This is a genomic window from Clostridium gallinarum, assembly GCF_014836325.1.
In the GTDB taxonomy this organism is placed as follows: domain Bacteria; phylum Bacillota; class Clostridia; order Clostridiales; family Clostridiaceae; genus Clostridium; species Clostridium gallinarum.
Genome location: NZ_JACSQZ010000003.1, coordinates 1 through 57,671, shown reverse-complemented (window position 1 = coordinate 57,671; position 57,671 = coordinate 1). Strand labels below are relative to the sequence as shown.

At 27.9% G+C, this 57,671-nt stretch carries 57 protein-coding genes and 1 riboswitch (1 of these 58 running past the window's edge); of the genes, 50 read left to right on the top strand and 7 right to left on the bottom strand.

Annotated features, from left to right (window positions below; translation table 11 throughout):
• Both H9660_RS01350 and H9660_RS01345 read left to right on the top strand, forming a co-directional pair.
• Nucleotides 1-40, top strand: partial view of a hypothetical protein gene (locus tag H9660_RS01350; RefSeq protein ID WP_191747779.1) — the 3' portion only. It extends 248 nt beyond the left edge of the window; the window shows 40 of its 288 coding nt (coding positions 249-288); its start codon lies off the left edge, out of view; the stop codon is at nt 38-40.
• Between the two features lie 111 nt (nt 41-151).
• Nucleotides 152-694, top strand: a complete 543-nt coding sequence (locus H9660_RS01345) for a hypothetical protein (RefSeq protein WP_191747777.1) — start codon at nt 152-154, stop codon at nt 692-694.
• Nucleotides 695-1,066: 372 nt separating this feature from the next.
• On the opposite strand, the gene perR is transcribed toward H9660_RS01345, so the two are convergent.
• Nucleotides 1,067-1,474 (bottom strand): transcriptional regulator PerR, encoded by a 408-nt coding sequence (perR, locus tag H9660_RS01340; RefSeq protein WP_191747774.1) that lies wholly within the window; start codon nt 1,472-1,474, stop codon nt 1,067-1,069.
• Nucleotides 1,475-1,775: 301 nt separating this feature from the next.
• Between perR and H9660_RS01335 the strand changes: the two genes are divergently transcribed.
• Entirely contained in the window at nt 1,776-2,108 is a 333-nt protein-coding gene (locus H9660_RS01335) for a hypothetical protein (protein WP_191747772.1), read from the top strand.
• Between the two features lie 157 nt (nt 2,109-2,265).
• On the top strand, nt 2,266-2,484 hold the full coding sequence (locus H9660_RS01330; RefSeq protein ID WP_191747770.1) for a hypothetical protein: 219 nt from the start codon (nt 2,266-2,268) through the stop codon (nt 2,482-2,484).
• Between the two features lie 87 nt (nt 2,485-2,571).
• Here the strand turns inward: H9660_RS01330 and H9660_RS01325 are convergent, their stop codons facing one another.
• A complete protein-coding gene (locus tag H9660_RS01325) occupies nt 2,572-4,038 on the bottom strand; it encodes a nicotinate phosphoribosyltransferase (protein WP_191747768.1) in 1,467 nt (488 codons plus the stop codon).
• A 229-nt stretch (nt 4,039-4,267) separates the two neighbouring features.
• On the opposite strand from H9660_RS01325, the gene H9660_RS01320 reads away from it, so the two are divergent.
• The 5 genes from H9660_RS01320 (at nt 4,268) to H9660_RS01300 (ending at nt 12,454) form a co-directional block, all read left to right on the top strand.
• Nucleotides 4,268-6,256 (top strand): ATP-dependent helicase, encoded by a 1,989-nt coding sequence (locus H9660_RS01320; protein ID WP_191747766.1) that lies wholly within the window; start codon nt 4,268-4,270, stop codon nt 6,254-6,256.
• Between the two features lie 96 nt (nt 6,257-6,352).
• Nucleotides 6,353-8,323 (top strand): cell division protein FtsA, encoded by a 1,971-nt coding sequence (locus H9660_RS01315; protein WP_191747764.1) that lies wholly within the window; start codon nt 6,353-6,355, stop codon nt 8,321-8,323.
• Between the two features lie 137 nt (nt 8,324-8,460).
• A complete protein-coding gene (locus H9660_RS01310; RefSeq protein ID WP_191747762.1) occupies nt 8,461-9,645 on the top strand; it encodes a M20 metallopeptidase family protein in 1,185 nt (394 codons plus the stop codon).
• 208 nt (nt 9,646-9,853) lie between these two features.
• Complete coding sequence (locus tag H9660_RS01305) at nt 9,854-10,822, top strand: RluA family pseudouridine synthase (RefSeq protein WP_191747760.1); 969 nt, start codon at nt 9,854-9,856, stop codon at nt 10,820-10,822.
• A gap of 15 nt (nt 10,823-10,837) precedes the next feature.
• Nucleotides 10,838-12,454, top strand: a complete 1,617-nt coding sequence (locus H9660_RS01300) for a putative polysaccharide biosynthesis protein (protein WP_191747757.1) — start codon at nt 10,838-10,840, stop codon at nt 12,452-12,454.
• Nucleotides 12,455-12,608: 154 nt separating this feature from the next.
• Here H9660_RS01300 and spoVB read toward each other — a convergent pair whose 3' ends face one another.
• The gene (gene spoVB / locus H9660_RS01295) at nt 12,609-14,108 is read right to left on the bottom strand and encodes a stage V sporulation protein B (protein ID WP_191747755.1); all 1,500 of its coding nucleotides are present in this window, start codon (nt 14,106-14,108) and stop codon (nt 12,609-12,611) included.
• A gap of 157 nt (nt 14,109-14,265) precedes the next feature.
• On the opposite strand from spoVB, the gene H9660_RS01290 reads away from it, so the two are divergent.
• The 23 genes from H9660_RS01290 to H9660_RS01180 all read left to right on the top strand — a co-directional run bounded on the left by H9660_RS01290 (nt 14,266) and on the right by H9660_RS01180 (nt 36,975).
• On the top strand, nt 14,266-14,760 hold the full coding sequence (locus H9660_RS01290) for a hypothetical protein (RefSeq protein ID WP_191747753.1): 495 nt from the start codon (nt 14,266-14,268) through the stop codon (nt 14,758-14,760).
• Nucleotides 14,761-14,788: 28 nt separating this feature from the next.
• On the top strand, nt 14,789-16,465 hold the full coding sequence (locus H9660_RS01285; RefSeq protein ID WP_191747751.1) for a B12-binding domain-containing radical SAM protein: 1,677 nt from the start codon (nt 14,789-14,791) through the stop codon (nt 16,463-16,465).
• A 191-nt stretch (nt 16,466-16,656) separates the two neighbouring features.
• Nucleotides 16,657-16,983: an ATPase gene (locus H9660_RS01280; RefSeq protein ID WP_191747749.1), complete on the top strand. Its 327-nt coding sequence runs from the start codon at nt 16,657-16,659 to the stop codon at nt 16,981-16,983.
• On the top strand, nt 16,970-18,925 hold the full coding sequence (locus tag H9660_RS01275) for a V-type ATP synthase subunit I (protein WP_191747747.1): 1,956 nt from the start codon (nt 16,970-16,972) through the stop codon (nt 18,923-18,925). Before H9660_RS01280 ends, H9660_RS01275 begins: the two co-directional genes overlap by 14 nt.
• A 13-nt stretch (nt 18,926-18,938) precedes the next feature.
• Complete coding sequence (locus H9660_RS01270; RefSeq protein WP_191747745.1) at nt 18,939-19,424, top strand: V-type ATP synthase subunit K; 486 nt, start codon at nt 18,939-18,941, stop codon at nt 19,422-19,424.
• Between the two features lie 18 nt (nt 19,425-19,442).
• Nucleotides 19,443-20,033: a V-type ATP synthase subunit E gene (locus tag H9660_RS01265; protein WP_191747743.1), complete on the top strand. Its 591-nt coding sequence runs from the start codon at nt 19,443-19,445 to the stop codon at nt 20,031-20,033.
• Nucleotides 20,034-20,045: 12 nt separating this feature from the next.
• Nucleotides 20,046-21,047, top strand: a complete 1,002-nt coding sequence (locus H9660_RS01260; protein WP_191747741.1) for a V-type ATP synthase subunit C — start codon at nt 20,046-20,048, stop codon at nt 21,045-21,047.
• Nucleotides 21,040-21,351, top strand: a complete 312-nt coding sequence (locus tag H9660_RS01255) for a V-type ATP synthase subunit F (protein ID WP_191747739.1) — start codon at nt 21,040-21,042, stop codon at nt 21,349-21,351. Before H9660_RS01260 ends, H9660_RS01255 begins: the two co-directional genes overlap by 8 nt.
• A 17-nt stretch (nt 21,352-21,368) precedes the next feature.
• Complete coding sequence (locus H9660_RS01250; RefSeq protein ID WP_191747737.1) at nt 21,369-23,150, top strand: V-type ATP synthase subunit A; 1,782 nt, start codon at nt 21,369-21,371, stop codon at nt 23,148-23,150.
• Entirely contained in the window at nt 23,143-24,525 is a 1,383-nt protein-coding gene (locus H9660_RS01245; protein ID WP_191747736.1) for a V-type ATP synthase subunit B, read from the top strand. The genes H9660_RS01250 and H9660_RS01245 overlap by 8 nt, the downstream gene beginning before the upstream one ends.
• A 2-nt stretch (nt 24,526-24,527) precedes the next feature.
• The gene (locus H9660_RS01240) at nt 24,528-25,169 is read left to right on the top strand and encodes a V-type ATP synthase subunit D (protein WP_191747734.1); all 642 of its coding nucleotides are present in this window, start codon (nt 24,528-24,530) and stop codon (nt 25,167-25,169) included.
• A 294-nt stretch (nt 25,170-25,463) separates the two neighbouring features.
• Nucleotides 25,464-26,417 carry an MraY family glycosyltransferase gene (locus H9660_RS01235; protein WP_191747731.1) on the top strand — a complete coding sequence of 318 codons (954 nt, stop codon included), beginning with the start codon at nt 25,464-25,466 and terminating at the stop codon, nt 26,415-26,417.
• A gap of 256 nt (nt 26,418-26,673) precedes the next feature.
• A complete protein-coding gene (locus H9660_RS01230) occupies nt 26,674-27,204 on the top strand; it encodes a GNAT family N-acetyltransferase (RefSeq protein WP_191747729.1) in 531 nt (176 codons plus the stop codon).
• Nucleotides 27,205-27,372: 168 nt separating this feature from the next.
• A riboswitch (SAM riboswitch) is annotated at nt 27,373-27,475 on the top strand.
• A 79-nt stretch (nt 27,476-27,554) separates the two neighbouring features.
• On the top strand, nt 27,555-28,448 hold the full coding sequence (gene metF / locus H9660_RS01225) for a methylenetetrahydrofolate reductase [NAD(P)H] (RefSeq protein WP_191747727.1): 894 nt from the start codon (nt 27,555-27,557) through the stop codon (nt 28,446-28,448).
• Nucleotides 28,449-28,476: 28 nt separating this feature from the next.
• Complete coding sequence (locus tag H9660_RS01220) at nt 28,477-28,923, top strand: S-ribosylhomocysteine lyase (RefSeq protein ID WP_191747725.1); 447 nt, start codon at nt 28,477-28,479, stop codon at nt 28,921-28,923.
• A gap of 144 nt (nt 28,924-29,067) precedes the next feature.
• The gene (locus H9660_RS01215; protein WP_423738998.1) at nt 29,068-29,541 is read left to right on the top strand and encodes an NADH-quinone oxidoreductase subunit NuoE family protein; all 474 of its coding nucleotides are present in this window, start codon (nt 29,068-29,070) and stop codon (nt 29,539-29,541) included.
• 1 nt (nt 29,542) lies between these two features.
• Nucleotides 29,543-31,447, top strand: coding sequence for an NADH-quinone oxidoreductase subunit NuoF (locus H9660_RS01210; protein ID WP_191747721.1), 1,905 nt, complete (start codon nt 29,543-29,545; stop codon nt 31,445-31,447).
• Complete coding sequence (locus H9660_RS01205; protein ID WP_191747719.1) at nt 31,447-33,168, top strand: NADH-dependent [FeFe] hydrogenase, group A6; 1,722 nt, start codon at nt 31,447-31,449, stop codon at nt 33,166-33,168. The genes H9660_RS01210 and H9660_RS01205 overlap by 1 nt, the downstream gene beginning before the upstream one ends.
• 212 nt (nt 33,169-33,380) lie before the next feature.
• A complete protein-coding gene (locus H9660_RS01200; protein ID WP_191747717.1) occupies nt 33,381-33,932 on the top strand; it encodes a DUF5317 family protein in 552 nt (183 codons plus the stop codon).
• 35 nt (nt 33,933-33,967) lie between these two features.
• The gene (locus H9660_RS01195; RefSeq protein WP_191747715.1) at nt 33,968-34,423 is read left to right on the top strand and encodes a hypothetical protein; all 456 of its coding nucleotides are present in this window, start codon (nt 33,968-33,970) and stop codon (nt 34,421-34,423) included.
• Between the two features lie 5 nt (nt 34,424-34,428).
• Nucleotides 34,429-35,106 (top strand): accessory gene regulator ArgB-like protein, encoded by a 678-nt coding sequence (locus H9660_RS01190; RefSeq protein WP_191747713.1) that lies wholly within the window; start codon nt 34,429-34,431, stop codon nt 35,104-35,106.
• Nucleotides 35,087-35,221, top strand: a complete 135-nt coding sequence (locus H9660_RS01185) for a cyclic lactone autoinducer peptide (protein WP_191747711.1) — start codon at nt 35,087-35,089, stop codon at nt 35,219-35,221. Before H9660_RS01190 ends, H9660_RS01185 begins: the two co-directional genes overlap by 20 nt.
• A gap of 56 nt (nt 35,222-35,277) precedes the next feature.
• Nucleotides 35,278-36,975 (top strand): HD-GYP domain-containing protein, encoded by a 1,698-nt coding sequence (locus H9660_RS01180; protein ID WP_191747709.1) that lies wholly within the window; start codon nt 35,278-35,280, stop codon nt 36,973-36,975.
• A gap of 62 nt (nt 36,976-37,037) precedes the next feature.
• On the opposite strand, the gene H9660_RS01175 is transcribed toward H9660_RS01180, so the two are convergent.
• Nucleotides 37,038-38,183 carry an AI-2E family transporter gene (locus H9660_RS01175; RefSeq protein ID WP_243190572.1) on the bottom strand — a complete coding sequence of 382 codons (1,146 nt, stop codon included), beginning with the start codon at nt 38,181-38,183 and terminating at the stop codon, nt 37,038-37,040.
• A 154-nt stretch (nt 38,184-38,337) separates the two neighbouring features.
• Here H9660_RS01175 and H9660_RS01170 point away from each other — a divergent pair, with 154 nt between their 5' ends.
• From H9660_RS01170 to H9660_RS01105, 14 genes are all read left to right on the top strand, one after another.
• On the top strand, nt 38,338-38,922 hold the full coding sequence (locus H9660_RS01170; RefSeq protein ID WP_191747707.1) for an NUDIX hydrolase: 585 nt from the start codon (nt 38,338-38,340) through the stop codon (nt 38,920-38,922).
• Nucleotides 38,923-38,986: 64 nt separating this feature from the next.
• Nucleotides 38,987-39,946, top strand: a complete 960-nt coding sequence (locus H9660_RS01165) for an alpha/beta fold hydrolase (RefSeq protein ID WP_191747705.1) — start codon at nt 38,987-38,989, stop codon at nt 39,944-39,946.
• A 78-nt stretch (nt 39,947-40,024) separates the two neighbouring features.
• Nucleotides 40,025-40,576: a GNAT family N-acetyltransferase gene (locus H9660_RS01160; protein WP_191747703.1), complete on the top strand. Its 552-nt coding sequence runs from the start codon at nt 40,025-40,027 to the stop codon at nt 40,574-40,576.
• Nucleotides 40,577-40,999: 423 nt separating this feature from the next.
• On the top strand, nt 41,000-41,749 hold the full coding sequence (gene sufC, locus H9660_RS01155) for a Fe-S cluster assembly ATPase SufC (RefSeq protein WP_191747701.1): 750 nt from the start codon (nt 41,000-41,002) through the stop codon (nt 41,747-41,749).
• Between the two features lie 17 nt (nt 41,750-41,766).
• Complete coding sequence (sufB, locus tag H9660_RS01150; protein WP_279289561.1) at nt 41,767-43,176, top strand: Fe-S cluster assembly protein SufB; 1,410 nt, start codon at nt 41,767-41,769, stop codon at nt 43,174-43,176.
• Nucleotides 43,176-44,279: a Fe-S cluster assembly protein SufD gene (sufD, locus tag H9660_RS01145; protein WP_191747699.1), complete on the top strand. Its 1,104-nt coding sequence runs from the start codon at nt 43,176-43,178 to the stop codon at nt 44,277-44,279. Before sufB ends, sufD begins: the two co-directional genes overlap by 1 nt.
• Nucleotides 44,272-45,501 (top strand): cysteine desulfurase, encoded by a 1,230-nt coding sequence (locus H9660_RS01140; protein ID WP_191747697.1) that lies wholly within the window; start codon nt 44,272-44,274, stop codon nt 45,499-45,501. Before sufD ends, H9660_RS01140 begins: the two co-directional genes overlap by 8 nt.
• 6 nt (nt 45,502-45,507) lie before the next feature.
• Complete coding sequence (gene sufU, locus H9660_RS01135; protein WP_191747695.1) at nt 45,508-45,930, top strand: Fe-S cluster assembly sulfur transfer protein SufU; 423 nt, start codon at nt 45,508-45,510, stop codon at nt 45,928-45,930.
• A gap of 347 nt (nt 45,931-46,277) precedes the next feature.
• Nucleotides 46,278-47,618, top strand: coding sequence for a hemolysin family protein (locus H9660_RS01130; RefSeq protein WP_191747693.1), 1,341 nt, complete (start codon nt 46,278-46,280; stop codon nt 47,616-47,618).
• Between the two features lie 60 nt (nt 47,619-47,678).
• Entirely contained in the window at nt 47,679-48,122 is a 444-nt protein-coding gene (locus H9660_RS01125; RefSeq protein WP_191747691.1) for a DUF2383 domain-containing protein, read from the top strand.
• A 73-nt stretch (nt 48,123-48,195) separates the two neighbouring features.
• Nucleotides 48,196-48,432, top strand: coding sequence for a DUF1292 domain-containing protein (locus H9660_RS01120; RefSeq protein ID WP_191747689.1), 237 nt, complete (start codon nt 48,196-48,198; stop codon nt 48,430-48,432).
• Nucleotides 48,433-48,730: 298 nt separating this feature from the next.
• On the top strand, nt 48,731-48,961 hold the full coding sequence (locus tag H9660_RS01115; RefSeq protein ID WP_191747687.1) for a hypothetical protein: 231 nt from the start codon (nt 48,731-48,733) through the stop codon (nt 48,959-48,961).
• A gap of 76 nt (nt 48,962-49,037) precedes the next feature.
• Nucleotides 49,038-49,709, top strand: coding sequence for a FliH/SctL family protein (locus tag H9660_RS01110; protein WP_191747684.1), 672 nt, complete (start codon nt 49,038-49,040; stop codon nt 49,707-49,709).
• Nucleotides 49,710-49,884: 175 nt separating this feature from the next.
• Nucleotides 49,885-51,054, top strand: a complete 1,170-nt coding sequence (locus H9660_RS01105) for an AI-2E family transporter (protein WP_191747682.1) — start codon at nt 49,885-49,887, stop codon at nt 51,052-51,054.
• Nucleotides 51,055-51,076: 22 nt separating this feature from the next.
• On the opposite strand, the gene H9660_RS01100 is transcribed toward H9660_RS01105, so the two are convergent.
• The 3 genes from H9660_RS01100 to H9660_RS01090 form a co-directional block, all read right to left on the bottom strand.
• Nucleotides 51,077-51,892 carry a TPM domain-containing protein gene (locus H9660_RS01100; protein ID WP_191747680.1) on the bottom strand — a complete coding sequence of 272 codons (816 nt, stop codon included), beginning with the start codon at nt 51,890-51,892 and terminating at the stop codon, nt 51,077-51,079.
• Nucleotide 51,893: 1 nt separating this feature from the next.
• Nucleotides 51,894-52,466: a LemA family protein gene (locus tag H9660_RS01095; protein ID WP_191747678.1), complete on the bottom strand. Its 573-nt coding sequence runs from the start codon at nt 52,464-52,466 to the stop codon at nt 51,894-51,896.
• Nucleotides 52,467-52,560: 94 nt separating this feature from the next.
• On the bottom strand, nt 52,561-53,463 hold the full coding sequence (locus H9660_RS01090) for a prenyltransferase (RefSeq protein WP_191747677.1): 903 nt from the start codon (nt 53,461-53,463) through the stop codon (nt 52,561-52,563).
• 211 nt (nt 53,464-53,674) lie between these two features.
• On the opposite strand from H9660_RS01090, the gene H9660_RS01085 reads away from it, so the two are divergent.
• From H9660_RS01085 to H9660_RS01070, 4 genes are all read left to right on the top strand, one after another.
• The gene (locus H9660_RS01085) at nt 53,675-54,718 is read left to right on the top strand and encodes a galactose ABC transporter substrate-binding protein (protein WP_191747675.1); all 1,044 of its coding nucleotides are present in this window, start codon (nt 53,675-53,677) and stop codon (nt 54,716-54,718) included.
• A gap of 92 nt (nt 54,719-54,810) precedes the next feature.
• The gene (gene mglA, locus H9660_RS01080; RefSeq protein WP_191747673.1) at nt 54,811-56,310 is read left to right on the top strand and encodes a galactose/methyl galactoside ABC transporter ATP-binding protein MglA; all 1,500 of its coding nucleotides are present in this window, start codon (nt 54,811-54,813) and stop codon (nt 56,308-56,310) included.
• Between the two features lie 16 nt (nt 56,311-56,326).
• Nucleotides 56,327-57,349 (top strand): galactose/methyl galactoside ABC transporter permease MglC, encoded by a 1,023-nt coding sequence (gene mglC / locus H9660_RS01075; protein WP_191747671.1) that lies wholly within the window; start codon nt 56,327-56,329, stop codon nt 57,347-57,349.
• 17 nt (nt 57,350-57,366) lie between these two features.
• On the top strand, nt 57,367-57,531 hold the full coding sequence (locus tag H9660_RS01070) for a hypothetical protein (RefSeq protein WP_191747669.1): 165 nt from the start codon (nt 57,367-57,369) through the stop codon (nt 57,529-57,531).
• The last annotated feature ends 140 nt before the right edge of the window (nt 57,532-57,671 follow it).

The following is a 57,671-nucleotide window of genomic DNA, read 5'->3' as shown; positions in this document are numbered from 1 at the left end:
CTGCTTCGGAAGTTTATTCGGTGGAGATAGCTACTATTAATAGTATAGAGGATGGAGGGCTAGTCCCTCCAAAAAAATGCCCAAAAACCATAAGCAAAATTTTGTTTTTTACATATAATAAAACAATAGAAATATTGTAGGAGGATCCTTAATGTCTAAAAGAAAAAGAAGACGTAGAGAGGAAGCAAGAAGAAATGAAATAAATACTAATACTCCATTTGGAATTAATCCAGCTCAACTTATGGGATTACTAGGGAATAACATAGATTTCAATCAAATTGGAAATATGTTATCGTCTATGAAGACTGATGGATTAGATTTAAATAACTTTAATCTTAATAATGAGAATATTAGCCAAGGAAATAGAAAAGCATTTGATTCAACTCCACTTCAAGGGTTTATGAGTAGTTTGGGTTTGAATGATATTGGGAACAATAATAACTCTAATATGTTTAATAGTAATATCAATATACAAAGTGAAATAAATACAGAGAATGAGGATAATGAAATTAATGAAGAAAATATAAATAGCTCTCAAGAAGAATTTGATGAAAGAGAATTTAACGAAGAAGAATTTCTTGAGGAAGATGAGAACATACAAATGTTGATAGCAATAAAAAGTATTGTAGATTCTAAAAAAGCACTTTTTTTAGAAAGAGTTATAGAAGAATATAATAAGGGGAGTTTTAAATAATTAGATCAATGTATAAAAATAAAATAATAGATAATAATATAAATGTACCGGAGAGGTATTCTCCTATAGCAAACGTAGAGAAATCTTCGTTTAAGCTAAAACCCCCCCATCCCCCTTTTAGACCGCATTTATGCGGTCTTTCAATTTTGCATTTAAATAAAAAAGAGCTAAACATTATATTCCTTGTTCCGTCGCATACGCTCCAAGTCACCGTCATACAATGTTTAGCTCTTTGCAAACTGAAGGAAGGAAATTATTAAAACTCTAAATCTTACACTACGAATTTTACTACTCTCATAAAATTATCTACAATTTGTCCATAGATATAATTTCCTAAAAAATAAGCTAGAAATTTTATTTCTAGCTTATTAGTTATTTACAGTCCTTACATAGCCCGTAAAAGAATATTCTATTTGATAAAACCTTATAATCCGAGCATTCCTCAGCAGTGTGGTTAAGAGTAGAAAATGAAATATTCTCTAAATCAGAAACCTTGCTACAGTTTATACATTGAATATGAGCATGTTCATGTTGATTAGCATCATATCTAAAATTACCTTCTCCAACATTAATCTCTTGAACTAATCCAACTTCCACTAAAGTTTTTAAGGCTTTGTAGACTGTAGCTAAGCTCATAGTAGGATACTCAGGTTGAAGTGATTTATATATAATCTCTGCAGAAGGATGTTCATTTGTACTCATTAAATATTTGTAAACTGCTAATCTTTGAGGAGTAAGTTTTAATTTCTTTTCTCTGAAGATAGAAGTTATATTTTCCATAATACACCATCCTTTTCTATTGTTATAATAATTATATAATATATTATATTAAGTGTCAACATATGTTTATTAAAAATAAATATTAATAAATAATTAATATTCTTAAATTATTTATTATTTAATTTAATATTTTGAAAACTATTGAATAAATAAATAATATGTGATATTATTTATTTAGAAGTTGTTAATTAATTAACAAAGTTGCAAAATAAAAATAAAAATTTTGCATACTTATAATATCATAAATTTGAGTAATAATATATAATAAAGATAAATTGTTTATTTAAAAGGAGGAATTTATATGGGAAAATATAAAGTTGGAGATGAACTAATAGTAATTAGTGATCCTTCAGAGGAAAAAATAAAGTTAAGAGAGCTAACTAAGTTAGCTACAGATGGCGAATATGCTCAAATTTCTTGGGGATTAAAAATAGTAGATGTAGAATATGATAAACCTTATGTAACTTTAACATATAGAAATCTTGAAGGAGAACTTAATAAAGTTTTTGCAGAGTGCAGAGATATTAAAAACTTTGATCATGAGAAAGTTTTAGAAAAAGCTCTTCTTAAAGCATTTACAAATGAAATAATAAGTATATCAGTGGCTAAAAATAGTGGTCATTATAATAAATAAAAGAGGCTTGAAGCCTCTTTTATTTATTCTTTAGGAAAATAAGTCGATATTTGTCTTATGAAAACGATAGTATTATACTTTATTTTAACAAAAATATATAATATAATATAGGAAAGTTATGGTTTCGATTTAACTATTGGGGTATGGAGGGGAGTTTATGAGCAAATGTCCATTTTGGTCAAGCAGTAAAGATAGGGTTAATTGTTATAATGAATGCCCTATGCATAATAAAATTAATGAAAATGAGTTATGTCCTTTTAAAGAGTATCTAAATTCAAGTAAAACATCTATGGTAGGAAGTATGAGTGAAGAATTATTTTATTCTCAAGATAGATATTTAAATTATGAGGAAGAAGAGAAAGTAATTAATTATTAAATAAAAATATTATGTTATAGTAATTAAAAATATATTTAAATTGTTAAATATATATTATAAAAAAGAGGACTATTTAAAATAGCCCTCTTATTTTATACATTTATGAAGTAAGTCTTGCTTTAACTTCCATAAATTCTCTGTCAAATCTACATAATATGTATGTGGATTTTCAAATCTTAGAATTTCAGGCCACATCTTTGAACTTTCTTTTTGAGAAAATTCTTTAATTTCTAATACAGAAGGGCTCTCATAAACTTGTTTACCCTTATCAAAAATCTTAACCATTAATTCTTTAACATAGAAGTTAGTAACAACTTTTCTTTTCCAAGTTTCTATTGGATGGAAAATTTCAAGTGGTTTAGATTCATCTATAGTTTCATTATTTAAAGCAATAAGATCTGCTATAGCATTATGAGTTTCTTTATCATAAACTCTATAAATTTTCTTAAAGCCTGGATTTGTTATTTTTTCTGTATTTTCACTTATTTTAATCTTAGGAATTATAGTTTCATCATTTTCAACAGCTACAAGTTTATAAACTCCACCAAAAACAGGTTCTGATTTAGCTGTAATTAATCTTTCGCCAACACCAAATGAATCTACACAAGCACCTTGGTTTAAGACATCTCTTATAATATGTTCATCTAAAGAGTTAGAAACTATTATTTTACAATCAGAATATCCAGCAGCGTCTAATATCTTTCTACATTTTTTAGTTAAATAAGTTATATCGCCAGAATCTATTCTTATACCTGTAGGTCTTTTTCCTAGAGGCTTTAATATTTCATCAAAGACTTTTATTGCATTAGGTAGCCCAGATTTTAATACATTATAAGTATCTATAAGTAATGAACAATTATCTGGATAAACTTCTGCCCAAGCCTTAAAAGCTTCATATTCAGTATCAAATAATTGAACCCAACTATGAGCCATAGTTCCAACAGCAGGAACATTAAAGTATTTATCAGATATAGTACATGCTGTAGAATCACATCCACCAATTATAGCAGCTCTAGCGCCATATATTGCACCATCGTATCCTTGTGCTCTACGTGAACCAAACTCCATAACAGTTCTTCCATTTGCAGCTCTACATATTCTATTTGCTTTAGTAGCTATTAGAGTTTGATGATTTATTGTAAGTAAAATCATAGTTTCAATAAATTGAGCTTGAACAACAGGACCTCTAACTATTACAAGAGGTTGGTTAGGAAAAACAAAATTTCCTTCTGGTATTGCCCAAACATCACACTCAAATTTAAAGTTTTTCAAGTAATCTAAAAATTCTTCAGAGAATATATTTTTACTTCTTAAATATTCTATATCAGAACTAGTAAACTTTAGGTTGTTTAAATATTGTATTAATTGGTCAACACCAGCCATAATACAGTATCCACCACCATCAGGAACTCTTCTGAAATACATATCAAAATATGCTATTTTATTTTGAATTTCTTTATTGAAATATCCATTTGCCATAGTTAGCTCATAAAAGTCTACTAACATTGTAAGGTTACGTTCGTTAGTAACATCAAATCTAATTAAGTTTTCCATTTTTTTCTCCTTTTAATGAAATATTATTATAAAATAATAAAGGAATTAATTTATAAAATACATAATTATTGTATCTCTATAAATTAATTATTACAATATATATGTTTCAATTAATATATACAGTTAATTTAATGATGAGATTAAATTTTAATAAAAATATATAATATTTATTATAACTTATATACTCATTTATAAACAAATAGTCAATAATAAAAAATAAGGAGAAGATATGAAGATAAATTTAGATAAATATCAAAAGGAAGCAGTTTATATAAAGGAAAAAAATGTATTAGTTGTTGCTGCACCTGGCTCTGGAAAAACTACAGTTATAATAAATAGAGTAAATCATTTAGTAATGGATTTAAATATAAAGGTAGGTAACATAATAGTAATAACTTTTACAAGAGCAGCAGCAGATAATATGAGAAATAGATATAAGAATGTTTTTAATAGAGAGGTGGCACCATTCTTTGGAACTTTTCATGGTCTTTTTTATAAAATTCTTTTAAGAGAAGGTTATAAAATATCTATTATTGAAGGTGGTATATCTCACAGGATAATTAAAGGAGTTTTGGCTAAGTATTCAGATGAAGTTAATGAAGATAAGATAAAAGAAGTTCTTAATAATATATCTTTTTTTAAAACTTCATTAAAGGAAATAGATGAATTTAAGCCTACTTTGGCAAAGGATATTTTTATAGAAGCTCTTGAAAAATATGAAGAATATAAAAAGAAAAATGGACTTTGGGACTTTGATGATTTATCAATTAAGGTAATAACCCTATTTCAGGAAAACAAGAGTATATTAAATAAGTATTTAAATTTATTTAAGTATGTACTGGTAGATGAATTTCAAGATTGTGATGAGCTACAAATTACATTTCTTAAAATGCTAAATGAAAATAGTTCTTTATTTGCAGTAGGAGATGAGGATCAGTGCATTTATAGCTTTAGAGGCTCAAAACCAGAATATATGGTAACCTTCAATGAAATATTTAAAGAAGGAAAGAAGATTTATTTATCTATAAATTATAGAAGTAATGAAAATATAGTAGAAGCTTCTAAAGATGTTATAAAAAATAATATTAAAAGAAATTCTAAGAAGATACATTCAAATAAAACCTCTAATGGAATAATAAAATTTTCAAAACCCTATGATGAAAGGCTTCAAGGAGAAGAAATTGCAAATTGTATTGAAAAAAGCATAGATAATTTAACTGATAATGCTATCTTATATAGAACTAATATGGAAGCTAGAAGTATGATAGATACCTTTACTAGAAGGAAGATTCCTTTTGTATTACTAGATAAGGGATATAACTTTTTTGAACATTTTATTTGCAAGGATATGTTAGCTTATTTAAGTTTAGCTATTAATATAAAAGATAGAGAAAACTTTTTACATATTATAAATAGACCTTTTAGATATATAAGTAAAGGGAATTTAGAATATGTTAGAACATATAGAGAAGATAAGTGTCCATTTGAAATATTAATAGAGAAGAAAGATACACCACCATATCAAGCTAAAAAACTAGATGAGCTAAAGAAAGATATAATTCATTTAAATAAATTATCCTTATCATCAGCAATACAATATATTATAACTGAATTAGGATATATAGATTATTTAAAGGAGTATGCTGAAAGATATAATCAAAGTTTAGATGATCTTGAAGAGATATTAGAAGAATTTAAAAGTGCAGCTGATGGATTAAAAACTATTATAGAATTACTTTCTCATGTAGAAAAAGTAAAAGAAAGAATAGAAGACAGCAAAGAAGTAAAAGAAGGGGTAATTTTAAGTACAATTCATGGAGTTAAAGGAATGGAGTTTAAAAATGTATTTTTAATAAATGCAAATGAAGAAACTATTCCTCATAAATCCTCTATAGATGAAAATATAGAAGAAGAGAGAAGATTATTTTATGTGGGCATAACAAGAGCTATAAATAATTTATATATATTTTCGCCAAAGACTCAAAGAGGTAAGTTTAAAGAAACTTCTAGATTTGTAATTGAAGGTGGCTTTACAGAAATTGAAAGTAATGATGACTATGGAATAAAACAAGGAGATTATATTAATCATAAAGCTTATGGTAGGGGAAAGGTTATTGAGATAAATAAGGATGTAATAAAATTAGATTTTGGAGATAAGGTTAATAAAAGTTTTTCTCTTAAAGTATTAGTAGAAAATAATCTTATTACATTGATTTAACTAAGTGTTCACTAATATTAATTTAGGTTGTATAATCTTATTATGGCAATAAAAGGAGAAAATAAGTGATTTTATATAAAATACGAGGTGTATTATATGGATAATGTAAATTTAAAGGATATTAAATTTGCACTAGATGTAGGAACTAGATCCTTAATTGGAACAGTTGGTGTAGTTGAGGATAATAGTTTTAAAGTAATATGTGAAAAATATTTAGAGCATGAAGAAAGGGCTATGATAGATGGTCAAATTCATGATATAGATTTAGTTGCAAAAGGTGTAAAGGCTATTGTAGATGAAATAGAAAGTGAACTTAATATAAAGCTTACAGACGTTTCTATCGCAGCTGCAGGAAGATTTTTAAGAACGGTAAATTCTATAGGAAAAATTGATTTTAATATAGATTATGAAATAACTAAGGAAGATATAAAAAACTTAGAATTACTTTCTATTAAAGAAGCAGAGCGTGAAATAAATAAAACAACTAATGGAAGATTGTATTGTGTAGGATATTCAGTTAAAAGTTATTTCTTAAATGGATTTGTAATTTCAAATTTACTTGGTCATAAGGGGGAAGAAGCTAAGGTTGAGACTATAGCAACCTTCCTACCAAGGTCAGTAATAGACTCCTTATACTCAGTAATGAATAAGGTAGGACTTAGAGTAAATAATTTAACTTTAGAGCCAATAGCAGCTATTGAAGCTGTAGTGCCTAAAAAGTTAAGACTCTTAAATATAGCCTTAGTAGATATAGGTGCAGGAACTTCAGATATAGCTATAAGTTCTAAAGATAGTATATCATCCTATGGAATGGTACCACAGGCAGGGGATGAAGTTACTGAGGCTATTGCAGAGGAGTGTTTAGTAGACTTTAACACAGCAGAGTACATAAAGAGAAATTTAACTATAAAAGATGAAATAACATATACTGATATAATTGGACTTGAAAATACTGTAAAATCAGAAAATATATTAAAAGCAATTAAACCAGTAGTAAAAAAAATTGCAGAAGCTATAGGAAATAAAATTATTGAATTAAATGCTAATAAATCTCCAAGTGCGTTATTTTTAGTTGGAGGAGGAGCTCATACTCCAGGACTTATAAACGAATTAAGTGAAGTATTAAATATACCAATACAAAGAATAGCAATTAAAGATAGAAAAGCTATAGAAAATTGTATAAGTGACAATAAGCTTGGTTCAGCAGGGGTAACTGTTTTAGGTATAGCGTTAATATCTATAAAGAATGGCACTAATGATTTTATAGAAGTAAATTTAAACGAAAGTCCTGTTACAATGTTTAATTCACATAATCATAGTGTTATGGATGTTGTAATTCAAGCTGGAATTAATCCTAATATGCTTATAGCGAAAAATGGGAAAAATCTAAGATATACATTAAATGGAATTAAAAGAATAGCTTTTGGTGAAAGAGGAAGAAGTCCTATCATAAAAGTGAATGAAAATGTGGAAAGTTTAGACAAAATTATAAAAGCTGGGGATAATATAGAAATAGAATATGCTGTATGTGGTAGAGATGCGACACCTAAAGTAATGGACGAAATAAGAGAATTTAATAGTGTAAGCATATATATAAATAATGAGCTTATTAACCTAGAACCTATAATTTTAGTAAATAATAATAGAGAAAATTTAGATTATCTTATAAAAGAAAATGATGATATTAATATAGTTTTTCCTGAAACTATTGGAGATATAAAAAAATATATATTAAATAAAGACATATATATTAAAAAAGATGATATTGATATTAATGATAATTATATAGTACAAGAAGGAGATAAATTAACAACTTATAATAAAATAAAAGAAGAAGTTTATGAGAAAGAAATTATTAATAAAACTTCAGAAATAACAGTTATATTTAATAATAATAAAATTAATATGCAAGGACAAAAAGATTACATATTAGTAGATATTTTTAATTATGCTAATTTTGATTTAACTAAAGCAAAAGGAGTAATAAACCTATTATTAAATGGAGAAAAAGCAGGATATACAGAAAAACTAAAAGATGGGGATAATATAGAAGTTTTCTGGTCTTAAATATATGGATAGGACATATTTGTGTAATTTAAAAATATAGTATTAACAAAATGAAAAAGAAAGTAATTTGGAACAAATTACATCCATAATTACGCATTATCAATTATCCATTTTTAATTAAATATGGGGGTGGGTTTATGAATTTTAAAGAAGAAGCAATAAGCATAAAAGATGAATTAGTTAGCATAAGAAGAAGATTACATGAGCATCCAGAGCTTGGGATGGAAGAGTATGAAACATCCAAGTTTATAAAAGAATTTTTAAAAAATGAAGGCATAGAATTTACTGAAGTTGCTAAAACAGGAGTTTGTGGAATAATAAGAGGAACTAAGGGCGATAATTTAGATAAAACTATAGCTCTAAGAGGAGATATAGATGGATTACCTATTTTAGATAAAAAGAACTGTTATTATTCATCTAAGATAGAAGATAAAATGCATGCTTGTGGTCATGATGGACATACTACAATTTTACTAGGAGCAGCTAAGATATTAAATAAGAATAAACACTTATTTAGTGGTAATGTAAAGTTATTATTTGAACCAGCAGAAGAAACTGTAGGTGGAGCTAGATTTATGATTAAAGAAGGGGTTTTAGAAAATCCTAGAGTTGATTGTGTTTGTGGTCTCCATGTGGAAGAAACCTTAGAATGTGGAACAATAATGATTAAAGAAGGAGTAGTAAATGCAGCATCAGATCAATTTACTATAAAAATTAATGGATCAGGAGGTCATGGGGCATATCCCCATACAACAGTAGATCCAATAGTAATAGCAAGTCATATAGTTTTAGCATTACAAACTATAGTTAGTAGAGAAATAAATACATCTAACCCAGCTGTTATAACTGTTGGAAGTATTCATGGAGGAACAGCTCAAAATATAATTCCAGCCGAAGTAACAATAAGCGGTATAATTAGAACTATGAGCAAGGGAGATAGAGGATTTGCAAAAGAAAGATTAATAGAAATAGTTGAGGGAATATGTAAATCATCAAGAGCTACTGCAGATATAAAAATAGAAGAATCTTATCCAAATCTTTATAATGATGAAGAAATGGTAAGTCTATTTAAAAATAGTGCTGAAAAGATTTTAGGAAAAGATAATATTTTAGTTCAAAAGCATCCTAAAATGGGAGTAGAAAGCTTTGCTTACTTTGCAAATGAAAGACCAGCAGTTTTTTATTTCCTAGGGTCAGGCAACAAAGAAAAAAACATTATTTATCCAGCACATAGTAGTTTATTTGATATAGATGAAGAATGCCTACCACTTGGAGTAGCTATGCAATGCCAAATGGCAGTGGAATATTTGACAAGAAGGTAAAATAATATTAATCTAATACAATGAATAAGTAAAAATATAAATATTTTTACAATGAAAAATTAAAAATGAAGAATGAAGAATTAAGGAAAAAATCCTTTGGATTTTGAAATATAAGTGCTTCGCACATTTAATATAAGTTTTGCTGTGCAAAACCTCCTAAATTTTACATTTTTAATTTTTCATTCTTAACTTATAAGGAGTGATACTATTGAAAATAGAAATAGGAACAAATGAAGCGGGTCAAAGACTGGATAAGTTTTTGAGAAAATTATTAAAGGATGTACCTTTAAGTAAAATATTTAAAGCCTTAAGAAAAGGTGATGTTAGGGTTAATGGAAAGAAGCAAAAGGAAAATTACACACTTCAAGTTGAGGATGTAGTTGAAATTAAATATATACAAAGTACTAAGGAAAAGCCTGAGGAAAAGTTTATTAAGGTAAATGCTAGTGGAATGAAAATAACATATGAGGATTCTAATATATTAATAGTTGAAAAATGGCCTAATATTTTAGTTCATCCAGATGAAAAAGGTAAGGAGCCTAGCTTAACAGATTATGTATTATCTTATTTAAATGCAAAGGGTGATTATATACCTGAAAATGAATTAACATTTACTCCAGCACCATGTAATAGATTAGATAGAAACACTTCTGGTATAGTTATATTTGGTAAGAACTTTGAATCATTAAGAACTGTAAATGAATTAATAAGAGAAGGTAATGTTGAAAAGTATTATAATGCTTTAGTTAAGGGAAAAATTAAGGATGGATTATATAAAGGATACATACTTAAGAATGAAGATGCTAATATTTCTAAAATATATGAAGAAGAAGTTCCAAATTCTAAGGAAATAGCTATGGAAGTTAAGACTTTAAAAACTAATGGGGCTTATTCATTCCTAGAAATAGATTTAATAACAGGAAGAAGTCATCAAATAAGAGCTCATTTATCTCATTTAGGAACTCCTATTATTGGAGATAATAAGTATGGAGATAGAAAATTAAATTCATTCTTTGCAAATAAGTTTGGCTTAGATTGTCAATTCTTATATGCATATAAACTGATTTTTAGAGATACAAAGGATAAATTAAATTATTTAAATAATAAAACAATAACAGAAAGTTTACCACCAGTATTTAAAAAGATTAAAAATGATGTATTTAAGTTTAAAATATAGTAAAAGGTGATTAATATGGAACAAAAATCAGCCGGACGTGGTTTTTTAATATTATCAATAGCAGGTATTGCTGGTAAGTTATTATCAGCAATATATGTTCCTTTATTAACAGCAGTTCTAGGGGAAGAAGGCTATGGAATATATGTAGCAGGCTATGATATATTTGTATTTCTAATTGCAGTAACTAGTTTAGGAGCTCAACCAGCAGTAACTAAGGTTGTTACTGAACTTAGGGCTGTAGGAAATCATAAAGATGCTTTAAGAGCAATGAAGCTTGCAATTAAATATTTAGCGATTATAAGTATAGTTATTGCAGGAATATTTATGGCATTAGCATTTCCTATATCTAAACTGATTTATAGAGAAAGATCAGCATTGACATTTATGTTCTTAGGACCTGCAATAATTTTTGCTGCTATCTTAGCTGGATTTAGAGGATATATGCAGGGGATTGAAGAAATGGAATCTCTAGCAATATCTCAAATTATTGAGCAATTAATAAATGTTGTGCTTAGTATTATTTTTGCAGCTTTATTAATAAAGATTACAAGCAGCTTAGAATGGGGAAGTGCAGGGGGAACTGTAGGAACTTCTCTTGGTGCAGTTGTTGCAATCATGTATATTATTTATATTTATAATAAAAATGATTTTAGAGAAGAGGCAGAAATAAACCACGATCCAAGTAGAAAAAAAGTTTCTGATAAGAGAATAGTTAAAAAACTATTTAAGTATGCTATTCCAATAACATTAGTTGCAGCTGTTCAAAATTTTGCAGGAGTTATAGATAGTATAACCTTAGCAAGAAGTTTAACTTCAGCTGGTTTTGATAAAGCTAAAATAGATAGCTTAACATCAGTTTTATCCTATTATAAAACACTTATTTATGTACCGCTTGCTATAGTAACAGCTCTTGGAACATCTATATTTCCAAAGATAATACAAGCGTTTGTGTGTAAGGATAGAAAAGAATTAAAGAAGCAAACTAGTTATTCCTTTAGAATGATGTATATAATAGTTATGCCAGCTACCTTTGGATTAGCAATATTAAGTAAGGAAATATATACTTTCTTATTTCCTTCTAATTCAGGATATACGTTACTTATGTATGGTTCGGCATTATTAATATTTATGTCAATAACAACAATACAAAATGTTATATTACAAGGAATTAATAAATTATACTTAATTATAGTATCAGCTAGTATTGGATTATTTGCAAAAATAATTATAAACATAGTTTTAGTTGCAATTCCAAGTGTTAACATAATGGGAGCAGTAGTTGCAACTTTTGTATCATTTATTATACCTACTGTAATAAATCATAGAAAAATAAAAGAATTCTTTAAAGTAAATATTCCTATAGTAAAACAAGCTATTATACCAACTATTTGTTCAATATTAATGGCAATCGGAATATTAATTGCAAAATTCCCTATAACTAAAGTTTCAGATGCATTAGGTGGAGGAAGAATAGTAAGTGCAATTATAACATTAATATTAATTGCTATAGGTGGAACTATTTATCTTTATACTATGATATATTTAGGTGGAATAAAAAGAAAAGACTTAGATTTAATATCACCAACACTATTTAAATTCTTACCAAGAAGATTAAGAAAAAAACTGATATAGATAATGCATAATTGATAATAATCGATTAAAGATAAAATAATAAGGAGGTAGCGTTTAGCTACCTCCTTCATTCAGTTTGTAAAGAGATAAACATTGTATGACTGCGACTTGGAGCGCATGCGACGGAGTAAGGAATATAATGTTTATCTCTTTTTTAGTCTTCTTCAATTCCAAAGAAGTTTAGTATTGTAAATATTGAGAAAGTTATTGCTATAATAATTATATTTTTTAGAATAAGAAAATTATTTAATATATTAGCTGTTAAGGTTCTTAGAATAATAAAAGTTAGGATTCCTAGTAAAGTAAAAATAATTATATTACTAATTGATAAGTTTAAGTATATGTGTTTTTGTACTTCTCTAAGATTTATAAATAAGCTTATACTTGAAGTTATAAATAATGTTATACCATATCCAAGTATATTTACGCCTGGAATGCCAATGAATATAAAAAGACAAACAAGTTCAATAGCAGATATTATTAAAGAATTTCTAAGTATTATACCTTGTCTGTTTAATCCATTTAAAATTCCAAACATAGTGCTAGCAGTAAAGAAAATTGGAGCACTTAGAGATGCTACTTTTATATAGATTCCTAAATCATCTCTTTTGAAAAACATTTGTCCAAGGGAGGTTGGTACTAGGTTACATATAACTGTAGTAGCAAGTCCAAGTAAAAATGCAATTTTCATAACTTTTTTTATTCTTATAGAAGCATTATAGTAGTCCCTTCGACTTATAGTTTCCGAAAGGTCTGGAACTATTAAAGAGTTAATAGACATAACAACTATCATTGGAAATGTGACTATAGTTAATGCCATACCTGTAAACTTTCCTATCATGCCTAAAGCTGCAGTTGCATCAAATCCAGCTGCTACTAATCGTCTTGGAACTAGAAGTGTGGATGCAGTTCCAAATAAATTTCCTAAAAATCCATTTATACATAAAGGTAATGCAATAACTAAAACATTAAATAATAATTGTGAAGCTCTTTCAGGTTTATCTAAAGACGGTGGAGATTTCCTTTTTATATTTTTGTAATATATCAAAAGTAAAATTAAACTTTGTAGTTCACCAATAGCTAAAGATAAATAAGCTAAAGTTACAAGGGTAGTAATAGAAGTAGAGTTAAATATAAAAATAAGTAATGTTATAGTAATTATACGCATAGCCTTTTCTAAAATATCAATAAATGAAGGTACTACTATTTTTGTTACACCATAAAAATACCCTTTTAAAATGTTTGATAAAGCTATAAAGACCATTGCTGGACAAGTTATTCTAATAGCATTTACAGTTCTCATATCATGAATTCCATATTTACTTATGTAAGGAGCTAAAAAAAACACAATTACTCCGATAAGTACAGCCCATATTACATTAAAGCTTGCAACACATTTAATAGTTTTACTTATATTATTATATTGTCCCTTTGACTTATAGATAGCTGAAACCTGAGATATAGCAGCTATTATTCCAGCTGTCATAAGACAAATAAAAAGATTATAAATAGGCATTACGAGTCCATAAAGCCCAAGACCAACAGGACCTATAAGATCTGCTAAATAAATTGAAAAAATAAATCCTAAAACTCCTGTTGTAACATTAGATGCAGTTAGAAGCATAGAATTTTTTAAAAAACTATCTTCTTTCAAATTTTTCACCCCCAATCAATACAGTTATATCTATTCTTAAATCAATATAAATATGAATATGTAAAAAATTTTAAATATAATATGGAATTTATTAATATTTTTTACTAAGTATAAATATAAATATAATGTAACTTATGTAATATGGAGGTAAGGTGAGATGGGAAAAACAATAGTTTTAAATTTATCAGATGTAAAGCTACAGGGAAATATATTAGATATTGGAGAAAGCTTTGGTGTTATTTACAATATATCAAAGGAAGTAATGAATGAAGTATCTGTAGATTATGTATATGCTGAAGAAAATAATAATCTTATAAAAAAGGAATATAATATTTGTACTATGTTTTTTTGTTTAAGTAGGTTTTGGAATGCTTCAACTAGATTAAAGTTGATTGAAGAAGTAAGCAAATATATAGAATCTGGTGGAGAATTATTTATATGGGATATAAATAAAGAAATAAAGGATATGGTTAATAATAAAATAATAACAATTTTACCCTCAGGAAAATTAAGAGAATTCGAATTTAAGAATTTAAATCCATTAATAAAATCTAATATAGAAGAAAATAAAAAACTCCTTGAAAAATATTATAAAATAGAAGAAACTAAACTATGGGAGGATATTCATTTTATAAGAGCTAGTAAAATATAAGTTTTAAGTTGAAGGGAGAAAAATACGTATGAAAATTTTACTTACAGCTATAAATTCTAAGTTTGTACACAGTAATTTGGCTGTTAGATATTTAAAAGCATTTACAAAAGATATGAATTATGATTGTAAAATTAGGGAGTTTTCTATAAATGATAGAGAAGAGAAGATTTTAGAAGAAATAATTTTAGAAAAGCCTGATGTTGTGGCATTTTCCACTTATATATGGAATATAGAAATGATAAATCGTTTATCAAATTTAATAAAGTTAGTAGATGAAAATATTGAAATACTTTATGGTGGACCAGAAGTATCCTATGATAGTCAAAATATACTTAAAGAGCTTAATGGGGAGTATATTATTGAAGGTGAGGGTGAAAAAACATATAGAGAATTTGTAGAATATAAATTAGGTGAAAGAGATATAAATACTATAAGAGGATTATACTATAAAAAGGATAATGAAATTTTATTTAATGGTAAAAGACCTTTAATGAACATGAATGAAATAGTTTTTCCTTATGAAGAAGATGAAAATTTAGATAATAAGATAGTATATTATGAGGCATCTAGAGGTTGTCCGTTTAATTGTAAATATTGTTTATCATCTACGGTTCATGGAGTTAGATTTCTAGATGCAGAAAGAGTAAAGAAGGAATTAAAATATTTTATAGATAAGGAAGTTAGACTTGTAAAGTTTGTAGATAGAACATTTAACTGTAATCATAAGTTTACAATGGCTATATGGGAGTTTTTAATTAATCAAGATACTAAAACACAATTCCATTTTGAAATATCTGCCGATATATTGAAAAAGGCAGAATTAGAGCTACTAAGAAAGGCTCCTAAGGATAGATTCCAGTTTGAGGTTGGAGTTCAAACTACTAATGATGATGTATTAAATAGAATAAATAGATTTGTTAATTTTAGTGATATTAAGGAAAAGGTTGATGAACTTCTTCAAATAAGAAATATAAAACAGCATTTAGATCTTATTGCAGGTCTTCCAGGAGAGGATTATGAATCTTTCAAAAAATCTTTTAATGATGTTTATAGTATAAGTCCAGAAGAAATACAATTAGGTTTTTTAAAACTATTAAGAGGTTCTTCTATGAGAGAAGAAGCAGAAGATTATGGAATGAAGTATTCACCATATCCACCTTATGAAATATTAAAAACAAAGGATATAAGCTATTATGAACTCTTAAAGCTTAAAAAAGTTGAGGAGATGGTTGATAAATACTATAACTCACAAAAATTTAATAACATAATAAAATATTTAGTAAAGAAATTTGAAACTCCATTTGATTTCTATTATGAGCTTGGAATGTACTTTGAGAAAAAGGGGTATTTCAATAGAAATATAGGAAATAGTGAATATTATAGAGTATTTTTAGATTTTAATATGGAGATATTAAAAGAAGATAATCATATATTAAAAGAGTTTTTAAGATTTGATTACTTAAGTTTTAATAAAAAAAGAGGAATTCCAGAATTTATAAAGAAAAGTATAGATAAAGAACTAGAAGAAAAAATAAAAGAGAAGTTAAGAGTTAAATATTCTTTTAAAGATTATTATTTGGAATCATTTGATATTAATATTAATAAATTTAAAGAAGATTCGATAATAGTTAAAGAAAAGGATTATTATTTATTTGGTTATGGAGGTGATATAATAAATATAACTGATGAGATAAATGAAGATTAAGGAAATAAAAGTTAACAATTCTCTGAAGAAAACATTTACAATTCTAGGAAAACTAATATGGTTTTTCTAGAATAAAGATAAAGATGTTGAAAAAAACAGGAAAAAGTGTATAATAAATAATAGTAAAGAGTAATCAATACTATATAAAGTATTAATTTCTATATTATCAAAAAGATAAAGGTGGTGAGATTTTGGCATTAGAAGCAATAAATGATATAAAAAAAGCTGAGAATAAGGCAGAAGAGCTAATTCAAGAAGCTACAATTAAGTCTAAAGAAATAATTAACAGCGCAAGGATCCAAGCAGAAGAAGAATATAATAAAATAATAGAAAGCGCGAACTTAAGAAAAGATCAAATTTTTAAGAAATCAGAAGAAGAAGGAAGATTAGAGTCAACACCTATATTAGAAAATGGTGAAAAAGAAGTACAAAAAATCAAAAATGTTTCTGATGATAAGAAAAATAATGCTATTAATTTAATCGTTGAGAGGATAGTGAAGATTCATGGCAATAGTTAAGATGAATAAGTTCACTTTACTTACCTTTGAATCTAAGAAGAAAAAACTCTTAAAAGAAATGCAAGGATTATCTAATGTTGAGTTTATTAACTTGCAAGATGAAGATTTTCTTGAAAAATATGAAGAGTTAAAAGAGTTATCTAGGGATAATGATGATAACGAAGCTTCAAGTTATGAGGAAGATCTTGCAAAGACAAAGTTTGGAGTTGATTTTTTAAGTAAATACGTTCCTAAAAAGTCTACACTAAAAGCTTTAAAGGAAGAAAAAATGACTTTAACTTTGGATGAATTAGAAAACTATGTTAAATCCTCTAATTGGTTAGATAGTTATGAAAAAGCAAAAAAAAGAGATGAAGAGTTAGCTAAATTAGATTCGCAAGTTACAAAGTTACAATCTGAAATAGAAACCTTAATTCCATGGGAAAGTTTAGATGTAGCATTTGGTGAACTTAAAACTTTAAAAGATACTACTTATTATTTAGGAACTATAGCTAAGTCATATGAAGAAACATTACTTCAAGAATTAAACAATGCATATATTGAAATTATTTCAAGAAGTAATAATGATATTAATTTATTGATTTTAGCAAATAAGGAGTATGAAGAAAATATTTCAGAATTTTTAAGAAGTATTGGATTTAGTTCTTTTAAAACAGAATATGAGGGTGAACCTTTAAAATTAGTTTTAGATTTTAAACATCAAATAGAAGAAATTCAATCAAAGAAGTTCTTTGTACAAGAAGAAATTTCAGATCTTGAAGAAGATTTGAAAAAATTACAACTTGCATATGATTATTTTGCAAGTAAGGTTGAGAGAAGTAAAGTTTCTAAGAACTTTTTAAGAACTAAAAATATTTGTGCAATTCAAGGATGGATAGCAGAAGAAGAAAGCGAAAGCTTAAGAGCTGTATGTAATGATACACTAGGTAATGATTATTATATAGAGTTTGAAGATGTTAAAGAAGATGAGGTTGATAATGTACCTATTAAGCTAAAAAATGGAGAGCTTGTATCTGCTTTTGAAAGTGTTACAGGTATGTATAGTTATCCTAAATATAATGAAATAGACCCAACTCCACTCCTTGCACCATTTTATTTAATATTCTTTGGAATGATGGTTGCAGATGCTGGATATGGATTATTAGTATTAATAGGATCACTAATAGCACTTAAATACTTTAAATTAAGTGATGGAATGAAAGATTTTGCAAGATTTTTCTTTTATTTAAGTTTTCCAACAATATTCTTTGGAGCAATATATGGATCATTCTTTGGAGATGTAATAACTTTACCAACTCAAATAATAGATACTAATAAGAATGTTATGACTATAGTTTATTTATCTTTAGGACTTGGAGTTATTCAAATATTCTTTGGATTATTTATAAAAGTATATAGTTTAGTAAGAATAGGAAAGGTTAAGGATGCTCTATTAGATGCAGGTTCTTGGATAATAACTTTATTATCTATAGGTGGTTTAGCAACTGCTAAGTTATTGAAATTACCAAATATAGTTGGAAATATTTTTATAGTTACAATGGTTATTGGTATGATACTAATAGTTATTGGTGGAGGAAGAGAAGAAAAATCCTTTGGAGCTAAGGCTGGTCAAGGTTTATACTCTCTATATGGTATAACAGGCTATGTAGGAGATTTAGTATCTTATACAAGACTTATGGCTTTAGGACTTGCAGGTGGATCTATTGCAGGGGCATTAAATTTATTAATACACACATTACCAGGAGTTGCTGCAATAGTAATAGGACCAATATTATTTGTATTGTTCCACATATTTAATTTAGGATTATCTTTACTTGGAGCATATGTTCATACAGCAAGACTTCAATATGTTGAATATTTCTCTAAGTTTTATGATGGCGGAGGAAGACCGTTTAAGGCATTTAAAGGATCAGAAAAATATATAAGGATCAAAAGAAATTAGGAGGAATTATAAAATGGAAATGACATGGATTCAATTTTTTATAGAAAATAATGGAGGAATGATTTTAGCTGCAATGGGAATTGCATTAGCTGTTGGTTTATCAGGTATCGGATCTGCTAAAGGTGTTGGTATAGTGGGTGAAGCAGCTACAGGATTAGTTACTGAAGAGCCAGAAAAGTTTGGTAAGGCACTTGTACTTCAATTATTACCAGGTACTCAAGGTTTATATGGTTTCGTTATAGGTTTCTTAATATTCACTAAGATATCAGCTGGTATGCCTTTTGAACAAGGTTTATATTTATTAGGAGCAGGTCTACCAATAGCATTTGCAGGTCTTTGGTCAGGTATAGCTCAAGGTAAAGTTGCTGCAGCAGGTATTCAAATATTAGCTAAAAACCCAGAACATAATACTAAGGGTATAATTTTAGCAGCAATGGTTGAAACATATGCATTATTAGGTTTCGTTATTTCATTTATGTTAGTAAACAAAGGATTCTAGGATTGGAGAGAATAGGCGATGGCAAATATTAATAATCTAACTTCTAAAATCCTTAAGGATTCGGAAGAAAGAAAGGAAAGCATTCTAGCTTCTGCAGAAGAGGAAAAGAATAAGATTCTTTCAAAAAAAGTAGCTAAAGCCAAGGAACTAGAAACAGAAATAATAAAAAAGGCTGAGGTTGAAGCTAAGAATAGAAAAGAAAGAATTATATCATCTGCTTCTTTAAAAGTTAGAAATGATAAGTTGGCTGCAAAGCAAGAAGTTATAAAGGAAGTATTTGATAAGAGTATAGATGTGTTATCTTCTATTTCAGGAGATGATTTTCTAAGATTTGTAAAAAATACAATCCTTTCTTTAGGAAATATAGGAGAGCAAAATCTTATATTAAATAAAGATGGAATGGAATTAGTTGATCTTACTTTTATATATGATTTAAATCAATCCTTAGGAGATAAGGGAAATATAAAGTTAAGTTCTAATATCGGAAATTTTAAGGGTGGTTTTATCCTTGAAAGAAATGGTATAGAAATAAATAACACATATGAGGCTTTAGTAAGTTCATTAAAGGATGAATTGGAGTTTGAAGTGGCAAATGTGCTATTTAATTAAGGAGGGTAAGAGATGGATGTAATGAAATTTACCCAGGCGGTATCAAGAATATGGGTTTTAGAAACTAAACTTCTTGATAAACCGAAAGTTGAAAGAATGATTGAAGCTCCATCTGCTAGTGAAGTTCTTAGAATATTAAATGAAACTGAGTATGCTAATGTTTCATCTAATATAAAAAGACCAGAGGATTATGAAGAAATATTAACAGCTGAATTAAAAAGAGTGTATGATTTAGTTTATGAAATAAGCCCTGTAAAAGAAGTAGTTAAGATTATGAGTTTAAAATACGATTATCATAATGTTAAAGTTCTTTTAAAGGCTAAAGTATTAGGTAAGGATTTTTCTTCAATGCTTATAAAACTTGGAAATATAGATTTACAAGAAATTAAGCGTAAGATAGATGGAGATAATTTAAAAAGCTTAAATGGAACCATTGGAAAAGGAGTTCAAGAAGCTATGAAGGTCTTTGAAGAAACTAAAGACCCTCAAAAGATAGATATAATAATAGATAAATATATGTACAAAGAATTAGTAGAAATAAAAAATTCTTTAAATTATAAATTTATAGATAATTTAGTTAAAGCTATGATAGATTCTACTAATATAAGAACTTTACTTAGAATTAAAAAACAAAATAAGGGAAGAGATTTTGCTAGCGAAGTAATAGTAGAAGGTGGAGCAATAGATAGTAGTAAATTAGTATCTCTATTGAATGAATCACCAGAAAATATAATGGCTAAGTTACAAAGTACAATTTATTCTGATTTAGTTAAAGAAGGATTTGAAGGTTATATCCAAACTGAATCAGCAAGTCTTCTAGAAAAGTTAAGTGATAATTATATTATGGACTTAATGAAGGATTCTAAGTTAGTTACTTTTGGACCAGAAAAAATATTATCTTATATTTATGCGAAGGAAACTGAAATAAAAATTATAAGAATTATAATGGTTGGCAAGCTTAATAATATTGCTGAAGAAGTAATAAGGGAAAGGCTGCGTGATATATATGCATAAGAAAATAGGTGTTGTTGGTGATAAAGATTCAATTTTAGCATTTAAGGCTTTAGGAATAGATGTATTTCCAGTAGTTGAAGCTGATGAAGCAAGAAGAGCAGTTGATAATTGTGCAAGAAATAATTATGCAGTAATATTTGTAACTGAACAAATAGCTAAAGATATAGAAGAAACTATAGCTCGTTATAATGAACAATTACTTCCAGCGGTAATATTAATTCCAAGCAATCAAGGTTCATTAAATATTGGACTTAAGAAAATTAGTGATAGTGTGGAAAAAGCTGTTGGCGTTAATATTTTATAGGAAGGTAGGTTAGTAAGTTGAAAACCGGAAAGATAATTAAGGTTGCAGGTCCCTTAGTAGTAGCTGAAGGGATGGAAGATGCAAATATATTCGACATGGTTAAAGTTGGTGAAAAAGGCCTTATCGGTGAAATAATTGAAATGAGAGCTGATAAAGCATCTATCCAAGTTTACGAAGAAACTACAGGTATTGGACCAGGAGACCCAGTTGTTACAACTGGAGAACCATTAAGTATAGAATTAGGACCAGGTCTTATTGAATCAATGTTCGATGGAATCCAAAGACCACTTGATGCTTTTGCAAAGGCAGCAAACTCACCATTCTTAACAAAAGGTGTTGCTGTTAAGTCTTTAAATAGAGAAAAGCTTTGGAAGTTCGTTCCTACAGCTAAAGTTGGAGATGTAGTAGAATCTGGAGATGTTATTGGAACAGTTCAAGAAACTACAGTAGTACTTCATAAAATAATGGTACCTTATGGTGTTAAGGGTACTATAAAAGAAATAAAAGAAGGAGATTTCACTATAGTTGATACTGTATGCATAGTAGAAACTGAAAAAGGTGATAAGGAATTAACTTTAATGCAAAAATGGCCTGCAAGAAAAGGTAGACCATATGCAAGAAAATTAAAACCTGATGCTCCAATGACTACAGGTCAAAGAGTTATAGATACATTTTTCCCAGTTGCTAAAGGTGGTGCAGCTGCAGTTCCAGGTCCTTTCGGAGCAGGAAAAACAGTAGTACAACACCAAGTAGCTAAATGGGGAGATACTGAAATAGTTGTTTATGTTGGATGTGGAGAGCGTGGAAACGAAATGACAGACGTTCTTAATGAGTTCCCAGAACTTAAAGATCCAAAGACTGGTGAAAGCTTAATGAAGAGAACAGTACTTATTGCTAATACTTCAAATATGCCAGTTGCAGCTAGAGAAGCTTGTATTTACACAGGTATAACTATTGCAGAATATTTTAGAGATATGGGATATTCAGTTTCAATTATGGCTGATTCAACATCAAGATGGGCAGAAGCTTTAAGAGAAATGTCTGGTAGACTTGAAGAAATGCCAGGAGATGAAGGTTATCCAGCTTACCTTGGATCAAGGCTTGCTGATTATTATGAAAGAGCTGGTAAGGTAATTTGCTTAGGTAAAGATGGAAGAGAAGGAGCTGTAACAGCTATAGGAGCAGTTTCACCTCCAGGAGGAGACCTTTCAGAGCCAGTTACTCAAGCAACTCTTAGAATAGTTAAGGTATTCTGGGGATTAGATGCTCAGTTAGCTTATAAGAGACACTTCCCATCAATAAACTGGTTAAATTCTTATTCATTATATGCAGATACAATAGATGAATGGATGAATGGAGAAGTTGCATCAGATTGGTCATCATTAAGACAAGAAGCTATGACATTATTACAAGAAGAGTCAGGACTTCAAGAAATAGTAAGCCTTGTTGGTATAGATGCTTTATCAGAAAATGATAGATTAAAACTAGAAGTATCTAAGTCAATTAGAGAAGACTATCTTCAACAAAATGCATTCCATGAAGTGGATACATATGCATCATTAGATAAACAATATAAGATGCTAAAGTTAATACTTCTATTTAAAAAGGAAGCAGAAAGAGCTTTAAAAGCAGGTGTGTATTTAAATAAAATCTTAGGATTAAGTGAAATTAGAGATAAAATTGCAAGAAGTAAATATATTGCAGAAGATAATTTAGATAAAATGAATGAAATTGAAATGGAATTAAAATCTGCTATAGATACATTAATCAACGAAGAAGGAGGGGTTCTAGATGCTTAGAGAATATAAGACAGTAACAGAAGTTGTAGGACCTTTAATGGTAGTTGAAGGTGTTGAAGGCGTTAAATATGATGAATTAGTTGAAGTAGAACTTCAAACTGGTGAAATTAGAAGAGGTAAAGTTCTTGAAATTAATGGAACTAGAGCTATGGTTCAACTTTTCGAAGGTTCATCAGGAATTAATTTAAAAGGAACAAAGGCAAAATTCTTAGGAAGACCTCTTGAACTAGGTGTTTCAGAAGATATGCTTGGAAGAATATTTGATGGTATGGGACACCCTATAGATAACGGTCCTAATATAATACCAGAAAAAAGAGTAGATATAAATGGAGAAGCTATAAATCCAGTTTCTAGAGATTATCCATCAGAATTTATACAAACAGGTATATCTGCTATAGATGGACTTAATACTTTAGTTAGAGGACAAAAGTTACCTGTTTTCTCAGGATCAGGACTTCCTCATGCACAATTAGCTGCTCAAATTGCAAGACAAGCGAGAGTTTTAAATTCTGATGCTAACTTTGCAGTTGTATTTGCTGCTATAGGTATTACTTTCGAAGAATCTCAATTCTTCGTAGATGAATTTAATAAAACTGGTGCTATAGATAATTCAGTATTATTTATGAACCTTGCATCAGACCCAGCAATAGAAAGAATAGCTACTCCTAGAATGGCTCTTACTACAGCAGAATTTTTAGCTTATGAAAAAGGAATGCATGTACTTGTTATTATGACAGATATAACAAATTATGCAGAAGCTTTAAGAGAAGTTTCTGCAGCTAGAAAAGAAGTTCCAGGAAGAAGAGGATATCCGGGATATTTATATACTGACCTTTCAACTTTATATGAAAGAGCAGGAAGACTTAGAGGAAGAGAAGGATCTATTACTCAAATTCCGATACTTACAATGCCTGAAGATGATAAGACACATCCAATTCCAGACTTAACTGGATACATTACAGAAGGTCAAATTATCCTTTCTAGAGAATTATATAAGAAGGGAATTATGCCTCCAATAGATGTTCTTCCATCATTATCAAGACTTAAAGATAAAGGTATTGGAAGAAATAAGACAAGAGAAGATCATGCTGATACAATGAACCAATTATTCTCAGCTTATGCACAAGGTAAGCAAGCAAAGGAATTATCAGCTATCTTAGGTGAATCTGCATTATCAGATACTGATAAGCAATATGCAAAATTTGCAGAAGCTTTTGAAGAACAATATGTATCTCAAGGTTTCACTGCTAATAGAAGCATAGAAGAAACATTAGAATTAGGATGGAAGCTTTTAAAGATACTACCAAGAACAGAGCTTAAGAGAATTAGAGATGAGTATCTTGAAAAGTATATGCCAAAGGGAGATGAAGAATAGCCATGGCAAGATTAAATGTCAATCCTACTAGAATGGAGATGTCTAAGCTTAAGAAAAGATTAGTTACAGCTACAAGAGGACATAAACTTTTAAAGGATAAGCAAGATGAGCTTATGAGGCAATTCGTTAATCTTGTCAAATATAATAATGAATTAAGAAAATCTGTAGAAGCAGAGCTTCAAGGATCACTTAAGGACTTTGTTATGGCTAGAGCTGTTATGAGCTCAGAATTTTTAGAGGAAGCAGTAGCTTATCCAAAAGAAAGTATATCTGTTGAAGTAGGAACTAAAAATATAATGAGTGTTAATGTTCCAACCATGGATTTTCATAGACAGCTTGAAGGTGATGAAGGAAGTATATTTCCATATGGTTTTGCAAGTACATCATCTGAATTAGATGATTCTATAGATAAGCTTTATAGTATATTACCTAAGCTATTAGAACTTGCAGAAGTTGAAAAATCAACTCAGCTTATGGCAGATGAAATAGAAAAAACAAGAAGAAGAGTTAATGCTTTAGAGTATATGACTATTCCTTCATTACAAGAAACTATTAAGTATATTAGAATGAAGCTTGATGAAAATGAAAGAGGAGCTTTAACTAGACTTATGAAAGTTAAAGATATGATACAAGCAAAGAACTAAAACAAATCCCCTATTTTAGGGGATTTATTTTTTAGAAAATTATAATAAACTCAAATATGTAGACAGATTTATGATAGTAGTAAAATTCATAGTGTAAGAATTAGAGTTTTAATAATTTCCTTCTTTCAGTTTGCAAAGATATAAACATTGTATGAGGTTGACTTGGAGCTTGCGACGGAGCAAGGAATATAATGTTTATCTCGTTTTTTCATTGATAATAATAAGGGTTAATAGTATAATAAAGTAATGATTAATTAACATAATATAAGATCATTTAAAGTTAAGGAGAAAATTATGCGATATATATTATCCTTTATATTAGCATTTTCAATAGTATATTTTATAACACCGAGTATAATAAAGCTATCATATAAATATAGTTTTACAGATAAACCAACTAAAAGAAAAAAACATAGTAAAGAAACTCCTCTTTGTGGTGGAGTGACTATGTTTATAGGCTTTTTTATAGTATATTTTTTAGTAAATAGATATTCTTTAATAAATGAAAAACTATGGGTATTTTTAGGATCTATATTGATTTTAGGTATAGGGCTAGTAGATGATTATTATAAAACTAGGGGAAAAGAGTTTCCTATATATCCAAGGTTAATTGTTCAACTAATAGCTGCATTTATGATTTATAATGCGGGTATAGCTTTTAGAGGTTTTACTAATCCTTTTACAGGAGAGTATATACTATTAACTAAGGCGATACAAATTTTACTTACAATTACTTGGATTTTTGGAGTAACAACTGTAATAAATTGGTCTGACGGTATGGATGGACTAGCTGGTGGATTGTCTTTTATCTCTTCTTTAACTTTTGCAGCAGCCGCAATTATACTAAATCAAAGTGAATCCGTAACTATGTCATTAATAATTTCAGGAGTTACATTAGGATTTTTAGTATATAATAAATATCCAGCAAAGATATTTATGGGGGATTCTGGAGCTAATTTTCTAGGATTTATGCTAAGTATAATAGCTTTAGATGGAGCATTTAAACAAGCTACATTAATGAGTCTATTTATACCGATTCTAGCTTTAGCAATACCTATATTTGATAATATATTTGTTATAATTAAAAGATTTAAAGATGGAAAACCTGTTTATCAAGCAGATAGAAGTCAAATTCATTATAGATTAGAAGCTAAGGGATTTACACCTAAGCAAGTTGTAATGTACATAAACATGGTAAGTCTTGCATTTAGTTTAATTTCAATAATACTATTACTTATTAAAAATTAAGTTAATAAAGTTACTATGAAAAATATATAAATTAATGAAAGAACTATTTAATTAGTTTACTTATATAAAGGAGTTGTTTATAGCAGCTCCTTTTATAATTTCCTTCCTTCAGTTTGGAAGTGTTAAAGTATCATAGCAAGGTGACTTGGAGCTTGCGACGGAACCTGGATATGATACTTTAACACTTTTTTTATTAATTGACTTGGATATATTTGGGTGGTATAATTTATAAAATATTAAAAAGGGGGAAGATCTTATGTATAATGGGGAATTAGTTAAATTAAGAGCTTATAAAGAAGAAGATATTGAAAGAGCAGTAGGATTTATTAATGATGAAGAAGTTAAAAAGCTACTTGATTCAAATACACCATTTCCAATGACTAAATGGCAAGAAGAAGAATGGATAAAAAGCAGGAAAGCTGGATCTGATTCCACTTATGATTTTGCAATTGAAGATTTAGAAACTGGTAAATATATTGGTGGATGTAGCATTAATGAATGTGATTTGAAAAATAGACATTGTACTATTGGAATAATGATAGGTGATAAGGAATATTGGGGTAAAGGCTATGGTAGTGATGCTTTAAAAGTACTTATTAAATTTATATTTGAAGAATTAAATATGAATAAGATAAAACTTGGTGTATTTTCTTTTAATAGTAGAGCTATAGCATGTTATAAGAAAGTTGGATTTAAAGAAGAAGGTATATTAAAATATGAGCTATATAGAAGTGGGAAGTATTACGATATAGTTCAAATGGCGATATTTAAAGACGAATGGATTTAATTTTGAAAAGCAAAATTATAAATTGATAATGCATTATGCATTACCAATTATAAATTATAAGTATGGTGTATTTTTATATAAGTTAGGAAACAAGAAAAAATTATATATACTTCTTATGTATTTACAAATAATGTTAAATGGATTATAATAAACAAAAGAATATTTAGAAACTTATCAAGAGTGGTGGAGGGACTGGCCCTATGAAACCCGGCAACCTACAAGTTTTAATGTTATTAATTATTGTGTGGTGCTAATTCCTGTTAGATAAGGGTAATATATGGGCAATTAGTGTACCTAAAGGTTATCCTTTGGGTACTTTTTTGTTTTGCAATAAGCATAGGGGGAGAATTATGAATATTAATAATTTATTTAAAGAGAAAAAGGTGGTTTTTTCATTTGAAGTATTTCCACCAAAGCAAGTTTCAAAGATAGACACAATATACAATACTTTAGAAGAATTAAAGGGGTTAAGTCCAGATTTTATTAGTGTAACTTATGGGGCGGGGGGAAGCTTAAGCAAAAATAGGACTTGTGAAATATCTTCTATAATAAAGAATAAATATGGTATAGAGCCATTAGCTCACTTAACTTGTATAAACTCATCTAAGGAAGAGGTAACTAAAATATTAGATGATCTGAAAAGAGAAGGTGTGGAAAATGTTTTAGCTTTAAGGGGAGATATTCCACTTGAGTATAAAGGAAATAGTAGTTTTAAGTATTCTGGTGATTTAATTACACATATTAAAGAAAGAAATGATTTTAATATAGTTGGGGCTTGTTATCCAGAAGGACATTTAGAAAGTAAATCTTATGAAGAAGATTTTTTAAATATAAAAAGAAAACAAGAATTAGGAGCAACACATTTAATATCTCAATTGTTTTTTGATAATGAAATTTTTTATGATTTTTTAGAAAAGAAAGATAAGTATGGAGTTAAAATTTCTATTCAAGCTGGAATTATGCCTGTAATTAATACTAAACAAATAAAAAGAGTAGTAAGCTTGTGTGGTGCTAAACTTCCGAAGAAGTTTATTAAAATAATGAATAAATACGAATACAATCCAGAAGCTTTAAGAGATGCTGGAATTGCTTATGCAACTGAGCAAATTATAGATTTAATTTCAACTGGAGTAGATGGAATTCATTTATATACTATGAACAATTCATATGTAGCAAAAAAAATTGCTGAAAGTACTTCATCAATTATTAAGACTATAAATAATTATAAAGATATAGTAATTTAGTTAGATTAGAATAAAAGGAGTAAATGGAATGGAAAAGGTAGAGAGTTTTGAATTAGATCACAGAGTAGTTAAAGCACCTTATATTAGAAAGTGTTGCTTATTACAAGGAGAAAATGGAGATAAGGTAAGTAAATTTGATTTAAGATTTTTACAACCTAATAAAGAAGCTTTTGGAACAGCTGCTATGCATGGGTTAGAACACTTATTAGCTCATCAGCTTAGAAAAGAAATCAATGGAATAATAGATTTATCTCCTATGGGATGTAGAACAGGATTTTATTTAACTATATGGGGAGATATAGAATCTTCAGCGATAAAAAATTCTTTAGAAAAATCTTTAAAGGATATTTTAGAAGTTAATGAAATTCCAGCTGCGAATGAGATTCAATGTGGTAATTATAGAGATTTATCATTGTTTGGAGCTAAAGAGTACGCAAAATTAGTGCTAATACAAGGATTTTCATTAATAAGTTAGAAAAAAAATTAACAATTAAAAAAATTGTATTTCTATTTTTTGAAGGAATACAATTTTTTTATTTCATAATTTAAGAAGATATGGTAATATATAGTTATCAAAATTGAATATTCAGAATATTTGGTATAAAAGGGAGATGTTTTGGTGGACAAGTGTAATAAGTTTAAGGATTTAGAACTATTTATCCAAAAAGGTAATGATGATGAAAGCTCTTTAATAGCTGTCTTACATCATGCTCAAAATCTTTATGGATATTTAGGAAGGGAAGTACAGGAATATGTAGCCAATAGATTAAATATTCCACTTTCAAAAGTTTATGGGGTAATAACTTTTTATTCATATTTTTCAACTGAGCCAAAAGGTAAATATGTTATTAGTATATGTATTGGAACTGCTTGCTTTGTTAGAGGAGCAAAGGATATATTGGAAGATTTTAAAAAGGTTCTTGGTATAAAAGAGGGGGAAACTACCAAGGATGGACTATTTACTTTAGATACTTTAAGATGTGTTGGATCATGTGCTATTGCACCAGTTGTTTTAGTAAATGATAAGGTTTACGGACGCTTTGCTAAATCACAAGTAAATGAACTAATTAATAATTTAAGGGAGCAAGGTTAATATGGATAGAATAATGACTTATGAAAATTTATTACAAAAGGTTGATTATTATAAAAGTAAAATAGAGATAAGAGAAAATCCTGAAAAGTTTAATAAAGAAGAAATAAAAGAAAGACATATTTTAATTTGTGGGGGACCTGGATGCAAAACTTCTAATGCAGATAAAATACAGGAGGCTTTTAAATTAGAAATAGAAGAATTGAATTTAGGAGAAGAAGTTAAAGTTATAATGACAGGCTGTTTTGGTTTTTGTGCTAAGGGACCTATAATAGAAATAATGCCAGATAGAACTTTTTATGTACAAGTTACTGAAGAGGATGTTAAGGAAATAATAGAAAAGCACATAATTAATGGAGAAATAGTTGATAGATTATTATATGAAAATGAAGAAACTAAGGAAAGAATAAAAGTAAAAGAAGAAATACCATTTTATAAAAAGCAAGTTAAAATAGCTTTAAAAAATTGTGGTTTAATAGATCCTGAAAATATTGAAGAAGCTTTGGCTGTTGGGGCATATACTGCCTTAGCAAAAGCTGTAACAACTATGAGCAATGATGATGTAATAAAAGAAGTAATAGATTCAGGATTAAGAGGAAGGGGAGGTGGAGGTTTCCCAACAGGTATAAAATGGCAAGCAGCTAAAAGAGCTGAAGGTGATATAAAATATGTAATTTGTAATGCAGATGAAGGAGATCCAGGTGCATTTATGGATAGAGCCATATTAGAGGGAGATCCACATTGTGTATTAGAAGCTATGGCTATTTGTGGATATGCTATAGGATCTAATAAGGGATATATTTATATAAGAGCAGAATATCCATTAGCAGTTAATAGGTTAAAAATTGCATTAGAACAAGCAAAGGAAATTGGGCTTTTAGGAAAAAATATATTAAATACTGGATTTGATTTCGATATTGAAATTAAATATGGAGCAGGAGCTTTTGTTTGTGGAGAAGAAACAGCTTTAATACATTCTATTGAAGGGTTAAGAGGAGAGCCAACTAGCAAAATACCTAGGTCGGCAGAAAAAGGTTTATGGCAAAAGCCTACTTGTGTTAGTAATGTGGAAACCTTTGCTAATATTAGTCAAATAATTAATAAGGGTGCTAATTGGTATAAATCTATAGGTTCAGAAAAATCAACAGGCACAAAAGTTTTTGCTTTGGCTGGAAACGTAAACAACGTTGGGTTAGTTGAAGTTCCAATGGGAACTCCACTAAGAGATATTATATATGAAATTGGAGGAGGACTATCTAATAATAAGAGCTTAAAGGCAGTTCAAACAGGTGGACCTTCAGGAGGGTGTATACCAGTAGAACATTTAGATTTACCTATAGAATACGATACATTAAGATCTATAGGATCAATGATGGGATCTGGTGGAATGATAGTTATGGATGAAGATAACTGTATGGTTGATATAGCTAAATTTTATTTAGAATTTATAGTAGAGGAATCTTGTGGTAAATGTACACCATGTAGGATTGGAAATAAGAGAATTTTAGAAATAATAAAGAAAATAACAAATGGAAAGGCTAAAAAAGAAGATTTAGAGAAACTTAAAGAGCTTTGTGAAGTAGTTAAATCTTCGTCATTTTGCGGTCTTGGAGAAACAGCGCCTAATCCAGTATTAAGCACAATGAAGTTTTTTATAAATGAATACGAAGATCATATAATAAACAAAAAATGTACAGCTGGTGTTTGTAAAGGTTTAGTTAAGTATGAAGTTACAGATGATTGTATTGGATGTACAAAGTGTTTAAGAGCATGTCCTGTATTAGCTATTAAAGGAAAGCTTAGAGCAAAACATATTATTAATGATATTAAATGTATAAGATGTGGATTATGTTTTGAAGCTTGCCCTAAAAAGGCTATAGTAAAAACTGGATTAGGAGGCGAAATTTAATGGTTAATGCAAAAATTAATGGTATTAATATAGAAGTAGAAAAAGGGACAAGTATATTAGAGGCTGCAAAAAAGGTTAATATAAATTTACCAACCTTATGTAATATGTATATGATAGATGGTAAAACTAGAAATTGTAAGGGGACTTGTAGAGTTTGTATAGTTGAAGTTGAAGGACAAAATAAATTGATTCCATCATGTGAAACAGAGTTATTAGAGGGAATGTCTGTGAAAACTCATTCATTAAAAGCAGTTAAGGCAAGGAGAACAATAGTAGAGTTACTATTATCTAATCACCCAATGGATTGTCTAAATTGTGAAAAGAATAATAAATGTGAGTTACAAAAGTTGGCTTCAGATTTAGGAATTGACGAAAAAGCTTATATTGGGGAAAAGTCTCATTTTGACTTAGATATATCAGATGGATTTATAAGAGATAGGGAAAAGTGTATATTATGTAGAAGGTGTGTGACTGCATGTAATGAGATTCAAAAAGTTTATGCAATAACAGTTGCAGATAGAGGATTTGGAAGTAATATTTCAACTTTCTTTAATGATAGTATATCCAATACTCAATGTACTTATTGTGGACAATGTGTAGCTGTTTGTCCAACAGGTGCTTTAAGAGAAAAAAGTGATTATAAAAAAGTTTGGGAAGTTATTGATGATAAATATTCCTTAGTTCAAATTGCACCATCAGTTAGATATGCATTAGCAGAAGAATTTGATCTTGAATCTGGAGAATTATCTACAGGAAAAATAGTAACAGCATTAAAGTTATTAGGATTTAAAGGCGTATTTGATACAAATTTTGCTGCTGACTTAACAATAATGGAGGAAGCAACTGAATTTATAAAACGCTTTACTGAAGGTAAAAATCTACCACTTATTACAAGTTGTTGCCCAGCTTGGATAAGATATGCAGAAAATACCTATAATGAGAATTTACATTTAATATCAAGTTGTAAATCACCTCAACAAATGTTTGGAGCAACTGCAAAAAGCTATCTTCCAGAAAAATTAGGAATTAAAAAAGAAGATATAAGTGTTGTTTCTATAATGCCATGTATTGCAAAAAAACATGAAGCAAAAAGAGAGGAAATGCAAGATGTAAATGGAATAAGAGATGTAGATATAGTAATAACAACTAGAGAATTTGCAAAGCTAATAAGAGAAGCAGGTATAGACATAGTAAATTTACCAGAAAGTGATTTTGATAATCCATTAGGTCTTTCTAGTGGAGCAGCAACCATATTTGGTACTAGTGGAGGAGTAATGGAGGCTGCACTTAGAACAGCTTATGAATGGGTAACAGGAAATACTTTAGAGAATATAGATTTTGAAGTTGTAAGAGGATTAGAGGGAATTAAGGAGGCTGTTATAGATCTTAATGGAGTTAAAATTAATATAGCTGTAGCTAGTTCTCTTGGAAATGCAAAAAAAATAATGGATGAAATTAAATCAGGAAACTCAAAATATCATTTCATAGAAATAATGGCTTGCCCAGGAGGATGTATTGATGGTGGTGGACAACCATATATAAAATCAAATAGAGAGAGATTGAAAAAGAGAATGCAGGCTGTATATAAAGATGATAAGGGAAGAACTCTTAGAAAATCTCATGAAAATCCTATGATTAAACAAATTTATGAAGATTTTCTAATAAAACCTAATAGTGAATTAGCTCATAATATTTTACACACACAATATAAAAGTAAGTAAAAATATAAAAAAAAGAGAAATTTAAGAAAGTTTCTCTTTTTTTTACATTATTTAAGCGAAAAAAGGGTAAAAAAGTAGTAAAAAGAGGAATTATAAATAAAAAAAACTATGGAAAAGAATAATGTAGGATAGTATAATTGTTTTATATAAGTTAAATGTAACAAAATGTGATTTTTTTGGACACATTATTAAAAAAAGGTGAATTAAGTAGTATGCTGGAAACAATAATTATTTCATTAGTATTTTGTAAAATAAAGAAATTAAAAATAGGTCCACTATTTAAAAGTTGGGCTATTTATCCAGTTTTGTTTATGGAAATCATTTACATAATTGTACAAGCTAATATATTTATGGAAAATTATTATTTAATTAAATATGTTGGAGCTTTGAAAAGTTTATATTTATGCTCATATTTACCTTTAATATTTGTTTATAAACAATATATTTCAGCTATTATAGGTTCTGGATTTGTTATATTAGGTGGTATTCTAAATGATATAGCAATTGCTGCTAATAATGGATATATGCCTGTATTTCCTAGTTTGTCTTTTATAACTGGATATGCAAAATTAGATGCATTTGATAAGGTAAATGATATACATATATTAGGAAACTCATCTACAAAACTGAAATTTTTAACAGATATATTTGATATAGGATATAGCGTTTTAAGTATAGGAGATATATTTATAAGAGTTTTTGTATTTATTACTATATATAAAACAGTTAAACAATTGAATTTTACTAAAGAAAAAAATTATTAATTATATTAATAATAGAGAGAAAAAGGAGATAAAAGATGTTACAGTTAAAACCAATAGAATTTATACTAAGAGTTATTCCAGAAAGTTTTTTAGTTATTTTTGCAATTTATGTATTTTCTAAAACAACTATAAACAAGAAGAAGTATTTAATAACCAGTATAGTTTTTTCTTTGATTGTATATGCTACTAGAATGCTGCCAATAAATTATGGTGTACATATGATTTTGTCAGTATTATTTTTGTTATTTATTATTACAGCATATAATAATATTGATGTAGTTAGTAGTATAAAAAGTATTATCTCTGTTTATTTAGTACAGTTACTTTCAGAGGCAATTAATGTTTTAATACTTAATCTTATGAATCTGGACTTAGAGACATTATTTAAAAGTGCATTTAATAAAACTATGTTAGGTATTCCATCTTTGATTATTACAGGAATTATAATATTAATATTTTATAAATTAAATAAAAAGAAGAAAGAAGCTTAAGAAAGATGAATTTAGAATTATTATGTAAAAAGATATCATATACAATAAAAAATCAGATTGAAATAGATGAAGAGAAGAGAAGTATTATTGAATATGGATTATTTGCTTTCTTACATATGGGAATATCTATATTATCAATTTTAATAGTTGGATCAGTTTTTAGTGTGGCTATTGAATCATTAATAATTTCTTGTATAATAGCTATTTTAAGAAAATTTTCTGGTGGAGCTCATGCAAGTACACCAATTAATTGTGCAATAGTAGGAATTTTGATTTCTGTTTTTCCTGCATATTTAGGTAAAAATATAAATTTAAATGTTAATTACATAATTTTATTAGGAATACTTATATATATCGTTTCTTTTATAATTATTTATAAATTAGCGCCAGTAGATAGTCCTAATAAGCCAATAAAAAAAGAAGAAAAAATTAAAAAGTTAAAAAAAGGATCTATTACTATATTATGTATATATATGATTGTTGTACTCTTTAACATAATTATATATTATATAAATAGAAAAAATTTAATGTTAGTGTATTCTTTATGTATATATATTGGTATAGCATGGCAAGTTTTTACATTAACAAAAATTGGACATAGTGTTGTTAATATAATAGATTCTTTATTAATAAAAATATTTACTTTTAAAGGGGGAAAGAATAATGAAAAGAATAAACAATAAAGTGTTAATGGCAGTTGCAGCATTTGCTACAGTAGTTGCATCTGTAGTATCTACTTCAGCTTGTTTCTGGGCTATGTATCAACCAGAAGAACCAAAAGCTTTAAGAGATGAATAATTAAATAAATAAAGGTCGGTCTTTCCGATCTTTATTTAAACTATGAGGTGAACAATTTGAGTGAAATAAATAAAGATAAAATAAAGCAAATAAATGATATGGTTTCAGTAGTAAAATTAGCATCATTAATGTTCACAGCTATTATATTCTTTCAATATGTTTTTAATGATAATGAATTTTTAGGTAATTTGGTATATCAACAAATTATATTTATGGCAATAGGGGTAGTAATGTTATTATTATTATCAATATACATAATATGGGCATTTTCTTTAAATGACAGTATAAGTAAAAGTAAATATAGAAAAATGATATTTGTGGAAAACTTAGCTTTTATCGCTATTTTTTTCATAGTAGTACTACTTTCAGGAGCATATAAAAGCGAATATAAGTATATATTTCTTTTTATAATAACGAGTTCTACTATACAATTAGGTTTAAAGCATGGTATAACCGTTGCAGTAATATCATCTAGTTTAATATTAGGAATAGATATTTTTTGTGTTAATACTGGAGAAGTAAATAATTACTTTCAGACAGATTTAATATTATGTGGAATTTTTATTTTAACAGCTTGGCCTTTAGGGTTTTATGTAAAAATAGAAGGAGAACACATTAACAATTTAGAAGAATTAGTAAATAAGGATGGTCTAACCGGAGTATTTAATCATAGATATTTTCATGATGCATTAAAAGAGAAAATAACAGTATCGGAGAAGGATAAAAAGCCTCTTTCTATGATATTTGTTGATATAGATTATTTTAAACATTACAATGATTTATATGGTCATCAAAAAGGTGATGAAGTACTAAGGACAATAGGAAAAATATTAAGAGATAACTTGAGAACAGATGATATAGCAGCAAGATATGGTGGAGAAGAATTTGCAGTAATATTACCTAATACTGATGAAGAAGAAGCTATGATTATCGCTAATAAAATTAGAAAAATCATAGAAGATACAGAGTTTTATGGTGAAAAAAATCAACCTAATGGAGTATTAACAGCATCAATGGGAGTATCTGTATACCCTGATAAGGCTAAAGATGATATTAGTCTAATAAAAAGTGCTGATGATGCGCTGTATAGAGCTAAATTCTTTAAAAAGAATAGAGTTGAAAAATACACATCAATATTAGATGAAATGAGTATTGATATTGAAGAAAAAGATGTAGAATTAGTTGCATCAATAAAAACCTTAATTATAGTAATAAATGCTAAGGATAGATATACATATGGACATTCAGAGAGAGTAGCTTTATATAGTAAGCTTATGGCAGATAAGTTAGAATTAAGTGAGAAAGATAAAAAGAGATTAGTTTATGGGGCTTATATGCATGACATAGGTAAGATTAATGTTGCAAAAGATATATTAAATAAAAAAATGCCTTTAACTAATGAGGAATGGGAAATATTAAAGCGTCATCCACAAGATGGAATAGAAATGATAAAGCATGTTAAAGCTTTAGAAGATATAACACCAATAATATTACATCATCATGAAAAATATAATGGTACAGGATATCCTAATAATCTAAAGGGAGAAGAGATACCTTATTTAGCTAGGATACTAAGTGTTATAGATAGCTTTGATGCAATGACTTCAAATAGACCATATAATATAAGAAAAAGCTATGATGAAGGAATTGATGAATTAAGAAAATTTAGTGGAATTCAATTTGATAAAGAAATAGTAGAAAAGTTTATTGAAGTTATTCAGGAAAATAAAGATCATTTAGATAATTTAATATAAGAATTTTAAATATAATTAAATAAATACATAATTATAAAAGGAAGTGAAATAATCACTTCCTTTTATAATTTTATGTCTTTTTTTACAAGTCTTTTATTAGTATACTCTTTAATAAGCTGATAAGCTACACTGAAAGTAGGAATTCCTATAAGCATACCTATTAAACCTAAAGTACTTCCTCCGACTAACATTGCAAGCATAACCCATATTGCGGAAAGACCAACAGAACTTCCAACAACTTTAGGATAAATTACATTTCCCTCGAATTGTTGTAAACAAAGTATAAATACTATAAACCATAGTGCCTTTATAGGATCAATAAGAAGAATTAAAAATACAGCAGGTACTGTCCCTATAAATGCTCCAAAAACAGGAATTAATGCAGTAACTCCAATTAAAACACTTATTAATAATGCATATGGCATTGAAAAAATAGTCATTCCTATAAAACATAAAGCTCCTAATATAAAGGCTTCTAGACATTGGCCAGTTATAAATTTGGAGAAAGTAATATTTGAAAGATCTCCTATTTCAATTAATTTATTAGCAAAGCTTTTTGGAGTAAAAGCATATAAAAATTTCTTGAATTGGTATATAAGAGTTTCCTTACTTGAAAGCATATAAATAGTCAATACTAAGGAAAGTACAAAGTTAACTATTCCACTTGTTATTGTGACTGTAGTATTTAAAATTCCTGTTAATGATGTGGTTAAGAAATCAGCAAAGAATTTTAAAATCTCTTTCCATGTATTTAGTAAAGTATTATAAAGATTTTCTAATATTTCAGTAGATGAAATATATTGATTTATCAAACTTTCAAAGGATTTAATATAATCTGGTACAGCTTCTAAAAGTGTAGATAAACTTGAAACTAGTTCTGGAATTACAAAAAAAGCTAAAGCTAAAATAAAGCCTATAACAGATATAAAAGTAGCTAAAATAGATAAAGGTCTTTTCATATTTCTGACAAAGCTTGATTTTTCTTTATCTAAAAATTTAAAAACTTTATTCTCAAAAAACATCATCGGTAAATTAAGTACAAAGGCTAAAGCAAAAGCAACTATAAAAGGACTTAGTATTCCGAAGATATTGCCAAAAGTTGATATTAATAACTTTATATTTGATAAAACAAAATATAAAATCATTAAATATGTTCCAAGTAAAATATTTTCTTTAAATTTTTTATTTAATCCCTTCAATTCTTTCAATTATAAAATATCCTCCTGTATGTAAAGTTAAATAATATATAATATAATTTTAAATGAATAGTAAAATGAAGTCTAGTGATAAAGTTGAATCATTTATAAAATAAAAGTAAAATATAAAAAGGAAATACTATGAAAAGTGAAAGGGAGATAAGAGATGAGTAAAATTAAAAAGATAGAAACATTAGCAAGCACAAAATATTTATCACTTTATAGTGCTGATTATATAAATAGAAAAGGTGATTTAAGAAATTGGACTATAGCTTCAAGAAAAACTAAAGAAACAATAGAAAATAATTTTTTTAATAATGAAGATGATAAGATAGATGCAGTTGTAGTAATTGCAAGGCATATTGAGGAAGATAAATTAATAGTAATTAGACAATTTAGAGTACCAATTAATGATTATGTTATAGAACTTCCAGCTGGATTAGTAGATGGTGATGAGAGTTTTGAGGAAGCTGTAAAGAGGGAATTAAAAGAAGAAACAGGCTTAGATTTAATAAGTATAGATAAAGAAGAAACTAAGGAAAAAGTATATGTTTCAGCAGGAATGACTGATGAATCTATTGCCTTAGTAAGATGTACTTGTAATGGAGTTGTATCTAATGAAAATTTAGAAGATGATGAAGATATAGAAGTTATTATGCTTTCAAAAAGTGAAGCAAGAGAACTTATAAAATCAAATGAAAATATAGATGTAAAAGCATTACTTGCAATACAAAATTTTATATTAAGTTAAAAAGATTATAAAATTCACAAAAGAACATAAAATACTAAATATTATAGTTTAAGAGGTATTTTAAATGAGTAAGAAGAAGTATTTTATGAATTTTGGAATGGATGAAGATGTAGTTGAAAATGTTAAAAGAGAACTAGGATATATAAAAAAGAGTGGTAGCTTCACTGGAGAGAAACAAAATAAAATATATTATGAAAAATATAAGGTTAAGAATGAAAAGGGAAGAGTAATTATTTCTCATGGATTTAGTGAATGTATAGAAAAATATTTAGAAGTTATATATTATTTTACTAGAGAAGGCTACTCTATATTTATTATGGAACATAGAGGACATGGAAGATCAGGATGTCTAGGAAGTAATGCAACTCAAGTACATATAGAAGATTTTAATTATTATATCAATGATTTAAAGAAGTTTATTGATAAAGTTGTTATAAAAAAGGAAAATTTATTTTTATTTGCACATTCAATGGGTGGAACAATAGGAACTATGTTTATAGAAAAATATCCAACATATTTTAAAAAGGTAATTTTAACTTCACCTATGTTTAAAATTGCTATAGGAGAAATACCTAATTCAATAGCACTTTTTTTTGCTAAACTAGCAATTATATCTGGAAAGGAAAATGAATTTATAATTGGAAATACACCTTATGAAAGCTCATATGATTTTATATCTGCATCTACATTAAATGAAAGTAGATATAATTATTATTATAGAGAAGTTGTATCAAATACTAAGATACAAAGAGGTGGTGGTTCTTATAGGTGGCTATATGAATCTTTAAAAGCAATTAAATATATATTAAATAAGAATAATATAAAAAATATAAATATACCAATTTTACTTTTCCAAGGGAGTAAAGATGAATTAGTAGGTGTAGATGGTGGTAAGAAATTTGCAGAAAGATGCAGTAAATGCAAATTAATACGATTTGAAAATGCTAATCATGATATTTATTCAGAAAACAATAATATATTAGAAGTTTATCTAGATACTATCTTTGAATTTTTAGAGAAATAAATAGAAATGCTCGCATTTTTATTAACATTATTAATGATAAGAAGATATGATAATATAGAGAAAAAGGAGGAATAAACTTTGGAAGAGTTACTAAAGCTTAAAAATAAAAATGGAAATATAAAAAATATTAAATATAAAACTTTGGATTTAAGTTATATAGATAAGATAATGGAATTACAAGATACAATAATAGAGGATTTAGAAGATAAACAATTATATGCACCGACGGATAGGGAAGAGTTTATAGATTATATAGTAAGCAAGGGTAAAATACTAGGATATTTAGATGAAAATGACGATTTAATAGCCATGGGAGTATATGTTAAAAAAGGATATTCTGAAGGTAATTATGGGTATGATTTAGGATTAAAAGGTGAAGATTTACTTAATGTTGCACAGGTGGAATCTACAGTAGTAAGAAGTGATTATAGAGGGAATGGACTTCAAAAAAAATTATGTGAAAAAATAGAAGAAATTGCAAGAGAAGAAAATGTTAAATTGTTAGCTTCAACAGCTTCCCCATATAATAAATACAGTGTAAATACCTTTGAAAAATTAGGGTATAAGGTAAAAAAAGATAAGTTAAAGTATGGGGGATTAAGAAGATATGTGTTAGCGAAAGAGCTTTAGGATGCTTGCACATAATTAAGAATTAAGAATGAAAATTAAGAAGTGATGAAAAAATTCTAAAGGAGTTTAAAGAAGTTTTATAGGCTGTCTTGTATGATGGCCTATTTTTGCTTTTGAAAATTATAAAAATGTTACACTGTAAATAATATTTTTATAGCTTAAAACTTTCAGTTTTGAGGTATGCTTAATAAATTTCATTTTATTTAGCAATTGTAAAAAATGTAGTTCATAAATATAATTTTTTGAAATAATAAGAAATGGAAAGAAAATAAAAGTTATTAATAAATATTTAGTTATTATAGTTAATAATAACTAAAATAAATGTTGATTAATTCGTAGTAATTTAGTAAGATATAATTAATTCAGAGTGAAACGCTAAGATTTAGTTTTAATATATTATTTCTATAATAAGGAGATGTAAAAATGAGTGAAGTTTTATTAAATATAAATGGTTTAAAAACTGCAGTAGAAGGAAAAGAAATTTTAAAGGGATTAGATTTAAAGATAAATAAAGGTGAAATACATGTAATAATGGGACCTAATGGTGCTGGTAAATCAACTTTAGCAAATACTTTAATGGCTCACCCAAGATATAAAAGAGTAGATGGAGAAATTGTTTTTGAAGGTGAAGATATAACAGAATTAAAAACAGATGAAAGAGCTAAGAAAGGTTTATTCTTATCATTCCAACATCCAGAAGAAGTACCTGGAATAACAGTTGAAAACTTTATTAGAAGTGCAAAGATTGCAAAGGATGGTCAATTAATTAAATTCTTAAAGTTTGATAAAGACTTAAAAAATAATATGAAAGAATTAAAAATGGATCCAATCTATGCAAAGAGATACTTAAATGTAGGTTTTTCAGGTGGAGAAAAGAAAAAGAATGAAATATTACAAATGCTTATGTTAAGTCCTAAATTAGCAATTCTAGATGAAACAGATTCAGGCTTAGATGTAGATGCTATTAGAGTTGTTTCAGAAGGTATAAAAATGTATGCTAATGAAAATAACGGAGTATTAATAATAACTCACAATACTAAGATTCTTGAAAACTTAAAAGCTGACTATGTTCATGTTTTAGTTAACGGAAAAATAGTTAAAACAGGAAATGCAGATTTAGCTAACGAAATTGAGAGAAATGGATATGAAGCTTTTAAAGCAGAAGCTATGTAATACGGAGGTGAATAGCTTTGGAAATGAAAAAAAAGACCTACGTTGAAGACGTAGAAAGAGGAATTTACGACGTAAAGAATGAAGATAAATTTGAATTTAAAACAGATAAAGGTTTAACTAGAGAAATTGTTGAAACAATTTCAAAAGAAAAAGAAGAACCAGAATGGATGAGAGAATTCAGATTAAAATCTCTTGAAATATATAATGAAATAAAATTACCAACTTGGGGTCCATCTTTAGATGAATTAGATATGGATAACATAGTTACATATGTTAGACCAAAGTCTAAGTTAAATGAAAGCTGGGAAGAAGTTCCTGAAGATATTAAAAAGACATTTGATCTTTTAGGTATTCCAGAAGCAGAAAAGAAATCTCTAGCTGGTGTTGGTGCACAATATGATTCAGAGGTAGTTTATCATAGTATTAGAGAAGATCTTGTAAAACAAGGTGTAGTTTATACTGATATGGAAACTGCAGTTAGAGATTATGAAGATATAGTTAAACAATATTTTATGAAATGTGTAGCACCAAGCGATCACAAATTTGCAGCACTTCATGGAGCTGTATGGTCAGGTGGATCTTTCGTGTATGTACCAAAGGGAATAAAAGTAGATATTCCATTACAATCATACTTTAGATTGAACTCACCAGGTGCAGGTCAATTTGAACACACATTAATTATAGTAGAAGAAGGAGCTAGCCTACACTTTATAGAAGGATGTTCAGCACCTAAGTATAATGTAACTAACTTACATGCTGGTTGTGTTGAGTTATTTGTAAAGGAAGGTGCTACTTTAAGATATAGCACTATAGAAAACTGGTCAAAGAATATGCTTAACTTAAATACTAAGAGAGCAATAGTTGAAAAGAATGGAACAATAGAATGGGTATCTGGTTCATTTGGATCTAGAATATCTATGTTATATCCAATGAGTATATTAAAAGGTGAAGGAGCAAAAGCTGAATTTACAGGAGTATCATTTGCAGGAAAAGGTCAAAACCTAGACACTGGAGCTAAGATAGTTCATGCAGCACCAAACACTTCATCAACAATAAACTCAAAATCTATTTCAAAAAATGGTGGAGTTGCAACTTACAGAGGTGTAGTTAAAGTAAATCCAAACGCTTATAACTCTAAATCAGTAGTATCCTGTGAATCATTAATGTTAGACAATATTTCTAAGTCTGACACTATACCAGTTATTGATTTAATGAATGATGATGTTGAAATCGGACATGAAGCAAAAATAGGTAAAATTAGTGATGATGCGATATTCTATTTAATGAGTAGAGGAATTAGTGAAGAAGAAGCTAAATCAATGATAGTAAGAGGTTTCGTTGAACCTATATCAAAAGAACTACCACTTGAATATGCAGTTGAAATGAATAATTTAATTAAGCTTGAACTAGAAGGGAGCATAGGATAATGAACAATTTAAATTTTAATAATATTAATAAGACTCCTGTAAGAACAAAAAGCTGGTTAAAAGTTAATGATGTATCATTAAAGGATTATAATGCTCCTGAAATTGGAGAGTTTAATAATTATAAGGTAACTGGTAATGAACTTGAAGGAGTTACTATAGAAGAATTTTCAAAGGGAAAAGTATTACCTTTAACTAAAGAATTTACTTATGGAGCTTCAGAAGAATTAATTAATCAAGGAGAGTTTGATTTTAATAGAGGTTTCTTTATAAAAATAGATAAAAGAGCTAAAATTCAAGAGCCAATAGTTATAGAATTTAATATGGATAATGAAAATAGCACTTTAGTAGATAATGTTTTAGTCCTTGCAGAAGAAGATTCAGAAGCTAAAGTTATTTTAAAATATAATTCAAAAGATAATGTAGAAGGTTATCATAATGGATTATGTAAAATTTTCAGTAAAGAAAATAGTAAAATCCAAGTAATTAAAGTGAATTTACTAAACAAAGAAACAGTTAATGTAGATTCAAATTTATCTGATATTAATAGTTATGGAAAAGTAGATTTTGTATCTATTGATTTAGGTGGAAAAGTTAGTATAACAAATTACCATGGAGATTTAAAAGAAGATAGTTCAGAATCTAATTTAAGTTCAATTTATCTTGGTGGAGATAAAAAAGTTATAGATATGAATTATATTGTTACTCATAAGGGAATAAGAAGTAAGTCTAATATTCTTACAAGAGGTGCTCTTAAGGGAGAAGCAAATAAGATATTTAGAGGAACTATAGACTTTAAAAGAGGAGCTTCTAAAAGTAAGGGAGCAGAAGATGAATATTGTATGATTTTATCACCAAAGGTAAAAGCTAAAGCAATGCCATTATTACTTTGTGAAGAAGATGATGTATCTGGAGAACACGCAGCAGCTTCAGGTAAAATAGATGAAAATAAGCTATTCTATTTAATGAGTAGAGGATTAGATTATAATGATGCTAGAAGAGTAATTATAGAAGGTGCATTTAATCCTATAATAGATAAAATAGAAGATGAAACAATAAAGAATGAAGTTTTAGCTTCAATAAAGGAATGTTTAGATAATGAATAATAGAGATTTTTTAAAGGATTTTCCTACTTTAAATAAAGAGAGAAATGGTAAGAAAATAGCTTATTTAGATAGTGCTGCAACTACACAAAAGCCAATAGCAGTAATAGAAGCTATAAAGGAATATTATGAAAAAACTAATGCAAACCCTCATAGAGGAGCTTATGAATTAAGTGTTCTTGCTACTGATGCATATGATGAAGCAAGGGAAAAGGTTAAAAACTTCATTAATGCAAAACATAGAGAAGAAATAATATTCACTAAAAATGCAACAGAAGCTTTCAATTTACTTGCAATGTCCTATGGAATGAATTTTATAAATGAAGGTGATGAAATAGTTATATCTATTGCAGAACATCATTCAAATTTAATTCCATGGCAACAAGTTGCAATGGCAAAAGGTGCAATTTTAAAGTATATGTATACTGATGAAAATGGTGAATTAACAGAAGAGGAAGTACATTCTAAAATAACAGATAAAACTAAGATAGTAAGTATAACACATGTTTCTAATGCTTTAGGAACAATAAATCCTGTAAAACAAATAGCAGAATATGCTCATTCTAAGGGTGCAGTAGTTATAGTAGATGGTGCACAAAGTGTTCCTCATATGAAAGTAGATGTAAGAGATATAAATGCAGACTTTTTAGTTATAGCAGGACATAAACTTTTAGCACCAATGGGAATAGGTGTGCTTTATGGTAAAAAAGATTTATTAGAAAAAATGCCTCCAATTATTTTTGGTGGAGATATGGTAGAGTATGTTTATGAACAAGAAACAACATTTAATGTTCTGCCATATAAATTTGAAGCAGGAACACAAAATGTAGAAGCTGCTGTTGGTTTATCTAAGGCCATAGATTACTTAAATGAAATTGGAATGGATAATGTTGAAAAAATAGAAAAAGAACTAATGTCCTATGCAATAGAAGAAATAAGTAAATTAGAATATGTAAAAATATATGGTCCAAAAGATATAGAAAAAAGAGGTGGAGTTTTATCCTTTGAAATAAATGGAGTTCACCCACATGATGTTGCTTCAATTTTTGATACTTTTGGAGTTTGTATAAGAGCTGGAAACCATTGTGCTCAACCTCTAATGAGATATATGGGAATAAATGCAACATCTAGAGCAAGTATTTATTTCTATAATACAAAAGAAGATATTGATAGACTAATAGAAGCAATCAAAAAGACATACGATATGTTTTCAAAGTGGAGGTAATATTTAATGGATTTAAATGAAATTTATACAACTCTTATAATGGAGCATAGTTCATCAAAGCACAATAGAAGAAAACTAGATCAGGTAGATTTATCTGAAAAAGGACATAATCCAAGTTGTGGAGATGAAATAACATTAGAAATAAAAATGAATGGAGATGTAATAGAAGATTTAGCATTTACAGGTCAAGGCTGTGCTATTTCTCAAGCATCAACATCTATGATGATAGATCTTATAAAAGGAAAAAATAAAGAAGAAGCATTAAAGCTAGTAGAAACTTTTATAGGAATGATAAAAAGAGAAATTGATGATGAAGAAGAATTAGAAGCATTAGAAGATGCGATAGTTCTAAAAAACATCTCTAATATGCCAGCAAGAGTAAAATGCGCTGTTTTAGCATGGCACACTTTAAAAGAAGCTATGGCATAGATAAAATGCAAGCATTTTATAATGTAAAGTTAAAAATGAAGAATTAAGAATTAAGGAAAAAAATCCTTCGGATTTTTAATAAAATTGGTGCGAAGCACGTTTTATTTAAGTTTTGCTGTGCAAAACATCCTTAATTTTACATTCTTCATTTTTCATTATTAATTTTAAGTGTTTTTTATTTTTCATTATTAATTTAAAGCTAGAGTTTAAAATTATTAAATAAATTATAATAATTTTAAATTTTAAAACAATTTGCTTTATAATATTAGAAATAAAGGTTTGCTATATTAATATAAATTATGGTAAAATTTAATCACTATATTTTAAAAATAAGGAGAAATGAGTAAATGGAAGGTAGTCCCGGGAGTAGTTTTATTTTAATCTTAATTTTAGTTTTAGTTAATGCGTTTTTTGCATCTGCAGAAATGGCAATAGTATCATTAAACAAAACTAAAATAAATATTTTAGCTGAAGAAGGAAATAAGAAAGCAAAGCTTTTAAAAAATGTAATGAAGGATCCAAATAGGTTTTTATCAACAATACAAGTTGGAATAACTTTTGCAGGTTTCTTTGCATCAGCATCAGCAGCAACATCAATTTCTTATGGTTTTGCTAACTTTTTAAAGAGTATTAATGTACCATATAGTGAAAGTATAGCTTTACTTTTAACAACACTTGCTATATCTTATATAACATTAGTGTTAGGAGAATTAGTACCTAAAAGAATAGCACTTCAAAATTCAGAAAAATTAGCAATGTCAGTCATTAAGCCTATAATTTTTATTTCTAAGTTGACCAAGCCTTTTGTATGGTTTTTATCTTTTTCAACTAATATTATTTTGAAAATTTTTAGAATAAATACAGAGGGAATAGAAGAACAAATATCAAGAGAAGAAATAAGAAGTTTAATAGAAATAGGTGAAGAAAACGGAGCTATAAATCCATCAGAAAGAGAAATGATAGATGGAATTATTGAATTTGATGATACCACGGCTAAAAAGATTATGACCCCTAGAACAGAAACTTTCTTATTAAATGTTAATGATAGTATAAGAGAGTGTATTAAAGAGATTTTAGATGAAAATTATTCAAGAATACCTGTTTATGAAGGTGAACAAGATAACATTATAGGAATACTACACATGAAAGATTTATTTGCATGTATAGTAGAAAATGGTATAGATAATGTTAATATAAGAGATTTATTAATAGAGCCTAGCTTTTTTATAGAAACTAAAAATATAGATGAATTATTTAAAGAATTAAAAGAGAAAAAAGCTTATATAGCTATATTGATAGATGAATATGGTGGTTTTTCTGGAATTGTTACCATGGAAGATATAATTGAAGAAGTAATGGGAGAAATTCTAGATGAATATGATGATAATCTAGATATAGAAAAAATAGATGATGATAATTATATAGTTAGTGGGTTAATGGCATTAGCAGATATAAATAGTTATCTAGACATAGAATTAGAATCAGAGTTTGCTGATACTATAGCAGGTCTATTTATAGAAAAATTAGGTGAGATACCAACTTCCACTCAAAATTGTGAAGTTGTAGTGAATAATGTAACATTAAAGTTATTAAAATTAGATGATAAAAGAATAGATAAGATTCACATAGTACTAAATCATAATTTTCAAGAAGAAGTAGTATGTGATGAAGATTATGATATAATTTAATAAAATGATGAATAATACTCCTCGATAATACTAAAAATATTATAGAGGAGTGTTTTAATTATGATAGAAAATACCTTGAAAGAATTAAATACCCAACTCGAAGGAGTAATAATGGGTGAAAATGCAATATCAAATTTAAAAGATAAGGCACAGGATTATAGGTTAATTGATTTACTAGATAATACATTATGTACAGTACAAAAGAATAAAGATGTAATAGTAAAAGAAATAGAAGAACTAGGTGGAACACCTACTCATAACGAAGGTGTTTGGGGAAAAGTGTTAGAAGTTTTTAATAATATAAAAGAAATGACAATTGATACAGATAAAGAAATATTAGAAAAAGCTATTAAAGGAACTGAAATGGGATTTAAAGCTATATTAGATTTCTTAATAGAAGAAGAAAATTTACATGATCATTTTAAAAAAGAATTAATTAATGTATCAGATGAATATACAAAAAATATAAAGCAAATGCAAGAATATTTGATTAGTTTAACATAGTTTTAATTAATATGTATAAATTTATTTAATTAATACAAAATAAAACTGTTGAGATAAAGGAGTGTGTAGATTTATGAGTGAAAAAATAATGACTTTTAATGATGAGAATGGAAATAAAATAGAGTATGCTATTTTAGAACAAAAATTAATTTGTGGTAGTGAATATGTAGCTATGGCTCCAGTTGAAGATAAATCACATATTGAAATTTATAAGATAAAATTTGATAAAGACTGGAATGAAAGCCTAAGCGAAGTAGAATCAGAAAATGAAATAAATATGTATAAACAAGTTTCAAACTTGAAATTTTAATTGCACAAAAAGCACTAGCAAATTAATAATGTTTGCTAGTGCTTTTTTTCTTTAGGAAATTATATTTATGGACAAGTTAAGGATAATTTTATGAGATTAGTAAATTTCGTAGTGTAAGAAATAGAGCTTTTATAATTTCCTTCCTTCAGTTTGTAAGTGTTAAAATATCATAGCAAGGTGACTTGGAGCTTGCGACGGAACCTGGATATGATACTTTAACACTTTTTTATTTTAGATTCACAAAAGAATTTGTCTATGAATAAGATAAAATAAAATAAGATTAGGAGTAATGAAGTTTATGAATGGTTATAATCTAATAATGAAATTACAAGCTAAAATGCAGGATCCTAGATTTGCAGAAAGATTCAATAGAATAGTTTCAGAATTTAATAGTATTCCAGGAGTACAACAAGAGGTTATGAGAATAGCACAAATTCAGGATGAAAGACAAAGAGAAAAAGCTATATCTAAGTTACCAGATAGAGTTAAAAGACTAGTTAGGGAAGTAAGTTCATTATTAAATGAATAAATAGAATTTTGTTAACAAAAGAGAAGAATATTGCATATATTATGTATTATAAATACTTTACAAGGAGATAAAAAATATGGGAACTAATTATGGGTTTAATGCAGAAGATTTTGAAGAAATTTTCAGTAGACTTCAAGTAGATGAAGCTGATTTAGAAATAAGCAATTTAACTAGCTCTGAAGAATTTGAAAATGAACTTGATCTTTCAAGTTTAGAAAATTTGAGTTTAGATGAATTAGAGTTAAATACTTCTAGATGTTGTTCAAATTCAGAAAATAATGAAGTTGAAGAAGCTTCAAGTAATTGTAATACTGGCTGTGGATCATCAAACTGTCGGGAATACTATGAAAGAGGATTAAGAGAAGGACTTGAACAAGGATTTAGAAGAGGATATCAAAAAGGTTACTGCAGAGGAAAAGATGTAGGGTTAAGAGAAGGATTTAATAGAGGTTTAGAAAAAGGTTTAAGTAAAGCAGAAGAATTAGCTAGAGAAGCTTATGAAAAAGGCTTTAGGTGTGGATATGAAAAAGGATATTCAGTAGGATATAGAAAAGGATACAGGGATGGAGCTAAAGCAGGATTTGAAAAAGGAGCTAGAGCTGGTTTTAATAATGGATTTAGAAAAGGTTATGAAAGAGCTATTAGAGATATTCTTAATTGTGCAAGAACAGCAGCTAATAATACTTTAGGAACAAGCTCTAATGGAAATTCTAATTGTGGTTGTAATGGAACTTGGAGAAATTGTTAAAATTATTAAAAAATAGCTAGTTTTAAAAATCTAGGGGCTATGATAAATAGCCCCTTTATTGTTATTTATTAAAATATAATAGTGAATAAATAATTAAATTTAAAAAATATGTAAAAATATTTATATAAATCAAGTATAATTAAATTAGAAACAAAATAATAACAGGAGGTTAAGAATGAAGATAAATTGGAACAATAAATATACAACTATAGCTATATATTCTTTTTTGGTCGCAGTATCAATAATTTTATTTTATTTAGCAATATCTCAAGTTTCTATATTTACAGATAAGCTAAACTCTATATTAATAATATTTCAACCATTTATTATAGGATTTTCTATAGCTTATATAATAAATTTTTTGTTGGAATTTTATGAAGAAAAAGTTCTTAAGGAAAAATATATTAAGAAAGTAAAATTAAAATCAAAAAGAGGATTAGCTATAACTCTATCATATGTAACTGCTTTTTTTATAATAGGTATGGTAGTTAAATTCCTTTTACCACAGGTTTTAGATAGTATATTAGGTTTAGTTAATGATATACCAACCTACATAAATAATACGACTAAATTTGTGAATGAAATTATAATGGATTTAAATATAGAAGAGCAGTATTCTAAAACTCTTATAGATAATATTAATAATGTAATCAATTATACTATTAAATTTATAACAAACTTAATTCCAGCCTTAGGAGGATTTGTTGCTAGACTTGCATCAAGTATTTGGAATGTTATATTAGGTATAATAGTATCTGTATATTTATTAATAGATAAAGAAAAGTTATGTGCTTTAAGCAAAAAGGTAACTTATGGACTTTTACCAGAAAGTTATGCTAATAGCATTATAAAATTGGTTCATAAAAGTAATTATACTTTTGGAAGATTTTTAATTGGTAAAATAATAGATTCATTAATAATAGGTATTTTAACTTTTATTATCTTAGCTATTTTTAAAATGCCATATACAATATTAGTATCTGTTATAGTTGGAATAACTAATATTATACCTTTCTTTGGACCATTTATAGGAGCAATTCCTTCATTTATAATTATTTTATTTGTATCACCGGTTCAAGCTTTATGGTTCTTATTAATAATCTTTATAATACAACAATTAGATGGAAATGTAATTGGGCCTAAAATACTAGGAGATACAATAGGAATATCAGCATTTTGGATTTTATTTTCAATATTAGTTGCTGGTAAGGTGTTAGGTATAATTGGTATGATAATAGGGGTGCCTTTATTTGCAATTTTCTATTCAATAGTAAAAGGCTTTATAGAAGGTAGACTAAGAAATAAAGGATTAAAAACAGAAACAAAAGATTATATGAAAGATTAAGGAGCTGTTTAATAACAGCTCCTTACCATTTTCCAGAGGATCCACCACCATTGGAAGAACCTCCACCAAAGCCACCAAAGCCTCCTGATCCAGAAGAGCCACCAAAGCCTCCAAAACCACCGGAGCCTCCACCACCTCTTCCACCTCGTCCATATCCTCCGCTTAGGAATAGGATTCTAAGAATTAATAATGTTATTGAACCTCTATTAAAGATTAAATCAATTAATAGTAGAACACCTAAAAATCCTACAGAAGTAAACAAAGGTGCTTTTTCTGAGTTATTTTCTTTTGGAAGAGTTATATTTAGTGACTTACTTAAAGTTACATCATATTCCTCAGCGATAAAATCACTAAAGGAACTATAACTATTTAATATGCCTTCACCATAATTTCCTTCTTTAAAACTTTCTTTTGCTAAAGATTCCATGACTCTATTACTTAGTGCATCTGGAATTGCACCTTCTAATCCACGACCTACTTCTACACGCCAAGAACGATCGTTAATGGCAACTAAAACAAGCAAACCATTATCTTTATTTTTTTGACCTATTCCCCAGCCTCTAAAAAGCTTTAAAGCATACTCTTCAATAGGTTCTCCATTAGTACTATCTATAATTACTGTAACAGCTTGAGCGCCAGTTTTATCTTCTAGCTCTTTTCCAATAGATATTATTTTTTCTTTTTCTTCTTGAGTTAATATACCTACATAGTCATTTACATATTTATAGTTAGTTGGACTAGGTATGGTAGTTTCTGCAAATGTAATTAAAGAAGAACTAAATAATAATGATACTATTAAAGAAATTAGAAGGAATCTTAATTTTTTTAGTATTTTCATACTAGCTACCAAAATCTACAGAAGGAACTTCACTAGCATTATCGCTTGCTTTATAAAGAGGCATTTGTTCAAAGCCAAATATTGAAGCAATAATATTACTTGGGAATCTTCTAAGTTTAGTATTATAATTAGTTGCAGCAGTATTATAATCTTGTCTTGCAACAGCTATTCTATTTTCAGTTCCTTCTAATTGGATACTCAAATCTTTAAAGTTTTCATTAGATTTTAAATCAGGATATCTTTCAACTACAACAAGCAATCTAGATAGTGCATTTGAAAGCTCACTATCAGCATTAGCTTGCTCAGTAACATTAGTTGCTCCAGAAAGTTTACTTCTTGCGTTAGCTATATCAGTAAAAATATCTTTTTCTTGAGTAGCATACCCTTTAACAGTATTAACTAAGTTAGGTATTAAATCAGATCTTCTTTGTAATTGAGTATCTATATTTGAAGCTGATTGATTAACCTGTTGCTCTAGATTTACTAAGTTATTATAACTCGATATAACTGGAAATCCTATAATAGCTAAAACTATTACTATAACTAATAATATTTTCATTCCATTATTTTTCATAAAAACACACTCCTTTCCTATATTTAGTATAACATAAAAATACACTACTTTTCACATAATTAGTATATGTAGAAAAGTAGTGTGTTATTAAAATTTAACCTATTAATAATGTTATAATTAAAAGCAAAGTAAATGTCCAATGTAAATTATTAGTATAAGGAATACCTAATTTTTCAAAACTACAAACTGCTTTATGTGCTTTTAGAGCAATCGGTAAAGTAATAAATACTAACAATGTAGTTAAAGGATAAAAACCTAAAATAACGTAAATAGAAGTTAGTATATAGGCACCAAATACTAAAAATCTATAAATATATCTACTGTATTTACTTCCAATTCTAACACTTAGTGTACCAAGGCTTAAGTTAGCATCTCTTTGGAAGTCTCTCATTTCATTACTTATCATAAGAGCTGGTATTATAAATGATGCTGGTAATGATAATAATATAGGATATAAACTTAATTCCTTTGTAAAAGGATAAGATGCTCCTAAAACCATAAGAGGTCCCATTGTTATAAATGAAATTGGAACACCAAGCCCTTTTCTTTTAAATACAAAAGGCTCACCAGTATAAGAATAAGCACCAAATATTCCAATCAAACCTATTATTAGCATATTAAAATCAGTTATGTATATTAAATATAAACCAATTAAAGATGCTAGTCCAAAACAAGACATTGCCCATAAAAATACATAAATATCAAAGTAAGTTCTACTTACACCTAAGAATTTTACTTTTCTTCCACTAGGTCTATAATATCTAAAACTTCCTTCAAAATAATCATTTACTAAATTTGCTCCAGATTGAGCAAGTAATCCAGCGATAGTTACAAGAATAACTAAAAATATATCTTTAGGATTTGAAAAATTTATTGCTCCCATTTTATATGCAGCTACGATTCCTAAAGTAGTAGAACCTATTGCAAGGGTTAAGGAAAAAGGGCGAAAGGCTTTCCAAGAGTCTTTTATAAATTTTATTATATAATCTTTATTCAAAAAATCACCTCATATTAATTATTGCAAGTTAAAATTTTATCATAGACTTGTATTTTTTTCAATTTATAACACTATAAATTTATAAAGTATAGTTAAGAATTTCGATATATTTGTTAAGTTTTTTATATGGAAGTTACTGTATTAAAACCCTATAATAATAATTGTAAACGAAATCAATGGTTAAAATATTTTATAGAGGTAGGGGATTGGTATGAAAAAGGTTAAAAAATTACTTACAATGGCAATGGCTACTATTATGGTTACTGCTTCATTAGTAGGCTGTGGTTCAAAGGGAACAGTAGATAAAGGAGGAGCTTCAGAAGGAGATAAAATTAAAGTTGGAGTATGTTTATATAAATTTGATGATACTTATATTTCAACAGTACGTCAAAATTTAGAAAAGATTCAATCTGAAAATCCAGATAAAGTTGAATTTACTTTTTATGATGGAAAAGGTGACCAAGCTACACAAAATGATAGTATAGATACATTATTACAAAAGGATGTAGATTTATTATTAGTTAATTTAGTTGATACAGGAGCAGCACCAACGGTTATAGATAAGATTAAAAGTGCTGAAAAGCCAGTTGTATTATTTAATAGAGAACCATCAGCAGATACGATAAAGGAATATGATAAGGCAATATTTGTTGGAACTAATGCTAAAGAAGCAGGAGTTATGCAAGGACAAATACTTACAAATTTATGGAATAAGGATTCAAAGGCTGTAGATAAAAATGGAGATGGAGTTTTACAATATGTTATGTTAAAAGGTGAACCTGATAATCCAGAAGCAGTTGCAAGAACTCAATACTCAGTTTCTACTTTAAATGATAACAAAATTGAAACTGAAGAATTAGCTCTTCAAGTTTGTAACTGGGACCAAGCTTTAGCACAAAATGCTACTGAAGCATGGTTATCAAGATTTGGTGATGATATAGAAGCTGTAATAGCTAATAATGATGGTATGGCTCAAGGTGCTATAGCTGCATTACAAGCTCAAGGATACAACAATGGAGATGCTGCAAAGACTATTCCAGTTGTAGGTGTTGATGCTACAGCAGCAGCTCAAGACTTAATAGGAAAAGGATTTATGTTAGGTTCAGTTCTTCAAGATGCTGAAGGTATGGCTAAGGCTTTATATTCAACAGGAATGAACTTAGCATCTGGTAAGAGTGCTATTGAAGGAACTTCATATAAATTTGATGATACTGGAGTTGCAGTACGTATACCATATCAAGAATATACTAAATAAAAATTTCAATTAAAAGCTGTTGCATGATGAAAGTTTAAAAATATAAATTGTGTGACAGCTACTTTAAAAATAAAAGAAAAGTGGTGAAAGTTATGGCAGATATAAAATATATTCTTGAAATGATAGATATTTGCAAAGAATTTCCAGGAGTTAAAGCATTAGATAAAGTTCAGTTACGAGTAAGGCCAGGAACTGTACATGCTTTAATGGGGGAAAATGGAGCAGGTAAATCTACTTTAATGAAATGTTTATTTGGTGTTTATATTGAAGATGATGGAGAAATTTTAATTAATGGAGTAAAAAGTAAATTTTCAAATCCAAAGCAAGCTATGGATAATGGTGTTGCAATGGTACATCAAGAATTAAATCAAGTATTACAAAGAAATGTTATGGATAATATTTGGCTTGGTAGATATCCAGGTAATGCTGGAGTTGTAAATGAAAAAACTATGTATGAAGAAACTAAAAAAATATTAGATGAATTAGAAATAGATGTTGATCCTAAAATGAAGATGGCTAAATTATCTGTTTCACAAAGACAAATGGTTGAAATAGCAAAGGCTGTTTCATATAATGCTAAAATTTTGGTTTTAGATGAGCCTACATCATCATTAACTAATGAAGAAGTTAATCACTTATTTAAAATTATAAATAAGTTAAGAAGTAAGGGCTGTGGTATTATATATATTTCTCATAAAATGGAGGAAATTCTTAAGATTTCAGATGATGTAACAATAATGCGTGATGGAAAATGGATAGATACACTTCCTGCAAAAGACTTAACAACAGATAAAATAATAAAATTAATGGTTGGACGTGATTTAACAAATAGATTTCCACCAAAAACAAATAAGCCACAAGATATTATTTTAAAAGTTAAAAATTTAACAGGAACATATCAACCATCAATTAAAAATGTTTCTTTTGAACTTAGAAAGGGAGAAATATTAGGTGTTGCAGGTTTAGTTGGTTCAAAGAGAACAGAATTATTAGAAACAATATTTGGTATAGCTAAACATAATGAAGGTGAAGTAATTCTTCATGGTAAAAAAGTAGAAAATAATGATTCTCGTAAAGCTATAAAAAATGGATTTGCTTTATTAACAGAAGAACGTAGAGCAACAGGAATATTTGGGCAACTTGATATTAAATTTAATACTATGCTTGCTAATATAGATGGATATAGTAAATATGGAGTATTAGATAATAAAAAAATGACAAAAGATACTAATTGGGTAATAGATAGTATGAAGGTTAAGACACCAAGTCAAAAAACTTTAATTAGAAGCTTATCAGGAGGTAACCAACAAAAGGTTATTATAGGAAGATGGCTTTTAACTAACCCAGAAATACTTTTGTTAGATGAACCAACAAGAGGTATAGATGTTGGTGCTAAATATGAAATTTATCAACTTATTATAGATTTAGCTAATAAGGGTAAAGGGGTTATAGTTGTATCCTCTGAAATGCCAGAATTATTAGGAATTTGCGATAGAATACTTGTAATGTCAAATGGAAAAGTAGCTGGAATAGGTGATGCAGATAAATTATCACAAGAAGATATTATGACTATGGCTGCTAAATATATTTAGGATAGAGGTGGAACTTATGAATAAAGTCAAATTTAATAAAGAGTCTTTACAAAATTTCTTGCTTAATTATGCATTATATATAGTTTTATTTATAATGATAGTATTTTTCGTAATAAAGGAACCGGGTTTCCTTTCATTGAAGAATTTCACTAACATTTTGAGTCAAGCATCCACAAGAGGAATTCTTGCACTTGGTGTTGCTGGATTAATTGTACTACAAGGTACAGACCTTTCAGCAGGTCGTATTTTAGGATTTACAGCAATAGTATCAGCATCACTTTTGCAATCAACAACATATGCTGCTAGAATGTATCCTAATTTAAAATCCTTACCATTAATAGTACCAATGTTTGCAGCTATAATAATAGGTGGAATATTTGGGGCAATTAATGGATTTGGAGTTGCTAAATTAAAAGTACATGCTTTTATTATAACCCTTGGAACTCAACTTATAGCTTATGGTGCATCATGTTTATATATCGATAGACCACCACTTGGAGCTCAACCAGTTGCTAACTTAGATGAAAGATATACAGCTTTTGTTAATGGATATTTAAATCTAGGAAGTGTTCAAATTCCCTATTTAGTTTTTTATCTTGCAATAGTTGCAGCAATAATGTGGTTTATATGGAATAAAACTAAACTTGGTAAAAATATGTTTGCTATTGGAGGAAATCCAGAAGCAGCAGCTGTTTCCGGTGTAAACTTAGTAAAAAATATAATGTTTATATTCATAATTTCAGGTGTACTTTATGGATTAGCAGGTTTCTTAGAAGCGGCTAGAGCTGGATCAACTACAACAAGTACTGGATTTAATTATGAATTAGATGCTATATCTGCCTGCGTAGTAGGGGGAGTATCCTTTACAGGTGGTATAGGTACAATTCCAGGAGTATTAATTGGTACAGTATTATTACAAGTTATAAATTATGGACTTAACTTTATAGGAGTAAATGCTTACTGGCAATATATAATAAGAGGATTAATAATTATAGTTGCAGTTTCATTAGATGTAAGAAAATATATAGCTAAAAAATAATAAAGGAAATGATTGATATGGAAAATGAAGCTATAAATGAAGATTCAAAAGATATTCCTAAAAAAACTATGAGAGATACTTTATATGGCAACTTAGATGTATCAGTAAAAACTATGGATAGAGTCTTAATAGTATTATTTATATTACTTGCTTTGTCATTAGTTATAGGAATATTAGTTTAAAGTATAAAATAAATAATTTTGAGTATAGTAGAGTGAAGTTAATACTTTGCTCTATTTTTAATGTATAGACCAGTTATAAAAAGTCAATACTTTTTTAAAAAATTCTTTTATTAAATAAGGGTATACTTAAGAAACCATAT

Excerpts from the sequence above, each read along its gene's own strand:
- H9660_RS01345 (WP_191747777.1), top strand. The coding sequence starts at position 152 with ATGTCTAAAAGAAAAAGAAGACGTAGAGAGGAAGCAAGAAGAAATGAA.
- perR (WP_191747774.1), bottom strand. The coding sequence starts at position 1,474 with ATGGAAAATATAACTTCTATCTTCAGAGAAAAGAAATTAAAACTTACT.
- H9660_RS01335 (WP_191747772.1), top strand. The coding sequence starts at position 1,776 with ATGGGAAAATATAAAGTTGGAGATGAACTAATAGTAATTAGTGATCCT.
- H9660_RS01330 (WP_191747770.1), top strand. The coding sequence starts at position 2,266 with ATGAGCAAATGTCCATTTTGGTCAAGCAGTAAAGATAGGGTTAATTGT.
- H9660_RS01325 (WP_191747768.1), bottom strand. The coding sequence starts at position 4,038 with ATGGAAAACTTAATTAGATTTGATGTTACTAACGAACGTAACCTTACA.
- H9660_RS01320 (WP_191747766.1), top strand. The coding sequence starts at position 4,268 with ATGAAGATAAATTTAGATAAATATCAAAAGGAAGCAGTTTATATAAAG.
- H9660_RS01315 (WP_191747764.1), top strand. The coding sequence starts at position 6,353 with ATGGATAATGTAAATTTAAAGGATATTAAATTTGCACTAGATGTAGGA.
- H9660_RS01310 (WP_191747762.1), top strand. The coding sequence starts at position 8,461 with ATGAATTTTAAAGAAGAAGCAATAAGCATAAAAGATGAATTAGTTAGC.
- H9660_RS01300 (WP_191747757.1), top strand. The coding sequence starts at position 10,838 with ATGGAACAAAAATCAGCCGGACGTGGTTTTTTAATATTATCAATAGCA.
- H9660_RS01290 (WP_191747753.1), top strand. The coding sequence starts at position 14,266 with ATGGGAAAAACAATAGTTTTAAATTTATCAGATGTAAAGCTACAGGGA.
- H9660_RS01285 (WP_191747751.1), top strand. The coding sequence starts at position 14,789 with ATGAAAATTTTACTTACAGCTATAAATTCTAAGTTTGTACACAGTAAT.
- H9660_RS01275 (WP_191747747.1), top strand. The coding sequence starts at position 16,970 with ATGGCAATAGTTAAGATGAATAAGTTCACTTTACTTACCTTTGAATCT.
- H9660_RS01270 (WP_191747745.1), top strand. The coding sequence starts at position 18,939 with ATGGAAATGACATGGATTCAATTTTTTATAGAAAATAATGGAGGAATG.
- H9660_RS01265 (WP_191747743.1), top strand. The coding sequence starts at position 19,443 with ATGGCAAATATTAATAATCTAACTTCTAAAATCCTTAAGGATTCGGAA.
- H9660_RS01260 (WP_191747741.1), top strand. The coding sequence starts at position 20,046 with ATGGATGTAATGAAATTTACCCAGGCGGTATCAAGAATATGGGTTTTA.
- H9660_RS01255 (WP_191747739.1), top strand. The coding sequence starts at position 21,040 with ATGCATAAGAAAATAGGTGTTGTTGGTGATAAAGATTCAATTTTAGCA.
- H9660_RS01245 (WP_191747736.1), top strand. The coding sequence starts at position 23,143 with ATGCTTAGAGAATATAAGACAGTAACAGAAGTTGTAGGACCTTTAATG.
- H9660_RS01240 (WP_191747734.1), top strand. The coding sequence starts at position 24,528 with ATGGCAAGATTAAATGTCAATCCTACTAGAATGGAGATGTCTAAGCTT.
- H9660_RS01235 (WP_191747731.1), top strand. The coding sequence starts at position 25,464 with ATGCGATATATATTATCCTTTATATTAGCATTTTCAATAGTATATTTT.
- H9660_RS01230 (WP_191747729.1), top strand. The coding sequence starts at position 26,674 with ATGTATAATGGGGAATTAGTTAAATTAAGAGCTTATAAAGAAGAAGAT.
- metF (WP_191747727.1), top strand. The coding sequence starts at position 27,555 with ATGAATATTAATAATTTATTTAAAGAGAAAAAGGTGGTTTTTTCATTT.
- H9660_RS01220 (WP_191747725.1), top strand. The coding sequence starts at position 28,477 with ATGGAAAAGGTAGAGAGTTTTGAATTAGATCACAGAGTAGTTAAAGCA.
- H9660_RS01210 (WP_191747721.1), top strand. The coding sequence starts at position 29,543 with ATGGATAGAATAATGACTTATGAAAATTTATTACAAAAGGTTGATTAT.
- H9660_RS01205 (WP_191747719.1), top strand. The coding sequence starts at position 31,447 with ATGGTTAATGCAAAAATTAATGGTATTAATATAGAAGTAGAAAAAGGG.
- H9660_RS01200 (WP_191747717.1), top strand. The coding sequence starts at position 33,381 with ATGCTGGAAACAATAATTATTTCATTAGTATTTTGTAAAATAAAGAAA.
- H9660_RS01195 (WP_191747715.1), top strand. The coding sequence starts at position 33,968 with ATGTTACAGTTAAAACCAATAGAATTTATACTAAGAGTTATTCCAGAA.
- H9660_RS01190 (WP_191747713.1), top strand. The coding sequence starts at position 34,429 with ATGAATTTAGAATTATTATGTAAAAAGATATCATATACAATAAAAAAT.
- H9660_RS01185 (WP_191747711.1), top strand. The coding sequence starts at position 35,087 with ATGAAAAGAATAAACAATAAAGTGTTAATGGCAGTTGCAGCATTTGCT.
- H9660_RS01170 (WP_191747707.1), top strand. The coding sequence starts at position 38,338 with ATGAGTAAAATTAAAAAGATAGAAACATTAGCAAGCACAAAATATTTA.
- H9660_RS01165 (WP_191747705.1), top strand. The coding sequence starts at position 38,987 with ATGAGTAAGAAGAAGTATTTTATGAATTTTGGAATGGATGAAGATGTA.
- sufC (WP_191747701.1), top strand. The coding sequence starts at position 41,000 with ATGAGTGAAGTTTTATTAAATATAAATGGTTTAAAAACTGCAGTAGAA.
- sufD (WP_191747699.1), top strand. The coding sequence starts at position 43,176 with ATGAACAATTTAAATTTTAATAATATTAATAAGACTCCTGTAAGAACA.
- H9660_RS01140 (WP_191747697.1), top strand. The coding sequence starts at position 44,272 with ATGAATAATAGAGATTTTTTAAAGGATTTTCCTACTTTAAATAAAGAG.
- sufU (WP_191747695.1), top strand. The coding sequence starts at position 45,508 with ATGGATTTAAATGAAATTTATACAACTCTTATAATGGAGCATAGTTCA.
- H9660_RS01130 (WP_191747693.1), top strand. The coding sequence starts at position 46,278 with ATGGAAGGTAGTCCCGGGAGTAGTTTTATTTTAATCTTAATTTTAGTT.
- H9660_RS01125 (WP_191747691.1), top strand. The coding sequence starts at position 47,679 with ATGATAGAAAATACCTTGAAAGAATTAAATACCCAACTCGAAGGAGTA.
- H9660_RS01120 (WP_191747689.1), top strand. The coding sequence starts at position 48,196 with ATGAGTGAAAAAATAATGACTTTTAATGATGAGAATGGAAATAAAATA.
- H9660_RS01115 (WP_191747687.1), top strand. The coding sequence starts at position 48,731 with ATGAATGGTTATAATCTAATAATGAAATTACAAGCTAAAATGCAGGAT.
- H9660_RS01110 (WP_191747684.1), top strand. The coding sequence starts at position 49,038 with ATGGGAACTAATTATGGGTTTAATGCAGAAGATTTTGAAGAAATTTTC.
- H9660_RS01105 (WP_191747682.1), top strand. The coding sequence starts at position 49,885 with ATGAAGATAAATTGGAACAATAAATATACAACTATAGCTATATATTCT.
- H9660_RS01100 (WP_191747680.1), bottom strand. The coding sequence starts at position 51,892 with ATGAAAATACTAAAAAAATTAAGATTCCTTCTAATTTCTTTAATAGTA.
- H9660_RS01095 (WP_191747678.1), bottom strand. The coding sequence starts at position 52,466 with ATGAAAAATAATGGAATGAAAATATTATTAGTTATAGTAATAGTTTTA.
- H9660_RS01085 (WP_191747675.1), top strand. The coding sequence starts at position 53,675 with ATGAAAAAGGTTAAAAAATTACTTACAATGGCAATGGCTACTATTATG.
- mglA (WP_191747673.1), top strand. The coding sequence starts at position 54,811 with ATGGCAGATATAAAATATATTCTTGAAATGATAGATATTTGCAAAGAA.
- mglC (WP_191747671.1), top strand. The coding sequence starts at position 56,327 with ATGAATAAAGTCAAATTTAATAAAGAGTCTTTACAAAATTTCTTGCTT.
- H9660_RS01070 (WP_191747669.1), top strand. The coding sequence starts at position 57,367 with ATGGAAAATGAAGCTATAAATGAAGATTCAAAAGATATTCCTAAAAAA.